73 protein-coding genes, 1 rRNA gene and 2 other annotated features (1 of these 76 cut by a window edge) are annotated in these 55,111 nt (G+C 48.0%); of the genes, 3 read left to right on the forward strand and 71 right to left on the reverse strand.

The window, feature by feature from the left end:
- The 3 genes from FGI41_RS23555 to FGI41_RS23565 all read right to left on the reverse strand — a co-directional run.
- Positions 1-249, reverse strand: a 16S ribosomal RNA gene (locus FGI41_RS23555); the annotation flags it as partial.
- Between the two features lie 219 nt (positions 250-468).
- Positions 469-702: a hypothetical protein gene (locus FGI41_RS23560; protein WP_139492833.1), complete on the reverse strand. Its 234-nt coding sequence runs from the start codon at positions 700-702 to the stop codon at positions 469-471.
- A 124-nt stretch (positions 703-826) separates the two neighbouring features.
- Positions 827-1,450: a stage II sporulation protein M gene (locus FGI41_RS23565; protein WP_176560417.1), complete on the reverse strand. Its 624-nt coding sequence runs from the start codon at positions 1,448-1,450 to the stop codon at positions 827-829.
- Positions 1,451-1,584: 134 nt separating this feature from the next.
- On the opposite strand from FGI41_RS23565, the gene pdaB reads away from it, so the two are divergent.
- Positions 1,585-2,370: a polysaccharide deacetylase family sporulation protein PdaB gene (pdaB, locus tag FGI41_RS23570; protein ID WP_139492755.1), complete on the forward strand. Its 786-nt coding sequence runs from the start codon at positions 1,585-1,587 to the stop codon at positions 2,368-2,370.
- A gap of 25 nt (positions 2,371-2,395) precedes the next feature.
- On the opposite strand, the gene FGI41_RS23575 is transcribed toward pdaB, so the two are convergent.
- Positions 2,396-2,977 carry a KinB-signaling pathway activation protein gene (locus tag FGI41_RS23575; RefSeq protein WP_139492756.1) on the reverse strand — a complete coding sequence of 194 codons (582 nt, stop codon included), beginning with the start codon at positions 2,975-2,977 and terminating at the stop codon, positions 2,396-2,398.
- A 121-nt stretch (positions 2,978-3,098) separates the two neighbouring features.
- Here FGI41_RS23575 and gerD point away from each other — a divergent pair, with 121 nt between their 5' ends.
- On the forward strand, positions 3,099-3,764 hold the full coding sequence (gene gerD, locus FGI41_RS23580; protein WP_139492757.1) for a spore germination lipoprotein GerD: 666 nt from the start codon (positions 3,099-3,101) through the stop codon (positions 3,762-3,764).
- Positions 3,765-3,913: 149 nt separating this feature from the next.
- Here gerD and FGI41_RS23585 read toward each other — a convergent pair whose 3' ends face one another.
- From FGI41_RS23585 to rpsJ, 44 genes are all read right to left on the reverse strand, one after another.
- Positions 3,914-4,654, reverse strand: a complete 741-nt coding sequence (locus tag FGI41_RS23585; RefSeq protein ID WP_139492758.1) for a DUF2087 domain-containing protein — start codon at positions 4,652-4,654, stop codon at positions 3,914-3,916.
- 225 nt (positions 4,655-4,879) lie between these two features.
- Positions 4,880-5,971 (reverse strand): iron-sulfur carrier protein/transcriptional regulator SalA, encoded by a 1,092-nt coding sequence (salA, locus tag FGI41_RS23590; protein WP_139492759.1) that lies wholly within the window; start codon positions 5,969-5,971, stop codon positions 4,880-4,882.
- A gap of 76 nt (positions 5,972-6,047) precedes the next feature.
- The gene (gene cwlD, locus FGI41_RS23595; protein WP_139492760.1) at positions 6,048-6,764 is read right to left on the reverse strand and encodes an N-acetylmuramoyl-L-alanine amidase CwlD; all 717 of its coding nucleotides are present in this window, start codon (positions 6,762-6,764) and stop codon (positions 6,048-6,050) included.
- Between the two features lie 144 nt (positions 6,765-6,908).
- Positions 6,909-7,277, reverse strand: coding sequence for a DMT family transporter (locus FGI41_RS23600; protein ID WP_139492761.1), 369 nt, complete (start codon positions 7,275-7,277; stop codon positions 6,909-6,911).
- A gap of 85 nt (positions 7,278-7,362) precedes the next feature.
- Positions 7,363-8,292: a TauD/TfdA dioxygenase family protein gene (locus FGI41_RS23605; RefSeq protein WP_139492762.1), complete on the reverse strand. Its 930-nt coding sequence runs from the start codon at positions 8,290-8,292 to the stop codon at positions 7,363-7,365.
- A gap of 13 nt (positions 8,293-8,305) precedes the next feature.
- Positions 8,306-9,115 (reverse strand): ABC transporter ATP-binding protein, encoded by an 810-nt coding sequence (locus FGI41_RS23610; protein ID WP_139492763.1) that lies wholly within the window; start codon positions 9,113-9,115, stop codon positions 8,306-8,308.
- A 22-nt stretch (positions 9,116-9,137) separates the two neighbouring features.
- A complete protein-coding gene (locus tag FGI41_RS23615; RefSeq protein ID WP_218015256.1) occupies positions 9,138-10,187 on the reverse strand; it encodes a taurine ABC transporter substrate-binding protein in 1,050 nt (349 codons plus the stop codon).
- Between the two features lie 18 nt (positions 10,188-10,205).
- Positions 10,206-10,997, reverse strand: a complete 792-nt coding sequence (locus FGI41_RS23620; protein WP_139492765.1) for an ABC transporter permease — start codon at positions 10,995-10,997, stop codon at positions 10,206-10,208.
- A gap of 192 nt (positions 10,998-11,189) precedes the next feature.
- A complete protein-coding gene (gene rpsI / locus FGI41_RS23625; protein WP_139492766.1) occupies positions 11,190-11,582 on the reverse strand; it encodes a 30S ribosomal protein S9 in 393 nt (130 codons plus the stop codon).
- 22 nt (positions 11,583-11,604) lie between these two features.
- Positions 11,605-12,042 carry a 50S ribosomal protein L13 gene (gene rplM, locus FGI41_RS23630; protein WP_139492767.1) on the reverse strand — a complete coding sequence of 146 codons (438 nt, stop codon included), beginning with the start codon at positions 12,040-12,042 and terminating at the stop codon, positions 11,605-11,607.
- A 205-nt stretch (positions 12,043-12,247) separates the two neighbouring features.
- Positions 12,248-12,991 (reverse strand): tRNA pseudouridine(38-40) synthase TruA, encoded by a 744-nt coding sequence (gene truA / locus FGI41_RS23635; RefSeq protein WP_139492768.1) that lies wholly within the window; start codon positions 12,989-12,991, stop codon positions 12,248-12,250.
- Positions 12,988-13,785 carry an energy-coupling factor transporter transmembrane component T family protein gene (locus FGI41_RS23640; protein ID WP_139492834.1) on the reverse strand — a complete coding sequence of 266 codons (798 nt, stop codon included), beginning with the start codon at positions 13,783-13,785 and terminating at the stop codon, positions 12,988-12,990. Before FGI41_RS23640 ends, truA begins: the two co-directional genes overlap by 4 nt.
- 2 nt (positions 13,786-13,787) lie before the next feature.
- Positions 13,788-14,666 (reverse strand): energy-coupling factor transporter ATPase, encoded by an 879-nt coding sequence (locus FGI41_RS23645; protein WP_139492769.1) that lies wholly within the window; start codon positions 14,664-14,666, stop codon positions 13,788-13,790.
- Positions 14,642-15,496, reverse strand: coding sequence for an energy-coupling factor transporter ATPase (locus tag FGI41_RS23650; protein ID WP_139492770.1), 855 nt, complete (start codon positions 15,494-15,496; stop codon positions 14,642-14,644). The genes FGI41_RS23645 and FGI41_RS23650 overlap by 25 nt, the downstream gene beginning before the upstream one ends.
- Before the next feature lie 98 nt (positions 15,497-15,594).
- Positions 15,595-15,957 (reverse strand): 50S ribosomal protein L17, encoded by a 363-nt coding sequence (gene rplQ, locus FGI41_RS23655; protein ID WP_139492771.1) that lies wholly within the window; start codon positions 15,955-15,957, stop codon positions 15,595-15,597.
- A gap of 43 nt (positions 15,958-16,000) precedes the next feature.
- Positions 16,001-16,945: a DNA-directed RNA polymerase subunit alpha gene (locus FGI41_RS23660; protein ID WP_139492772.1), complete on the reverse strand. Its 945-nt coding sequence runs from the start codon at positions 16,943-16,945 to the stop codon at positions 16,001-16,003.
- Positions 16,946-17,107: 162 nt separating this feature from the next.
- The gene (rpsK, locus tag FGI41_RS23665; protein ID WP_139492773.1) at positions 17,108-17,509 is read right to left on the reverse strand and encodes a 30S ribosomal protein S11; all 402 of its coding nucleotides are present in this window, start codon (positions 17,507-17,509) and stop codon (positions 17,108-17,110) included.
- A gap of 18 nt (positions 17,510-17,527) precedes the next feature.
- Entirely contained in the window at positions 17,528-17,896 is a 369-nt protein-coding gene (rpsM, locus tag FGI41_RS23670) for a 30S ribosomal protein S13 (RefSeq protein ID WP_139492774.1), read from the reverse strand.
- Between the two features lie 24 nt (positions 17,897-17,920).
- Complete coding sequence (gene rpmJ / locus FGI41_RS23675) at positions 17,921-18,034, reverse strand: 50S ribosomal protein L36 (protein WP_021296640.1); 114 nt, start codon at positions 18,032-18,034, stop codon at positions 17,921-17,923.
- Positions 18,035-18,068: 34 nt separating this feature from the next.
- Positions 18,069-18,287, reverse strand: coding sequence for a translation initiation factor IF-1 (infA, locus tag FGI41_RS23680; protein ID WP_003333772.1), 219 nt, complete (start codon positions 18,285-18,287; stop codon positions 18,069-18,071).
- Between the two features lie 129 nt (positions 18,288-18,416).
- The gene (gene map, locus FGI41_RS23685; protein ID WP_139492775.1) at positions 18,417-19,163 is read right to left on the reverse strand and encodes a type I methionyl aminopeptidase; all 747 of its coding nucleotides are present in this window, start codon (positions 19,161-19,163) and stop codon (positions 18,417-18,419) included.
- 6 nt (positions 19,164-19,169) lie between these two features.
- A complete protein-coding gene (locus FGI41_RS23690; RefSeq protein WP_139492776.1) occupies positions 19,170-19,814 on the reverse strand; it encodes an adenylate kinase in 645 nt (214 codons plus the stop codon).
- A 96-nt stretch (positions 19,815-19,910) separates the two neighbouring features.
- Complete coding sequence (gene secY / locus FGI41_RS23695) at positions 19,911-21,209, reverse strand: preprotein translocase subunit SecY (RefSeq protein WP_139492777.1); 1,299 nt, start codon at positions 21,207-21,209, stop codon at positions 19,911-19,913.
- A complete protein-coding gene (gene rplO, locus FGI41_RS23700; protein ID WP_139492778.1) occupies positions 21,209-21,649 on the reverse strand; it encodes a 50S ribosomal protein L15 in 441 nt (146 codons plus the stop codon). Before rplO ends, secY begins: the two co-directional genes overlap by 1 nt.
- Before the next feature lie 32 nt (positions 21,650-21,681).
- A complete protein-coding gene (rpmD, locus tag FGI41_RS23705; protein WP_139492779.1) occupies positions 21,682-21,870 on the reverse strand; it encodes a 50S ribosomal protein L30 in 189 nt (62 codons plus the stop codon).
- Between the two features lie 13 nt (positions 21,871-21,883).
- Entirely contained in the window at positions 21,884-22,381 is a 498-nt protein-coding gene (gene rpsE, locus FGI41_RS23710; RefSeq protein WP_139492780.1) for a 30S ribosomal protein S5, read from the reverse strand.
- Positions 22,382-22,407: 26 nt separating this feature from the next.
- Complete coding sequence (gene rplR / locus FGI41_RS23715) at positions 22,408-22,770, reverse strand: 50S ribosomal protein L18 (protein ID WP_139492781.1); 363 nt, start codon at positions 22,768-22,770, stop codon at positions 22,408-22,410.
- Positions 22,771-22,804: 34 nt separating this feature from the next.
- Positions 22,805-23,341 carry a 50S ribosomal protein L6 gene (gene rplF / locus FGI41_RS23720; protein ID WP_139492782.1) on the reverse strand — a complete coding sequence of 179 codons (537 nt, stop codon included), beginning with the start codon at positions 23,339-23,341 and terminating at the stop codon, positions 22,805-22,807.
- Between the two features lie 30 nt (positions 23,342-23,371).
- Entirely contained in the window at positions 23,372-23,770 is a 399-nt protein-coding gene (rpsH, locus tag FGI41_RS23725; protein WP_139492783.1) for a 30S ribosomal protein S8, read from the reverse strand.
- A gap of 26 nt (positions 23,771-23,796) precedes the next feature.
- Positions 23,797-23,982: a type Z 30S ribosomal protein S14 gene (locus FGI41_RS23730; RefSeq protein ID WP_139492784.1), complete on the reverse strand. Its 186-nt coding sequence runs from the start codon at positions 23,980-23,982 to the stop codon at positions 23,797-23,799.
- Positions 23,983-24,006: 24 nt separating this feature from the next.
- A complete protein-coding gene (rplE, locus tag FGI41_RS23735) occupies positions 24,007-24,549 on the reverse strand; it encodes a 50S ribosomal protein L5 (RefSeq protein ID WP_139492785.1) in 543 nt (180 codons plus the stop codon).
- Positions 24,550-24,575: 26 nt separating this feature from the next.
- Complete coding sequence (gene rplX, locus FGI41_RS23740) at positions 24,576-24,890, reverse strand: 50S ribosomal protein L24 (RefSeq protein ID WP_139492786.1); 315 nt, start codon at positions 24,888-24,890, stop codon at positions 24,576-24,578.
- Between the two features lie 45 nt (positions 24,891-24,935).
- Complete coding sequence (rplN, locus tag FGI41_RS23745; RefSeq protein ID WP_139492787.1) at positions 24,936-25,304, reverse strand: 50S ribosomal protein L14; 369 nt, start codon at positions 25,302-25,304, stop codon at positions 24,936-24,938.
- Between the two features lie 48 nt (positions 25,305-25,352).
- On the reverse strand, positions 25,353-25,619 hold the full coding sequence (gene rpsQ / locus FGI41_RS23750; protein ID WP_139492788.1) for a 30S ribosomal protein S17: 267 nt from the start codon (positions 25,617-25,619) through the stop codon (positions 25,353-25,355).
- Between the two features lie 21 nt (positions 25,620-25,640).
- Positions 25,641-25,838 (reverse strand): 50S ribosomal protein L29, encoded by a 198-nt coding sequence (rpmC, locus tag FGI41_RS23755; RefSeq protein ID WP_139492789.1) that lies wholly within the window; start codon positions 25,836-25,838, stop codon positions 25,641-25,643.
- Positions 25,828-26,262: a 50S ribosomal protein L16 gene (gene rplP / locus FGI41_RS23760; RefSeq protein WP_139492790.1), complete on the reverse strand. Its 435-nt coding sequence runs from the start codon at positions 26,260-26,262 to the stop codon at positions 25,828-25,830. Before rplP ends, rpmC begins: the two co-directional genes overlap by 11 nt.
- A 2-nt stretch (positions 26,263-26,264) precedes the next feature.
- Entirely contained in the window at positions 26,265-26,927 is a 663-nt protein-coding gene (gene rpsC / locus FGI41_RS23765) for a 30S ribosomal protein S3 (RefSeq protein WP_139492791.1), read from the reverse strand.
- 13 nt (positions 26,928-26,940) lie between these two features.
- Complete coding sequence (rplV, locus tag FGI41_RS23770) at positions 26,941-27,273, reverse strand: 50S ribosomal protein L22 (protein WP_139492792.1); 333 nt, start codon at positions 27,271-27,273, stop codon at positions 26,941-26,943.
- A gap of 30 nt (positions 27,274-27,303) precedes the next feature.
- Positions 27,304-27,585, reverse strand: a complete 282-nt coding sequence (gene rpsS / locus FGI41_RS23775) for a 30S ribosomal protein S19 (protein WP_139492793.1) — start codon at positions 27,583-27,585, stop codon at positions 27,304-27,306.
- Between the two features lie 45 nt (positions 27,586-27,630).
- Complete coding sequence (gene rplB, locus FGI41_RS23780) at positions 27,631-28,461, reverse strand: 50S ribosomal protein L2 (protein WP_139492794.1); 831 nt, start codon at positions 28,459-28,461, stop codon at positions 27,631-27,633.
- Positions 28,462-28,493: 32 nt separating this feature from the next.
- The gene (gene rplW, locus FGI41_RS23785) at positions 28,494-28,784 is read right to left on the reverse strand and encodes a 50S ribosomal protein L23 (protein WP_139492795.1); all 291 of its coding nucleotides are present in this window, start codon (positions 28,782-28,784) and stop codon (positions 28,494-28,496) included.
- Entirely contained in the window at positions 28,784-29,407 is a 624-nt protein-coding gene (gene rplD, locus FGI41_RS23790) for a 50S ribosomal protein L4 (protein ID WP_139492796.1), read from the reverse strand. The genes rplW and rplD overlap by 1 nt, the downstream gene beginning before the upstream one ends.
- A gap of 17 nt (positions 29,408-29,424) precedes the next feature.
- Positions 29,425-30,054, reverse strand: coding sequence for a 50S ribosomal protein L3 (gene rplC / locus FGI41_RS23795; protein ID WP_139492797.1), 630 nt, complete (start codon positions 30,052-30,054; stop codon positions 29,425-29,427).
- A gap of 150 nt (positions 30,055-30,204) precedes the next feature.
- Positions 30,205-30,513, reverse strand: coding sequence for a 30S ribosomal protein S10 (gene rpsJ / locus FGI41_RS23800; protein WP_003333796.1), 309 nt, complete (start codon positions 30,511-30,513; stop codon positions 30,205-30,207).
- A gap of 300 nt (positions 30,514-30,813) precedes the next feature.
- Between rpsJ and FGI41_RS23805 the strand changes: the two genes are divergently transcribed.
- A complete protein-coding gene (locus FGI41_RS23805) occupies positions 30,814-31,215 on the forward strand; it encodes a globin domain-containing protein (RefSeq protein ID WP_139492798.1) in 402 nt (133 codons plus the stop codon).
- Positions 31,216-31,265: 50 nt separating this feature from the next.
- Here the strand turns inward: FGI41_RS23805 and FGI41_RS23810 are convergent, their stop codons facing one another.
- From FGI41_RS23810 to gltX, 23 genes are all read right to left on the reverse strand, one after another.
- Complete coding sequence (locus FGI41_RS23810; RefSeq protein ID WP_176560418.1) at positions 31,266-32,213, reverse strand: DMT family transporter; 948 nt, start codon at positions 32,211-32,213, stop codon at positions 31,266-31,268.
- Between the two features lie 168 nt (positions 32,214-32,381).
- On the reverse strand, positions 32,382-33,572 hold the full coding sequence (gene tuf, locus FGI41_RS23815) for an elongation factor Tu (protein WP_139492799.1): 1,191 nt from the start codon (positions 33,570-33,572) through the stop codon (positions 32,382-32,384).
- Between the two features lie 133 nt (positions 33,573-33,705).
- A complete protein-coding gene (gene fusA / locus FGI41_RS23820; protein WP_139492800.1) occupies positions 33,706-35,784 on the reverse strand; it encodes an elongation factor G in 2,079 nt (692 codons plus the stop codon).
- 75 nt (positions 35,785-35,859) lie between these two features.
- Positions 35,860-36,330, reverse strand: a complete 471-nt coding sequence (rpsG, locus tag FGI41_RS23825; protein WP_139492801.1) for a 30S ribosomal protein S7 — start codon at positions 36,328-36,330, stop codon at positions 35,860-35,862.
- A gap of 63 nt (positions 36,331-36,393) precedes the next feature.
- Positions 36,394-36,831: a 30S ribosomal protein S12 gene (rpsL, locus tag FGI41_RS23830; protein WP_139492802.1), complete on the reverse strand. Its 438-nt coding sequence runs from the start codon at positions 36,829-36,831 to the stop codon at positions 36,394-36,396.
- Between the two features lie 118 nt (positions 36,832-36,949).
- Positions 36,950-37,204 carry a 50S ribosomal protein L7ae-like protein gene (locus tag FGI41_RS23835; protein WP_139492803.1) on the reverse strand — a complete coding sequence of 85 codons (255 nt, stop codon included), beginning with the start codon at positions 37,202-37,204 and terminating at the stop codon, positions 36,950-36,952.
- A 176-nt stretch (positions 37,205-37,380) separates the two neighbouring features.
- Positions 37,381-40,998: a DNA-directed RNA polymerase subunit beta' gene (gene rpoC / locus FGI41_RS23840; RefSeq protein WP_139492804.1), complete on the reverse strand. Its 3,618-nt coding sequence runs from the start codon at positions 40,996-40,998 to the stop codon at positions 37,381-37,383.
- A 29-nt stretch (positions 40,999-41,027) separates the two neighbouring features.
- Positions 41,028-44,567, reverse strand: coding sequence for a DNA-directed RNA polymerase subunit beta (gene rpoB, locus FGI41_RS23845; protein WP_139492805.1), 3,540 nt, complete (start codon positions 44,565-44,567; stop codon positions 41,028-41,030).
- A 245-nt stretch (positions 44,568-44,812) separates the two neighbouring features.
- The gene (locus FGI41_RS23850; protein WP_139492806.1) at positions 44,813-45,412 is read right to left on the reverse strand and encodes a class I SAM-dependent methyltransferase; all 600 of its coding nucleotides are present in this window, start codon (positions 45,410-45,412) and stop codon (positions 44,813-44,815) included.
- An 89-nt stretch (positions 45,413-45,501) separates the two neighbouring features.
- The gene (rplL, locus tag FGI41_RS23855; RefSeq protein WP_139492807.1) at positions 45,502-45,864 is read right to left on the reverse strand and encodes a 50S ribosomal protein L7/L12; all 363 of its coding nucleotides are present in this window, start codon (positions 45,862-45,864) and stop codon (positions 45,502-45,504) included.
- Positions 45,865-45,891: 27 nt separating this feature from the next.
- A complete protein-coding gene (gene rplJ / locus FGI41_RS23860; protein WP_139492808.1) occupies positions 45,892-46,407 on the reverse strand; it encodes a 50S ribosomal protein L10 in 516 nt (171 codons plus the stop codon).
- A gap of 26 nt (positions 46,408-46,433) precedes the next feature.
- Positions 46,434-46,599 (reverse strand) — a sequence feature (ribosomal protein L10 leader region).
- 52 nt (positions 46,600-46,651) lie between these two features.
- Positions 46,652-47,335, reverse strand: coding sequence for a 50S ribosomal protein L1 (gene rplA, locus FGI41_RS23865; protein WP_139492809.1), 684 nt, complete (start codon positions 47,333-47,335; stop codon positions 46,652-46,654).
- Between the two features lie 113 nt (positions 47,336-47,448).
- The gene (gene rplK / locus FGI41_RS23870; protein WP_139492810.1) at positions 47,449-47,874 is read right to left on the reverse strand and encodes a 50S ribosomal protein L11; all 426 of its coding nucleotides are present in this window, start codon (positions 47,872-47,874) and stop codon (positions 47,449-47,451) included.
- A 191-nt stretch (positions 47,875-48,065) separates the two neighbouring features.
- Complete coding sequence (gene nusG / locus FGI41_RS23875) at positions 48,066-48,602, reverse strand: transcription termination/antitermination protein NusG (RefSeq protein ID WP_139492836.1); 537 nt, start codon at positions 48,600-48,602, stop codon at positions 48,066-48,068.
- Between the two features lie 44 nt (positions 48,603-48,646).
- Positions 48,647-48,862 carry a preprotein translocase subunit SecE gene (gene secE, locus FGI41_RS23880; protein ID WP_139492811.1) on the reverse strand — a complete coding sequence of 72 codons (216 nt, stop codon included), beginning with the start codon at positions 48,860-48,862 and terminating at the stop codon, positions 48,647-48,649.
- A gap of 30 nt (positions 48,863-48,892) precedes the next feature.
- Positions 48,893-49,045, reverse strand: coding sequence for a 50S ribosomal protein L33 (gene rpmG, locus FGI41_RS23885; RefSeq protein WP_255298618.1), 153 nt, complete (start codon positions 49,043-49,045; stop codon positions 48,893-48,895).
- A 287-nt stretch (positions 49,046-49,332) separates the two neighbouring features.
- Positions 49,333-49,983: an RNA polymerase sporulation sigma factor SigH gene (sigH, locus tag FGI41_RS23890; protein ID WP_139492812.1), complete on the reverse strand. Its 651-nt coding sequence runs from the start codon at positions 49,981-49,983 to the stop codon at positions 49,333-49,335.
- Positions 49,984-50,067: 84 nt separating this feature from the next.
- Positions 50,068-50,595, reverse strand: a complete 528-nt coding sequence (locus FGI41_RS23895) for an NYN domain-containing protein (protein ID WP_139492813.1) — start codon at positions 50,593-50,595, stop codon at positions 50,068-50,070.
- Between the two features lies 1 nt (position 50,596).
- Entirely contained in the window at positions 50,597-51,352 is a 756-nt protein-coding gene (gene rlmB, locus FGI41_RS23900; RefSeq protein ID WP_139492814.1) for a 23S rRNA (guanosine(2251)-2'-O)-methyltransferase RlmB, read from the reverse strand.
- The gene (locus FGI41_RS23905; protein WP_139492815.1) at positions 51,349-51,759 is read right to left on the reverse strand and encodes a Mini-ribonuclease 3; all 411 of its coding nucleotides are present in this window, start codon (positions 51,757-51,759) and stop codon (positions 51,349-51,351) included. The genes rlmB and FGI41_RS23905 overlap by 4 nt, the downstream gene beginning before the upstream one ends.
- A 15-nt stretch (positions 51,760-51,774) precedes the next feature.
- The gene (gene cysS, locus FGI41_RS23910) at positions 51,775-53,181 is read right to left on the reverse strand and encodes a cysteine--tRNA ligase (RefSeq protein WP_139492816.1); all 1,407 of its coding nucleotides are present in this window, start codon (positions 53,179-53,181) and stop codon (positions 51,775-51,777) included.
- Positions 53,162-53,833 carry a serine O-acetyltransferase gene (cysE, locus tag FGI41_RS23915; RefSeq protein ID WP_139492817.1) on the reverse strand — a complete coding sequence of 224 codons (672 nt, stop codon included), beginning with the start codon at positions 53,831-53,833 and terminating at the stop codon, positions 53,162-53,164. Before cysE ends, cysS begins: the two co-directional genes overlap by 20 nt.
- A 74-nt stretch (positions 53,834-53,907) precedes the next feature.
- Positions 53,908-54,147: a binding site (T-box leader), on the reverse strand.
- Between the two features lie 18 nt (positions 54,148-54,165).
- Positions 54,166-55,111 carry the 3' portion of a glutamate--tRNA ligase gene (gene gltX, locus FGI41_RS23920; RefSeq protein ID WP_139492818.1) on the reverse strand. 527 nt of this gene lie beyond the right edge of the window, so only the last 946 of its 1,473 coding nucleotides appear in the window; its start codon lies beyond the right edge, outside the window; its stop codon occupies positions 54,166-54,168.

Consider the following 55,111-nt stretch of genomic DNA (forward strand, 5'->3'; position numbering starts at 1 on the left):
CCAACTAGCTAATGCGCCGCAGGCCCATCCGTAAGTGGTAGCTTGCGCCACCTTTCCGCATTCTCTCATGCGAGAGAACGCCCTATCCGGTATTAGCATAAGTTTCCCTATGTTATCCCAGTCTTACAGGCAGGTTGCCTACGTGTTACTCACCCGTCCGCCGCTAGGGTCCGAAGACCCTCGCTCGACTTGCATGTATTAGGCACGCCGCCAGCGTTCGTCCTGAGCCAGGATCAAACTCTCCAATAAAGTTGAAGTTGATCTAGGTCAAAAACTTGTTGCTTGGCTGAATTATCATTTGCTTTCGCTGTTCAGTTTTCAAAGAACATATCTTGTCCAAAAATCGACTTTCACAGTCTACACCATTCAATCTCACTTTGTCAAATGGTATTTTCTATAAAGTGTTTGTGTCTTTTGGACAAGAAATAATCTACCACGGAGACCTATGCAAAGTCAAGGGTGATTTTTTTATTTGAGATGTTCTTGCTGGAGTGTCTTTCTTCTGACGTACTTAGACAGTTCATTTGGCGATGCAAGCCGGGCATACATACGAAATAACGTGGCATAACGCTCTTCCATCGCCCTTTTAACCAAATAGTCTATTCGTTTGTCGCTGAAGTCCAGCAACATCTCTTCTAACTCTCGTTTCAGCAGATACTCAAACTCCTGACATTCCTTCGAATTAAGCAGAAAACCCAGCACAATATCACTCCCGCTATAACGAGTCATTACTATTTTCTCCAACGGTTATGTTTGGTATTCACAACTTTTCAAGTCGATATGCGGACAAAGGAAAAAGCCCCTGGTGGTCAAGGGCTTTACTGCATTATTGGGGCAATAGATTGTTAAGCAATAGCGGGGTAATGAAGCTTTCAATGACAGCGGCGAAAAACAGCATCGTTCCGATCACGAGCACGGCGCGGGGGAATTGTTTGAGGGCGGTCTTCCATTTTTGCTTGAGCAGATTTCGGGTTGGCTGCTGCCAGATCATGTAGATGGAACGAAATGCGAGCACACCGTAGCGGATACCGAGTGATGCAGCGAAAATAACGGTTGGGAGCTCCAGAATACCGTGGGGAAGAACTCCGTAGATAAAAACACTCACCGGGTCGGCGCCACTGGCTTTCATCGTAGACAAAACGTAACCGAGCAACAGTCCATTGAGGAACAGGACATTGAGCGCGAAAATAGCGAAGCAGGCCCCAAAAACCATCATCAGGACACAGCTCAGCAGATTTCTGCCGAAGATAACAGCGAATGTGAAGAGCGAGTTGTCTTTTTGCTTGAGGTTGTTGGCGATTTCTTTGACTTGGGAGAGCATGCCTTTGATTAGTTGGTCAACGGATTCCGGGTAAAGAATACCGACGGCAAAGCCTGTGATCATGGTGATGGTGCCAAAAAGGACGTACCATTTATTATCATGCCAGAGTTCATGCAGCCATGTTGACATGGAAAGCCTCCTTTTGCTTGCTTCTACTTTCATGTGTATGGGGTGTTCCCTTTTGTAATACGTGACCAAGAAAAGAATATCCTTGTCTACTTTGCATAAAATGTAGGAGGACAAACGGTAAAGGGGTGAATACTGTGAGATTCATGTATGTGGTAAGCGCTAAGCGGCTTAAGCAGTTTTTTATCATTTTCACTGCGCTCATGATGGCAATCGGGATCGCCTACATGGAGAAGGAAACCATCAGTGCATTTACCGACGGGGTCAGCGTGGGGGTGATGAAGGATAAGTCTCCTCAGGCTATTTATAAGGTGGATACGAAGGAAAAGAAGCTGGCACTCACCTTCGATATCAGTTGGGGAGAGACTCGGACACAGCCAATCCTTGACATTCTGAAGGAAAAGCAGGTGGGGAAAGTGACGTTCTTCCTCTCCTCTCCATGGAGCCAGCGCCATCCGGAAATGGTAAAAAAGATCGTGGACGCCGGTTATGAAGTAGGATCGCACGGACACCGCCACGATAATTACAGCCGCTATACGGAAGAAGAGATTCGTACGCAAATCGGCAAAGCTCATACCATCCTGAGCGAGTTGACCGGGAAAAAGCCGAATTTGATCCGCTTGCCGAACGGTGATTTTGACAAGCGGGTATTGCAGACCGCTGACAGCATGGGATATACCGTCATCCAGTGGGATACCGACTCCAAGGACTGGCTGAATCCAGGGGTGGATCAGATCGTGAAGAACGTGGTGACCAAAGCCCACCCGGGTGACATCGTCCTGCTGCACGCAAGCGATTCCTGCAAGCAGACACATCTCGCGCTGCCGGTGATCATCGACAAGCTGCGGGCTGAGGGGTATCAATTCGTGACCGTCTCTGAGCTTCTCAGTGGATCACAGGTAAAAACACAAGAAGTGAACTAAAGAAAAAAGCTGGTCTCGGGTGAGATCAGCTTTCTTTTTTGACGAGACGATGGAGCTGCATGATCTGCCAAGCGTTGCACAGAAACAGCGGGATAAGCATGGAGAGTGCGCCGACATCGTCCTGTTTGAGGCCCGGAATCCATTCGAGGGCGGTCACGACGTACAGGAAAAAGATGCTTGGTACCCATGCGGACGCGTTGGTTACCTTTACCTTGGCATAGGCTACAACCAGTGTAACCAATAATAACAAGGTCGGCTCAAAGAAATACGGCCAAATCGAATCTCCGCCCAGGGAGGTATAGCGCAGGTAAACCATATCGAAGAAGACAAACAGTACCAGGAAGATCTGTACAGTGCGCCAGACGCTACTGTTTCTAAACATCCCCAAGACGGTTGAATTAAACAGCATATAGGCGAAAAACCCCATCTGAGCAACGATGCTGATGGTTAAGCCAAAGAGTATATTCATCAATGAACCCATTGCCAAATTGGCCATTGACCCGTCAAGGAGCTTGTCCGGGGCAATGAGAAAGCCGGCGATCAGCCCGCCAAGAGCGCCAATTAAAAGCGTAGTCCCGAACAACCAGCCATAATTTCGTAAATTCACGGTTCGTTCCTCCTTTTTACACACTGCTTATGATTGTACCAACCCATGCAAGAAAATTCTAGCGTAAGAATTGCAACATCTGCACACTTTATAGATAGCGAATTGAAGGAGGGTATACTTTATGACGAAGACCCGTTACTCCTTTTGGTTGTTTTCCTTGATTGGGGTGAGTATGCTGCTCGCCAGTTGCGGCGGTGGTCAGCAACAGGGAGTCGCACAGCCAGATTACAAAACAACGAAAGCGATGGTACTCGATATCATCCAAACCGATGAAGCAAAGAAGGCCGTCGTTGATATTATGAAGGACGAAAAGGTGCAGCAGGAAGTGGTCATGAATCCGGAGACCATGCGCACAACCTTGATCCAGAGTTTCGCCAAGCCGGACAATCCGCAGATCAAAGAGGCTTTTCAAGATCCGAAATTCACCGGTACATTGGCGAAAGCGATGAAGGATGAGCAAAAGAAACTCATGAAGGATCTGATGAAAGACCCCGAGTATCAAAAAATGCTGATTCAGACGATGAAGGACCCGGAGTTTGAGAAAAACATGATGGATCTGATGAAAAGCTCCGCTTACCGGAAACAGACGATGGCGGTTATGAAAGAAGCGTTGGACAGCCCGCTTTTTGAAGCTGAAATGGTGAAGCTGATGGTAAAAGCACAAGAAGAAGCCATGAAACCGAAAACCCAAGCGAAGAAACAGAGTGGCGGTGATGGAGAAAGCGGCGGCAGCGGTGGCGATGGTGGTGGTGGAGAAGGCGGCGGCGGTGGTGGCGGCGCTCAGTAAGGATGCGGCCTGAAGCTTGCATACGCTACCTCTCACATCAAAACAAAGAAGGTGGCCCATGTATACCAGTGATTGGCCGGTATATGTATGGAGTCACCTTTTTTGTATGAATCGGCTTCATCTTCTGGAGTTCGGTGCCTGTCAGACTGTTAATCGATCCGGTTCCAGAGTTCGCGTGGATTGAGCGTGTAGATCCCGTCGGCACGGTACATGATGTGGTTCATGATCAGCTCGCGGCGGAGTGTGGCGAAGTCGTCATGGTAGGCTTTGAGGTAGTCGGAGATCTCTTTTTCGCTGTAGGAGCGCCCTATGTCCAGACCTTCTGCCAGCTTTTCGAGAATGAAGATGCGCTTTTTTAATTGGGTTGGGATGGACTTGAGCTTGCCCTCCGGGGTAAAGAAGGAAGCGAGTACACGCTGTTTTTCCACATCGTTGGTGGCGGAAGACATGGCGGATTCCTCCTGTGCAGGCTTTAGTTTTGCTGGATCAGCTGCTTCTGCGGCCTTTGTATGGTCTGGATGCTTCGTCTCTTCGGGTGATGCTGTCTGCGTCTGTTCTTGAGTATTCTGATCTGGATGCTCGCGGATGAACTCCCATTTCTCTGGCACAGAAAGATCGGGCGGCAGGACTGTGTCGATGATGGCTGTAGCGTATCGTTTAAACTCTTGAGGGATGAGATGCAGGATCAGAGTGTTTTTGTCGCGGACTTCGTAGACGAAGCCGAGCTTCTTGAGCTTCTGGGTATGGTGGGTAATCGTCGCCGGGGTGATGCCAAGCCGTTCAGCCAATTCGATGCCGCTCATCGGCTGACGGGCCAGCATGGTCAAAATCCGTATGCGGTTGACGTCGCCAACAGCTTTGTGAAATTGGACGAGTTGGTCGATCTGCATGTGGCTCCCCTCCTTTGCTTTGTGAGTGAGTTAGTTAGTTAGATAAATGTCTAATTAGATGTTAGTTGAATGCCAGAGCAGTGTCAAGCGATGCGTTGATGCCGGGAAATGAAAAAAGGAAGCCTCTCATCAAGAGAAACTTCCTTTGCTTGCGACAATTGCGGCGTTTGGACGAAATCTGCCCCCAAAAGCCTGCTGTTGCATTTCGTATTCCAACGATATAGCTTACTTACACTTCGCATCCACGGTCTTGGCGAGATCCATGTAGAGCTGGCCGATCGCGGAGTCTTGTTTGTACACGGATGGGGAGTAATCTGGTTCTGCCGGGTGATTTTCCGGTTGACCCAGCGGGATTTGGGCGAGCAGCTCGCTTGCGAGTGTTTCGGCCAGCTTCCCTCCACCGCCACGGCCAAAGAGATATTCTTTGTCGCCGTCTTTGGTCTCGTACCATGCCATGTTTTCCACGACACCGAGGATTTGGTGACCGGTACGAACTGCCATCGCACCTGCACGAGCTGCGACGAATGCAGCGGTTGCATGCGGGGTGGTAACGATGATTTCTTTGCTCTGTGGAATCATTGTGTGCACGTCGAGGGCTACGTCACCTGTGCCTGGTGGCAGGTCAAGCAGGAGGTAGTCCAGCTCTTCGCCCCAGTGAACCTCGGTGAAGAAGTTGCGTAGCATTTTTCCAAGCATAGGGCCGCGCCAGATGATCGGGGAGTTGTCTTCCACGAAGAAGCCCATGGACATGACCTTCACACCGAATTTGTCTACCGGCAGGATCAGTTCACCGATGACCGTTGGACGTTGGTTGATATCCATCATGTCCGGCACGCTGAAGCCGTAGATGTCGGCGTCGATGATCCCGACTTTTTTGCCGAGACGGGCGAGGGATACAGCAAGGTTGACCGTAACCGTGGATTTACCCACGCCACCCTTACCGGATGTGATCGCGATAAATGTTGTCTTGGATTCAGGAGAGAGAATCTTGTTGAGTGGCCCTTGACCAGGAGCCATGTTATGTACCTGATTCGTTTGACCGCGGAGCTGAGCGCTTAGTGCGGCACGCTCCTCATCTGTCATGCTGCCAAAACGGAGGTTGACGTCAGAAGCTCCCAGCGCTTTGAGAGCGTTTACGACATCGTCTTCGATTTTGGCTTTGAGCGGACAGCCGGAGATCGTCAGGATCACATCGAGGCTGACACGGGAGCCGTCGATCTGGATATTGCGAATCATATTCAATTCGACAAGACCACGGTTAATCTCAGGGTCTTTGACATCTTTCAAGGCTTCAAGTACTTGCTCTTTCGTTAGCATGTTATTCCACCTCTGCTCTTGTTTTACCGCGTTCATTATAGCATATCAAAGGCAAAACGGGCACATCCCGTCCTGCTTAAGGTGTACCCGTTACTTTTTCCCCGGAGTAGTGGCGCAGAATTCCTTGGTAAATGGCATTAGCCATCGCCTTCTGGTATTCGGTGCTGCCAAGCTTCTGGGCCTCTTCTTCATTGGACAAAAAGCCCACTTCCACGAGGACCGCAGGTGTCTTCACTTCACGGATCAGAAAAATGTCATCAGTCTTCATCGCTTTCCGGTCGGTATTACTCAATACCCGTTTGATTTCATCCTGAATAAAGTATGCCAATTGCTGGCTGTCTTTAAACTGCGGAGAGTAAAACGTCTGAGCGCCCTTCCACTTGGGTGAAGGAATCGCGTTCAGGTGAATACTGACCAAAAAGTCGGGAGCATTCTCATTGACGAATTTGACCCGGTTGCGGATATCCTCTGACTTGCGTTTGCCAAGCTTATGGGATTCCGGTGAGGCCAAGTCTTTGTCTTCCTCCCTGGTCATGATCACAAACGCACCCGATTCTTGCAGGAAGTCGCGCAGATAGAGACTGATCGGCAGCGTGATCTCTTTCTCGATCTGCTCCCCATCCTGACTCATCGCTCCCCCATCTTTTCCACCATGTCCGGCATCAATCGCGATGACGGTCCCGGCCAACGGAAGCGTCCAGGTTGACCATGATGAATGATCCGGCAACTTGTACGTAAAAATAACGATGAGTAAAAAGAAGGCCAATACCCATCCGAGCGTTTTTTTCATCACTTTCAACCGCCCCTTTGTCCGATATCTCCTTCACATCATATGGACATCTTGGGTGCATTATGACTATATAAAAAACCCTTGTCTCCCGAAGAAAACAAGGGTTTGAAGCTCCGAATGTTTTAATAAATTGAAATTCGCATCCAACTATTTATTTATCGCTTCCATTTTCAATTCTGTATGTTTCTTCGCTTCATGCTTGTTATCTGCGATATTTAAGCCTACTACACCCAGAACAATCAAAACAATCGAACAGATCTTAAGTAAAGAAAGCTGTTCTTTAAAAAAGAATAACCCCACCAAAGCTATGGTTGCGGTTCCTACACCTGACCATATGGCATACGCTACACTTATATCAATTTTTTTGAGTGACAGTGTTACGAGGGATAAACTCAATCCATAGAAAACAAAAATAGCTATAGAGGGATATAACTTGGTGAAGCCTTGCGAAAGCTTCATGGACGTTGTTCCAATAATTTCGGCACATATACCTAGAATCAAGTAAAACCAACTCATATTTTCTACTCCTTTACTTGGGCTAACAAACAAAAGAAACGAATAAAGTTAATTTTACCCGTTTCTGATGCTTTACGTGAAGATATTAAAAAGGCCGATCCCCTGCGACGGTTACACGTTCCGCCAAACGCTCATATGGATAATAATCTGAAACAGCATAATGCTGGGTAGCACGATTATCCCAGAAAGCGATTGAATTCGGTTCCCAATGAAAACGAACCTGGTACTCGGGAATATGTGTTTGACGGAATAAATACTGCAGCAATTCTTCGCTTTCATTCTCCTCAAGTCCAATGATTCTGGTAGTGAAAGACGGATTGACATAAAGCAGCTTTCTTCCTGTTTCAGGATGAGTCCGAACAATTGGATGGGCCACGGCCGGATATTCTTCCTGCCTTTTCAAAAGCTCTTCAGGACTCATCAAATGAGCAAATGATGGAGTAAAATCATGCAGGGCTTGTAACGTGTCAATTCGTTCTTTCACCTTGTCCGGTAAATTATCATATGCAGCGCCCATATCTGCCCAAAGCGTGTCGCCTCCTACCGGCGGAACTTTAATTAGGCGAAGGATAGCAGCCTTTGCCGGTTTTTCACGAAATGATACATCCGAATGCCATATATTTTCAAAGCCTTTTTCGATCTTATTTCTGTTAAACTGAATGACTTCCTTGGCCCGGTTCTTGGGAGTATTGTAAAAGGGGTGAACCTCCAAATCTCCAAAATTTCGCGCAAAGGCTATCTGCTGCTCTGAGGTAATGTCTTGATTCCTGAAGAAAATGACCTTCCATTCAAGCAGCGCTTCGTTTAACTCTTCCTTTACTTGCGGTGACAGGGGTTTGGATAGATCTACCCCTTCAATCTCTGCACCAATAATCGGATGTAACGGCTTTACGTTGAAAAGGGAAAAGGTTTGGTTTTCCTTATCCACTCTACGCCGAAGGATTCTCGGCCCTTCCTTATCTTCACGGTTTTCAAAATGTACAGGACGTGGATCATTAGAAAATTCAATTGCCATCGTTCTCATCCTCTCAACTTGTTTTAATCGCCCCGATAAGATAGCTTCTTAACTCCTGAAATTCTTTATGATGAAAATCCACTGCTGCTGGGTTATTCCTTTTTAAGGGGTTGGCCATATCAATGGCTATTTTGCCGGGGTTTGGCTGCATCACCAAAATTCTTGTCCCTAGACGCAGGGCTTCATCCACATCATGAGTGATAAAGAAAATCGTTTTCTTCGTTTCACTCCATAACAACAATAAGTGGTGCTGCATATTTTCTTTTGTCAGGGCATCAAGGGAACTGAATGGTTCATCCATTAAAATGGCTTTGGGATCTGCCGCCAATGTCCTTGCTATCGCTGCTCTTTGTTTCATTCCCCCTGACAATTGATGGGGAAGTAAATCTCCTGCAGATTCAAGCTGCACCAACTGCAAAAAATGATGAACCTGCTTTTCTATTTCTTCCTTTGAATGACCCTTCATCTTTAGACCGAATCCTACGTTCTCTTTTATTTTCATCCAGGGAAACAAATTATGATGCTGAAAGACAACCCCTATTTCGCTAATCGGTTTTGAATAATGTTTTCCTTCAATCTGTACTTCTCCAGTGGTTGGCTTTTGGAAGCCGGCGATGATATTTAATAGCGAGGACTTGCCGCACCCTGATGGACCAAGAACACACACAAACTCATTGCTATGCAGATGAAGGTCGATATTTTGAAGTACAGCCTGCTGTTGTGACGAATACTGGAACGAGATATTTTTGACCTCAATGATTTTTCGTTTTTGCTCCTGTTCAAAATCTTTATCCTCGAACGGTACACGATTTGTGATGGCCATATCATTCATCATCCTTTTCGATTCATTCGTAGAAATCGGAAAGTAGCGCTTTTTTGAATGTTGCCTGATCAGGAGCATTCGTAATGGACTTTTGATCTACTAAAAAATCGGCTGTGTTCTTTAATGTTTCGGCAAGTGCTCCATCGAAATATTCTTTTTGCTTGGAGGCATCCAGCCAAACGATTTGTTTCATGGTTTTCAAACTTTCCTCAGGTGATAAACCAAGTTCTTTTGAAAGCAGTTCAGCGGATTTTTCAGGATTATGATGATAATACGTAACGGCTTCATCCAGAACACTGATATACCCTTTCACAATATCAGGGTATTGTTCTGCGAAATCGGGATGAACAATTCCCAATTCAGCAGTGATAACTCCTTTTTCTGCGAGCTCCCCTGAATGGATGATCACCTCGCCATTGTCGGCAATAAGCTTTGATTGCATCGGCTGCCAAATATAAGCACCATCAATGTCACCGCGTTGCCATGCTGCAAAAATATCGGGTGGCTGCATATCTAAAATTGTAATGTTTTCTTTTGCTGGATCCACCCCTTCAGATTTCAACGCGCCGAGTAAGCTAAAATGGGAGGTTGAGCTAAATGTTGTCGCAATCGTTTTACCTTTTAGATCTTGTAGAGAGGTAATACCGGAATCTTTTTTGACAACAAGTGCTTCGCTTTCACCGATAACATCGTGCAAGTAATAGATCTTGTAAGGCAGTTTACTTGCAATTCCTATTGCAGCAGGAGGAGTTCCAACAAGACCAAAGTCAATACTTCCACTAGCGATCGCATTATTGACATCACGGCCTGCTTCAAATTTTACCCACTCAATCTTGATGTCTGGATACTTCTTTTCCAACAGGCCTAGTGCTTTTGCAACTAACTCGCCATTAGGAGATACCTGATACCCCAGAACAATTTTCTCCGGTACTTTTTCAGATGGATTGGCTTGTGTCGAGTTCACTGTTTCGGCTGCGTTATTCTGATTGGAGCAAGCAGCGGTAGCCAACAAGACAAGCAAGGTGGTAATCAACCATAATTTTTTTCGAATTAACGTCTTCATCCTAGTCATTCCTCTATTCTGTATGTTTTATTTACCTACCCAAGAAAAGCGGCGTGCCTGATAGAAACGCAGCAAACTGTCTAATCCAATTGCAATGATCCCCATCAAGATAATGCCGACAAAAACAATATCACTTCGTAAATACCTGCTGGCATCAAGCACCATCCATCCAATTCCGTTGGTTGCGGCCACCATTTCAGCAGCTACCAATGTTGCATATGTAACACCAATTGATGTACGTAACCCAGTGAGAATATCAGGATAGCAAGAGGGCAGGATAATGTATTGGAATAATTGTCGTTTAGTAGCGCCGAGTGAAAGAGAGGCGTTCATTCGGTCGGCCGGCAATTTCTCTACCGCTGCTGCTGTCGCGATAAACAAAGGGGCAAACCCACTTAAAAATAACAAAGCAATTTTCGATTCATTTTCAATCCCCAGCCATAAAACAAGCAATGCGTAATAAGCAAGCGGAGGAAGCGGACGGTAGAACTCAATAATCGGATCAAAAATGGCCCGTATATATTTGGAGTATCCACATAAGAGCCCTAATGGGACAGCCGTTATAAAGGCAAGAAATAGTGCTGTAAACAGCCGATACATGCTGTTAGCGATATGTGTAAAAAGAGAGGCACCTTTATAACCTTCTGATAGCAAGACCACAAAGGAAGACCAAACTTCCAGCGGTTTTGGGATAAAGTAAGGGTCTACCCATTCGAAATGGGTAACAATCGCCCAAATGATGACGAGTACGACTACACTCACAATAGAAATGCCTCTGAACTTAACTTCTTTACTTATTTCAAACGACAGTTTTTCCATTTGTACCTCCTTTAAAATAAATAAAAAAGACTCCCTCATAAATGAATTATGATTAGGGAGCCTCCAGTTGTCTGGTCGGTTGAGTATTCCGATTGGATTAGTAAGGATATAGTAACAGGATATGATGTAGGGGTCAATAGCATAAAAAAAGACCCCCAACCAAAATGGTTGAGAGTCTTTGTAACGTTGAAATTAACGTTTGGAGAACTGTGGAGCGCGACGAGCAGCTTTGAGACCGTATTTTTTACGCTCTTTCATACGTGGGTCACGAGTCAGGAAGCCTGCTTTTTTGAGGGAGCCACGAAGTTCTGGATCCGCTTTGAGAAGCGCGCGGGCAACACCATGACGGATTGCGCCAGCTTGTCCAGTTGTACCGCCACCACGTACGTTGATGAGAACATCATAACGACCGAGGGTTTCAGTCAGAACGAGTGGTTGTTTAACGATCAGTTTAAGAGTTTCAAGACCAAAGTAGTTATCCATTTCACGCTTGTTGATCACAATGCGACCTTCGCCTGGAACCAAGCGAACGCGTGCTACAGAGTGCTTACGACGACCAGTACCGTAGTATTGAACTTGTGCCACGAGTCATTTCCTCCTTATACGATTAACCGCGAATTTGCCATGCTTCTGGTTTTTGAGCTGCATGTGGATGTTCAGTGCCAGCATAAACTTTCAGCTTGGTGAACATTTGACGACCAAGGCTGTTCTTAGGAAGCATGCCTTTTACAGCGAGTTCGAACAGACGATCTGGTCTCTTAGCGAGCATTTGACCAGCAGTGGTAGATTTCAAACCACCTGGATACAGGGAGTGAGTGTAGTAAACTTTGTCGGTAAGTTTTTTACCGGTCAGTTTGATTTTGTCAGCGTTGATGATTACAACGAAGTCACCTGTGTCAACGTGTGGAGTGTATTCAGGCTTGTGTTTGCCGCGAAGAATGGTAGCTACTTCGCTCGCAAGACGACCAAGAGTTTGACCTTCGGCATCAACGATGTACCATTTGCGCTCAACTTGAAGCGGTTTCGCCATATATGTGGTACGCATGAGTTTTGTCCCTCCTAAATGTTTCCCGTTCAATCTTTCAGAGGTAAGCTGCAACGGTGGGCAACTTAGCCTTGTGTGTCTTACTGGATCTTTTGTTGAAACACGAACTTGTTTTTTCAATTCCGGGGCTAGAGTGGGGCTAGCGGGATATGAAAATACCATTGACAATCGTACTATATTAGGCAGTCAGAGTCAAGTGTAACTCTCATTTTTCTTCATAAAAAACCGCCCACATGGTTAAGCCTTTGGCCGGTGCGGTTTTCCCTGCCCGTTCGCGGTCACAGGCAGCAAGGATCGCTGGAAATTCATCGGGCTCTCGCTTGCCTTGGCCTACCTCTACGAGCGTGCCTGCGATGATCCGTACCATGTTGTAGAGAAACCCGTTGCCTCGGCAGATCACCCAAACGAACTGGCCTTCCCGCTCGACACGGACATCGTAGATCGTACGCACCTTGTCCTCCACATAGGTCTTGGCAGAGCAAAACGAAGTGAAATCGTGCGTGCCGATCAGATGGCGGGCCGCCTCCTGCATCTTCTCCACGTCCAGTGGGAACCGGATATGATCAGCATACCGGTGGCGGAACAGATCGGCTACCTTGCCGTTATCGATGCAGTAGCGGTATTCCTTGACTTTGACATCAAAACGGGCGTGAAAATCGATCGGTGCTTCCTCCACAGACTGGATGATGATGGAGTCGGGCAGCTGGTTGTTCAGCACAAAGGCCCATTTATCAATCGGAATACCTGACTTGGTGTCAAAATGAAACACCTGTCCCCTCGCATGCACACCCGCGTCTGTCCGGCCAGAGCCTGCGATCTGGATCGTCTCCCCCGTCACCCGGAAGAGTGCCTCCTCAATCGTCCCCTGTACCGTCACCACATCAGGCTGCACCTGAAAGCCACTGTAATCTGTTCCGTCATAAGCAACTACAGCTTTGAGCCGTCTCATGCCCGTAACCACCCCACCAGTCCCATGATGACAAGCAAAATCACAGCGAGTGCTGGGTCACGCCAGGTAAACTTGAGCTGACGCAGCCTTGTGCGCCCCTCTCCGCCACGATACCCGCGTGCCTCCATCGCCAGTGCCAGCTCCTCTGCACGGCGGAATGCACTGACAAACAGCGGGATTACGATGGGAAGCATCGCCTTGGCGCGTCTCACCATATTTCCCGACTCAAAATCAGCACCGCGTGCCGTCTGCGCCTTGATGATCTTATCCGTCTCCTCCATGAGCGTCGGGATGAACCGAAGCGCAATCGACAGCATCAGGGCCACTTCATGGACGGGTACTCCGATCTTTTTCGCAGGGGCTAAGAGCCTCTCCAAACCATCTGTCAGATCGATCGGGGAGGTCGTCAGCGTCAAAAGAGAACTGATCAGCACCAGAAGACCGATACGCAGCGTCATGTAGATCGCCTGCCGCACACCTTCTTCGTGAATGCTGAACCAGCCCGTCTCAAAATAGACCTCTCCGCCTTTGGTCGTCAACAGATGCAGGACGACTGTAAACAAAAGCAGGAACCAGACCGGTTTGAGACCTTTGACCATATAGCCATACGAGATCCGAGCCGCCGCCACACCACTAAGCACGAAGATCGTGAGAATTCCGTACGTCACCGGATTATTCGCCATGAATACGGCAAACGCAAAGAGGATCACAAACAGAAGCTTACTGCGCGGGTCCAGACGGTGCACATACGACTCCGCCGGCACATATTGCCCGATGGCAAAGTTGGTCAGCATACTCATCGCCTGACCCCCTTCCCACTGGTCAGCATCGCCAGCAGATGCCGCTCCAGCTCTTCTTCCCGGTACAAGGTGAGGGGAATCTGCTGATCCATCGGCAGACGCTGATTGAGCTTGTGGATGAGCGATACCGTCTCAGGTACGTCCAAGGCAAGCGAACGCAAGCGCTCCGCCTGGATGAAGACATCCTCCGGCTTCCCTTGCATGACGATCTGCCCACCTGCCATAACGACGAGCATATCGGCGTAGCGGGCCACCTCCTCCATGCTGTGGGTGACCAGGATGGTGGTCAGCTTCTGTTCCTGGTGAATCCCGTAGATCGCCTCCAGAATCGCTTTACGCCCCGCTGGATCAAGCCCTGCTGTCGGTTCGTCAAGCACCAGTACCTGCGGCTGCATCGCCAGTACACCAGCAATCGCCACCCGCCGCATCTGCCCTCCGCTCAACTGGAACGGAGAACGGTCCTTGAACTCGTCATACGGCAGGCCGACAATATTCAATGCTTCTCGGGCACGCAACAGAGCCATATCTGCCGGCATGTCAAAATTAAGCGGGCCATACATCACATCTTTGATCACCGACTCCTCAAACAGCTGATGCTCCGGATATTGGAACACCAATCCCACTCGTCTGCGCCACTCACGGGTCTGTTTGGTCTTGCGGTTGATCTCCAAGTCCCCCATCCGCAGCGTCCCGGAGGTTGGTTTTAACAAGCCGTTCAGGTGCTGGATCAACGTGGACTTGCCGGAACCCGTCTGGCCGATGATTCCGACATAAGCCCCCTGTGGAATCGTCAGCGAGAGGTTGGAGATGGCTTCCTTTTCAAACGGGGTTCCTTCGCCGTATACATACGTTACGTTCTCAAGAGAGATTTGCATAGCTGCTCCACCAACTCCTCCTGCTGCAACACGGGGTCCAGCGTTGTTACGCCCTGATTGATCAGCCTATGCCGCAGACGCACCGCAAACGGGACGTCTACCCCAATCCGTTGCAGCTGCTCCACTTCACGGTATACCTCGTCTGGTCGGCCATCTGCATATACCTTGCCATCATTCATCACGATCACCCGGTCAGAGAGCAGTGTCTCCTCAGGAAAATGCGTGATGTTAATGACGGTGATCCCTTCTGTCTGGTTTAAAAAGTGAGCCAGCTCCATCACCTCTTTGCGTCCCTTGGGATCGAGCATGGCTGTCGCTTCATCCAGAATCATCACAGTCGGTCGCATCGCCATGATCCCTGCGATGGCTATCCGCTGTTTTTGACCGCCTGAGAGACGGTGTGGCTGTCTGTCCGCATACTCAAGCATATTGACCGCCTGTAGAGCCTCTTCCAGGCGTCTGCGCATCTCTGACGGCTCTACCCCCATATTCTCCATCCCAAAGGCCACATCGTCCTCTACCGTGGTACCGACGATCTGGTTATCAGGGTTTTGGAACACCATCCCGACCCGGCACCGGATCTCCCAGACAGAGGACTCCTGATTGGTGGCAAAGCCGGAGACAGTGAGTACCCCCTGTTCGGGAATTAAAAGCGCATTGATACATTTCGCCAACGTCGATTTGCCTGAGCCGTTGTGTCCGATGATCGAAACAAACGAACCGGCCCCAATGGCAAAATCAACGCCATTCACCACATAAACTTTTTCCTGCTGGTCGGTTTCATACGCGAACGTGACCTTGTCCGCAACAATGATCGCTTCTTGGTTCATGATACTCACTTCCCCCGCATGAAAAAACAAAAAAGGGTATGAATCAGAATCTGGTTTACACCAGACTCTGCCCTCACCCTTTCTCTAGCTACAAAGCACTATTCAACTAATTCAAGATACGCCATTGGTGCTGCGTCGCCGCGGCGAGGACCAACTTTGAGGATACGGGTGTATCCACCATTACGCTCTTTGAAGCGTGGTGCGATTACATCGAATAGTTTTTGAACTGCGTCTTGACCGTCTGCAGTTGCTACCTCTTTACGAACAAAAGCAGCTACTTGACGGCGAGCATGCAGATCGCCACGTTTTGCGAGCGTAACCATTTTCTCTGCGATAGAGCGAACTTCTTTCGCTTTTGTCTCAGTAGTTTCGATACGCTCATTAATGATCAAATCCGTTACCAAGTCGCGGAACAGTGCCTTACGAGCTGAGGAACGGCGACCCAACTTACGGTATGCCATGTTAGTACCTCCTTCATGAAGATACTGCAGGAGCATCTGTCTCTTAGTCTTCTTGACGGAGAGACAGACCAAGTTCTTGCAGTTTCTCTTGAACTTCTTCCAAAGATTTACGTCCCAAGTTACGAACTTTCATCATGTCCTCTTCGGACTTTTGGGTTAACTCTTGAACCGTGTTGATACCAGCACGTTTCAAGCAGTTATAAGAGCGTACAGAAAGATCAAGTTCCTCGATCGTCATCTCAAGAACTTTTTCTTTTTTGTCTTCCTCTTTTTCAACCATGATTTCTGCATCTTTCGCTTCGTCAGTAAGACCAACGAACAGGTTAAGATGCTCCGTCATGATCTTGGCGCCAAGGCTTACCGCCTCTTCTGGGCGGATGCTGCCGTTCGTCCATACTTCCAGAGTCAATTTGTCGTAGTTGGTCATTTGACCAACACGCGTGTTCTCTACTTGGTAGTTCACACGTTTGATTGGAGTGTAGATCGAATCGATTGCAATTACGCCAATTGGCATGTCCTCAGATTTGTTACCTTCAGCTTGAACATATCCACGACCACGTCCGGCTGTCATTCGGATGTGCAAACGACCACCAGCCGCCAAGGTAGCAATGTGCAGATCGGGGTTTAAGATCTCCACGTCGCTATCAGCACGGATATCTCCTGCCTTTACAGGGCCTTCGCCTTCAGCGTCAATCTCGAGAACCTTTTCTTCATCGGAGTGGATCTTCAGAGCCAGACCCTTGATGTTGAGAATGATTTCGGTGACGTCCTCTACGACTCCCTCGACCGTCGAAAACTCGTGCAAGACACCATCAATTTGCACGGTTGTGACTGCTGCGCCAGGCAAAGAGGATAAAAGTATCCGTCTGAGTGAGTTGCCTAGAGTTGTACCGTAACCACGCTCAAGGGGCTCAACAACGAATTTACCATAGGTATTATCGTCGTTAACTTCCACAACCTCGATTCTTGGTTTTTCTATTTCTATCATGTAAACAAACCCTCCTTCAAAACGTCGAAAATTCCCGATGGGCTTGTGCAAGCCCACCAGTGGAATTTCCCTTCGGCGGTTTACCGTTGTGCGTGCATGTCAAGCCGAAAAGCAGAATCTACCATTTCTAATATGGACAAGTTCTGAACTTTATAAACCCGATTACACGCGGCGACGTTTTGGTGGACGGCAGCCGTTGTGCGGGATTGGTGTAACATCTTTAATCATGTTGACTTCCAAACCAGCAGCTTGCAGAGAACGGATCGCAGCTTCACGACCTGCACCTGGGCCTTTTACCAGTACTTCCAAGGAACGCATACCGTGTTCCATTGCTGTGCGGGCAGCCGTTTCAGCAGCCATTTGCGCAGCAAACGGAGTGCTTTTACGGGAACCACGGAAGCCGAGGGCACCAGCACTGGACCAAGAAATTGCGTTGCCATGTGGGTCAGTGATCGTAACAATCGTGTTGTTAAAAGTAGAACGGATGTGAGCTATACCGACTTCTACATTTTTTCTGTCACGACGACGAGTACGTGTAGTGGCAGCTTGTTTTCTTTTAGCCATGTCTTAATTTACCCTCCTTTACTTCTTCTTACCAGCTACTGTACGACGAGGACCTTTACGCGTACGAGCATTGGTTTTAGTACGTTGACCGCGAACTGGAAGACCACGGCGATGGCGGATACCACGGAAGCAGCCGATTTCCATCAGACGTTTGATGTTCAAAGAAATCTCACGGCGAAGGTCACCTTCAACCTTGATGTTCTTGTCGATGAATTCACGAAGTTTGTTTACTTCGTCTTCTGTAAGGTCGCGTACACGAGTGTTCACGTCGATACCGGTTTCAGCCAGAATGCGTTGAGAAGTAGAACGACCGATACCGAAAATGTAGGTCAGAGCGATTTCCGCGCGTTTTTCACGAGGCAAGTCTACGCCTGCAATACGAGCCATGCTTAAGAAGCACCTCCTTGGGGATTAACCCTGTCTTTGCTTATGTTTTGGATTTTCACAAATAACCATTACGTTACCTTTGCGACGAATCACTTTGCATTTCTCGCAAATCGGTTTAACCGATGGTCTGACTTTCATGGTTTTTGCCTCCCTTTTCTAGGGGTTGAGTTCGTTATTTGTAACGGTACGTAATACGACCGCGAGTCAAATCGTAGGGTGACAGTTCGACCGTTACTTTGTCACCTGGAAGAATCCGAATGAAGTGCATGCGGATCTTACCAGAAACGTGAGCCAGTACCTTATGTCCGTTTTCAAGTTCTACTCGAAACATCGCATTTGGTAGTGGTTCGATGACGGTACCTTCTACCTCAATAACATCGTCCTTGGCCATGAGATCTCTCCTTTACTGTTTCTCCAGTCATTCATGAGTAGGTAAACTTCATTACATGAATCAAGCCACTTTCCTCGGTTAGAAACTTATCGTCCACACGTTGAACGACAATCTCGATATACACGTTGTTTAGGGTCTCGTTAAGATCTCATACCCATCTTCTGTAATCGCGATGGTGTGTTCATAGTGCGCGCACTTTTTCCCATCTACTGTTACGACCGTCCAATTGTCCTCCAACGTGCGGACATAACGTTCGCCAGCATTCACCATCGGTTCAATCGCCAGAACCATACCAGGTTTCAAACGCGGTCCTCTACCGGGAGGTCCGTAGTTTGGAATCTGCGGGTCTTCATGCAAGCTTTTCCCAATACCGTGCCCGACATACTCACGAACAATCGTGAAGCCGTGAGCTTCGGTATAGACTTGGATTTCATGTGAGATATCAGAGAGACGCCCACCAGGGATGGCTTTCTCCAAACCCTTGTATAACGATTCTTCTGTGACCTTCATTAAGCGCTGATCTTCTTCAGATATCTTGCCGACAGCGTACGTCCATGCGGAGTCACCGTGGTAACCCTGAAACTGGGCGCCAATGTCGAGACTAATGATATCTCCATCTTGTAATGTGCGTTTTCCTGGTATCCCATGTACGAGTTCCTCGTTGACCGAAGCACAGACACTGCCGGAGAATCCGCCATAGCCTTTAAACGATGGAATCGCACCTTTGCTGCGAATAAAGGTTTCGGCCACCTCATCTAGCTCTTTGGTCGTCACACCAGGTTTTACATGCTTAGCCAACTCTTCATGAGTCAATGCGACGATGCGTCCAGCTTCACGCATAATCTCGAGTTCAGCCTTCGACTTTAAAATGATCATTAGCGCTTACCCTCTCAACAGAGACGCAATTTGTTCGAATACGACTTCGATGTCTTGCTCACCGTTAATGGTGCGGAGCAAACCTTGACCATCATAGTAATCTACGAGCAGTTGGGTTTGTGCAATGTTAACATCAAGGCGTTGCGTAACAACTTCTGCCTTGTCATCGTCACGTTGGTAGAGCTCTGAACCGTCTTTATCGCAGATCCCTTCCACTTTTGGTGGATTGAATACGGTGTGATAGCTCGCACCGCAGGTCTTGCAGATCCAGCGACCAGTGAGTCGTTCAACCAACACTTCACGGCGTACGTCAATGTTGATTACGTGCTCCAGCTCGCGACCAAGTTCTTTGAGTGTGGCAGAAAGTGCTTCAGCTTGAGGAACCGTGCGCGGAAAACCATCAAGAAGGAAGCCCTTAGCGCAATCGTCTTTGGAGAGACGATCACGGACAATCCCGATTACGATTTCATCTGGAACCAGAAGACCTTTGTCCATGTAAGACTTCGCTTCAAGACCGAGCTCAGTCTCTTCTTTTACCGCAGCGCGGAACATGTCGCCGGTTGAAATGTGCGGGATGTCAAAAGTAGCTACAATACGTTCAGCTTGTGTGCCTTTACCTGCACCAGGCAGACCCATCAAAATTATATTCACGTTTCATTCCCCTCCGTCCAATAGAACACCAGATCTCTTCCACTTCTACGCTTATGGATAGAAGCGGAAGCTATCTTTCTCTGTAATTTCGCCCGACTATTTAATGAAGCCTTCGTAGTGACGCTTAATCATTTGGCTTTCGATCTGTTTCATTGTATCCAGTACGACACCGATCAGGATCAAAAGGGAAGTACCCCCGATGTAGATCGATTGTGGCAGCTGCGCAATCGCACTGAAGAAGAATGGCATAATCGAAATAAATGTAAGGAATAGAGCACCAGCTAACGTGAGGCGGTTCAAAGTACGAGTGATATATACTTCGGTGTTTTTACCAGGACGGATTCCAGGAATGTAACCGCCGTTTTTTCTCATATTCTCGGACATCTGTGCAGGATTAACCTGAACAAACGTGTAGAAATAAGTGAATCCAATGATCAGGAATGCGTACAAGGTCATACCGAGTGGTGCATTCACTTGAAAATTGTTATAGATCCAAGTAGCGATGCCCGTGCCTTGCGGGTTAACCCAGAAGCTTGCGATCGTCGATGGGAACATAACCAGCGAGACGGAGAAGATTACAGGGATAACACCAGCAGAGTTAATTTTGAGTGGGATGTGAGTGGATTGACCACCCGTCATCTTACGGCCGACTACCCGTTTCGCGTATTGTACCGGTATCTTACGAATACCCTGCTGCATGAAGATAACTCCAACAATCAGCGCTACAATGACGAGGAACACACCGATCAATTTCAGGATTCCGAAGAACACTTGGTTATTCGCATCACCGAATTGGGTTTGGATAATCGTCGTAATACCGTTTGGAACCGCAGCAACGATACCTGCCATGATGATCAAGGAAATACCGTTACCGATTCCTTTTTCCGTGATCTGCTCACCAAGCCACATCAGGAATGCCGTACCCGCTGTCAGCGTCAAAGCGATCAACGCGTAGCTGGACCAAGATGTGTCCGAGACCAGCCCCGGATACATACGGTTAAATCCAATGGTCATCCCAATGGATTGAATGAAGCCCAATACAATCGTACCATATCGGGTTAGTTGTGCAATTTTACGGCGGCCAACTTCGCCTTCCTTCGACCATTGGGTGAACTTCGGAACCACATCCATGGATAGAAGCTGCATGATGATCGATGCCGTGATGTACGGCATGATCCCCATCGCAAACACGGAAAAGTTCTGAAGCGCTCCACCGGAGAAGGTGTTCAGAAACCCAAGAAAGTTGCTTTGAGCACTTTGTTGGAGAATCTCAACGTTTACGTTTGGAACCGGAACGTGAGTCCCAATTCGGAAGACGACGAGCATCAAGAGGGTGAAAACCACCTTCCGACGCAAGTCGCCTACTTTAAATATGTTAGAGAGACCTCTAAACATTAGATCACCTCAGTGGTTCCACCGACTTGAGCGATCTTCTCAACAGCTGTGTTGGAGAACTTGTGAGCCTTTACTGTAAGTTTAACTGTAAGTTCGCCGTTGGCCAGGACTTTTACGCCGTCACGGATCGCGCTGATTACGCCTGTCTCTTTGAGAAGCTCAGGTGTTACAACAGTACCTTCTTCGAAACGGTTCAATGCATCAAGGCTAACGATTGCGTATTCCTTACGGTTGATGTTGTTGAAGCCACGCTTAGGAAGACGACGATAGAGTGGGTTTTGACCACCCTCGAAGCCTGGGCGTACACCACCGCCGGAACGAGCGTTTTGACCTTTATGACCTTTACCAGAGGTTTTACCAAGGCCGCTACCAATACCGCGACCAAGACGTTTGCGCACGTGGCGGGAACCTTCTGCTGGTTTCAGTTCATGCAATTTCATACGTTGCACCTCCTTACGTGAAAAATCTTATCTTAAGCTTCCACTTCTTGTACTTCTACAAGGTGTTTTACTTTAAAAATCATACCACGGATCGCATCGTTGTCCGTTTTCACCACTGTTTGGCGGATTTTACGGAGACCGAGTGCTTCCACAGTTGCTTTTTGGTCTTGTGGACGACCAATCAAGCTGCGTTTGAGGGTGATTTGCAGTTGCTTTGCCATGTTCATTCCCTCCTTAACCTAACAATTCGTCAACGGTTTTGCCGCGAAGTTTCGCAACATCTTCCGCTGTTTTCAGGCGGCTAAGGCCTTCCAGCGTAGCGTTGACCATGTTGATTGGGTTGTTAGAACCCAGGGATTTGGACAGTACGTCGCCTACACCAGCAAGTTCGAGTACCGCACGTACAGGACCGCCGGCGATAACACCCGTACCTTCAGAAGCAGGCTTGATCAGTACGCGGCCAGAACCGAAGTGGCAGAGAACTTCGTGTGGAACGGTAGTACCTTTGAGAGGTACACGGATCAATTTTTTCTTAGCATCGTCGATTGCTTTACGGATTGCGTCTGGTACTTCTTGGGCTTTACCCATACCAGCGCCAACATGACCATTGCGGTCACCGACAACAACCAGAGCGCTGAAGCTCATACGACGACCACCTTTAACCGTTTTAGCTACACGGTTAACAGCGACGACTTTTTCTTCTAGCTCCAATTTGCTAGGGTCGATACGCATTCTTTTCCCTCCTTGTTTCTTCGTCTCTAGAATTGCAGACCAGCTTCACGAGCTGCTTCAGCGAGTGCTTTTACACGGCCATGATAGAGGTAACCACCACGGTCAAACACGATTTCTTCGAGACCTTTTTCTTTCGCACGATTTGCAACCAAAGTACCAACAGCAGCTGCTGCTTCGATGTTGGAACCAGAGGTCAAGCCGAGTTCTTTATCCATAGAAGATGCAGATACGATTGTAGTACCTGTAGCATCATCAATCAATTGAGCGTAGATGTGTTTGGAAGAACGGAACACGTTCAGGCGCGGGCGCAGAGCAGTTCCTGCAATGCGGTTACGGATGCGAAGGTGACGTTTTTTCCGAGCTTTATTTTTATCGCCTTTCGTAAACATTTACGCGGCCTCCTTTCTAAAAGGACTATGAAGCTTACTTACCTTTTTTACCTTCTTTACGACGAACAACTTCATCGCTGTACTTGATACCTTTACCTTTGTACGGCTCAGGTTTACGATAGGAGCGGATTTCAGCAGCAACTTGGCCTACGCGCTCTTTATCGATCCCTTTAACGATCAAGGTAGTTTGGTTTGGAATCTCGAGTTCGATACCAGCTTCAGGAGTAACCTCTACTGGGTGAGAGAAACCAAGGGAAAGAGTTGCACCGTTGCCGTTTTTAGCAACACGGTAACCTACACCCACGAGTTCGAGTGTGCGGGTAAAACCAGCGGATACGCCAGTAACCATGTTTGCAATCAGGGCACGAGTTGTACCGTGAAGGGAACGGTGAAGTTTATTGTCAGATGGACGTCCAACATTGATCTCGTTTTCGGAGATTTCAATTGTAATATCCGAGTGGAAATTACGAACGAGAGTACCCTTAGAGCCAGTTACAGTCAACTCAGTACCGTTCAGAGTTACTGTAACGCCTGCAGGGATTGTAATCGGTTTTCTACCGACACGTGACATGTCTTGCACCTCCAGTGCGTAAATCTGTTATTACCAAACGTATGCGAGTACTTCGCCACCAACGTGAGATTGACGAGCTTGCTTGTCAGTCATCAGACCGTTGGATGTAGACAGGATTGCGATACCAAGGCCACCGAGTACACGTGGTACTTCGTTGTTTTTCGCGTAAACGCGAAGACCAGGTTTGCTGATGCGTTTCAGACCAGTGATAACGCGCTCATTGCCAGTACCGTATTTGAGGAACAGGCGGATTACGCCTTGCTTGTTATCATCGATGAATTCTGCATCACGGATGAAACCCTCTTCTTTAAGGATACGAGCGATTTCTTTTTTGATGTTAGATGCAGGGATTTCTACTTTCTCGTGACGAACCAGGTTCGCATTGCGAATACGAGTAAGCATATCTGCAATTGGGTCAGTCATAACCATGAGAAATAACCTCCTTCCCTTCTATATTACCAAGATGCTTTCTTCACGCCAGGAATTTGACCTTTGTAAGCCAATTCACGGAAGCAAATACGGCACAGTTTAAATTTGCGTAATACAGAGTGCGGACGACCGCAACGTTCGCAACGAGTGTAAGCTTGAACTTTAAACTTCGGCTGACGCTGTTGCTTCACGATCATTGATTTCTTTGCCACAATGTTCCCTCCTTACGATAGGGTTTATTTACGGAATGGCATGCCCATGAGGGTCAACAATTCACGTGCTTCTTCGTCGGTTTTAGCAGAAGTAACAACTACGATGTCCATACCACGAATCTTGTCGATTTTATCGTACTCGATCTCTGGGAAGATAAGTTGTTCCTTCAGACCGAGAGTGTAGTTACCACGACCATCGAAAGCCTTGGAAGAGATACCACGGAAGTCACGTACACGTGGGAGAGATACGTTCATCAATTTATCGAGGAATTGATACATACGCTCACCGCGGAGAGTAACTTTTGCACCGATTGGCATACCTTCACGCAGCTTGAAACCTGCGATGGATTTTTTAGAACGAGTCACCACTGGCTTTTGACCAGAGATAAGTTGAAGATCTTCGACAGCAGTATCAAGAGCTTTCGCGTTTTGAACCGCTTCACCAACACCCATGTTGATGATGATCTTTTCTACTTTAGGAACCTGCATCACAGAGGAGTAGTTGAACTTGGACATGAGAGCAGGAACGATTTCACTAGTGTACTTTTCTTTCAATCTAGTCGCCATCTAGGACAACCTCCTTTCCGACCTGACTACTTGTCGAGAGTTTCGCCAGATTTTTTTGCGTAACGAACTTTTTTACCGGACTCCAGTACTTTATAACCAATGCGGGTTGGTTTACCAGATTTCGGATCAACGTGAGATACGTTGGAAACATGGATTGGCGCTTCTTGTGTGATAATGCCGCCTTGTGGGTTTGCTTGGGAAGGACGAGCATGTTTCTTCACGAGATTAATGCCTTCTACCAACACACGATCATTTTTCGGATATGCGGCAAGTACGAGACCTTTTTTGCCTTTGTCTTTGCCCGCAGTAACGATAACGGTATCGCCTTTTTTCACGTGCATCGCTTGGTGCACCTCCTATCGAACAAACTGCTTACTGTATATCGATTAGATAACCTCAGGAGCCAGAGAGATAATCTTCATAAAGTCTTTTTCACGGAGTTCACGAGCTACCGGTCCAAAGATACGAGTTCCACGTGGGGACTTATCTTCTTTGATGATAACCGCTGCGTTCTCATCGAAACGGATGTAAGAACCATCGTTACGACGGGAACCGCTAACGCTGCGAACGATAACCGCTTTAACTACTTGACCTTTCTTGACAACGCCGCCGGGTGTAGCGGATTTGACAGAGCAAACGATGATATCGCCGATGTTAGCTGTTTTACGGCCGGAACCGCCCAAAACCTTGATGCACATCAGTTCTTTCGCACCAGAGTTATCAGCCACAGCAAGTCTGGATTGGGTTTGGATCATTCTGAGTCACTCCCTTCGGATTTATTAAACGATCCGAGTCTACATCTATTAAAGGATAACAGCCTCTTTAACGATTTTCACAAGGCGGAAGCGCTTATCTTTGGAAAGTGGACGAGTTTCCATGATTTCCACGATATCGCCGATTTTCGCTGTGTTGTTCTCGTCATGAGCTTTGAACTTTTTGGAGTACTTAACGCGTTTGCCATACAGAGTGTGCTTCTTGTAGGTTTCTACGAGTACAACGATGGTTTTGTCCATCTTGTCAGAAACGACACGACCTTGCACGGTTCTGCGGAGATTGCGTTGTTCGGTCATCGTTTGGACCTCCTTCCTTTATTAGCCGATTCCCAATTCACGTTGGCGCAGGATGGTCTTCGCGCGTGCGATATCCTTACGCACTTGCTTAATACGAGCCGTGTTATCCAATTGGCCAGTAGCCAGTTGGAAACGAAGGTTAAACAATTCTTCCTTGAGGGAAGAGATATTTTGTTCGATCTCGGCAGTGGTAAGATTAAGGATCTCATTAGCCTTCATGTGCGTCACCACCCGTTTCTTCACGCTTCACAAACTTACATTTGATAGGAAGTTTGTGCATAGCAAGGCGCATTGCCTCACGCGCTACTTCTTCAGATACACCAGCAAGTTCAAACATAACTTTGCCTGGCTTTACTACAGCAACCCAGTGTTCAGGAGAACCTTTACCGGAACCCATACGCACTTCGAGAGGCTTTTGGGTGATTGGTTTGTCTGGGAAGATTTTGATCCATACTTTACCGCCACGCTTGATGTAACGGGTCATCGCAATACGAGCTGCCTCGATTTGACGGTTGGTTACCCAAGATGGCTCAAGAGCTTGCAGACCGAATTCACCGAAAGCTACGGTTGTACCGCCTTTCGCGTTACCGGTCATGGAGCCGCGGTGTTGTCTACGCCATTTTACGCGTTTTGGAGTCAACATCGTTATTTGCCTCCTTCCTCAGTAGCTACGTTCTTACGAGCTGGAAGAACTTCGCCACGATAGATCCATACTTTTACGCCGATGCGACCATAAGTGGTGTGCGCTTCAGCTGTACCGTAGTCGATGTCCGCACGGAGAGTGTGGAGTGGAACGGTACCTTCGCTGTAACCTTCGGAACGAGCGATATCTGCGCCGCCAAGACGACCGCTAACGAGGGTTTTGATACCCTTAGCGCCTGCACGGAGAGTGCGGGAGATCGTTTGCTTTTGAGCACGACGGAAAGAGATACGGTTCTCGAGTTGACGAGCGATGTTTTCAGCTACCAGAGTAGCGTCGAGATCTGGCTTCTTGATCTCGTTGATGTTGATGTGTACACGCTTGCCTGTCATTTCGGAAAGAGTTTTGCGAAGTACTTCTACTTCAGCGCCACCTTTACCGATAACCATACCAGGTTTCGCAGTGTGGATAGTTACGTTAACGCGGTTTGCTGCGCGTTCGATTTCGATGGTGGAAACCGCTGCATCTTTCAAACGGCCTTTAATGTACTTACGGATACGAAGGTCTTCGTGCAACAAAGATGCGAAATCTTTGTCAGCGTACCAACGGGATTCCCAGTCACGGATAACGCCAATACGGAGACCAACCGGACTTACCTTTTGACCCACACGTTTTCCCTCCTTATTTTTCGTTTAGTACCACTGTGATGTGGCTAGTGCGTTTATGAATACGGCTTGCACGGCCCATAGCGCGCGGGCGGAAGCGTTTCAAAGTTGGACCTTGGTCCACGAATACCTGTCCTACAACCAGATTCTCAAGATCCATGTTGTAGTTATGCTCCGCATTCGCGATAGCGGATTTGAGGAGTTTCTCCACTACTGGAGAAGCTGCTTTCGGAGTGTGCTTGAGGATCGCGATCGCTTCGCCGATCTTCTTACCACGAATCAAATCTACTACCAAGCGAACTTTACGAGGAGCGATGCGGATATTTCTAGCAATAGCTTTAGATTCCATCATTGTGCCTCCTCTCTATGAAGAGAAAAATTAACGTCTCTTGGATTTCTTATCGTTGTCGACGTGACCCTTGAAGGTACGAGTCGGCGCAAATTCACCAAGCTTGTGACCAACCATGTCCTCAGTCACATAAACAGGTACGTGTTTGCGACCATCGTATACTGCAAGCGTATGACCAACGAAGTCAGGGAAAATAGTAGAACGGCGAGACCAAGTTTTTACAACTTTCTTCTCGTTTTTCTCGTTCAACTCAAGCACCTTTTTCATCAGGTGGTCATCAATGAAAGGGCCTTTTTTCAAGCTGCGTCCCATAAGTGAACCTCCCTTCGCCAGAGGCGTTCGGTTATTGTTTCATCCTTACTTCTTACGACGACGGATGATGTATTTATTGCTCTTGTTTTTCTTCTTGCGGGTTTTGAGACCAAGAGTTGGTTTACCCCAAGGAGTAACAGGTGCTTTACGACCGATTGGCGCGCGACCTTCACCACCACCGTGTGGGTGATCGTTAGGGTTCATTACGCTACCGCGAACTGTTGGACGGATACCCATCCAGCGGGAACGGCCTGCTTTACCAATGTTGATCAATTCGTGATCGAGGTTACCTACTTGACCGATGGTAGCGCGGCATTCTTTGTGGATGCGGCGGGTTTCACCAGAACCAAGACGTACGATTACGAACTCACCATCACGACCGAGAAGCTGTGCGGAACCACCAGCTGCACGTACGAGTTGTCCACCTTTACCAGGTTTAAGCTCGATGTTGTGAATGGTTGTACCTACTGGGATGTTTTCGAGTGGCAGAGCGTTACCGGTTTTGATGTCAGAATCTGCACCAGAAACGATTTGATCGCCTACTTTAAGTCCCAGTGGAGCGAGGATGTAGCGTTTTTCACCGTCAGCGTAGTTGATCAGAGCGATGTTAGCTGTACGGTTTGGATCGTACTCGATAGAAGCAACGCGACCGATGATGCCGTCTTTGTTGCGTTTGAAGTCGATGATACGATATTTACGCTTGTGACCGCCACCTTGATGACGAACGGTAATTTTACCTTGGCTGTTACGGCCAGCTCGTTTGTTAAGTGGAGCTAAGAGAGATTTCTCCGGGGTGGAGGTTGTGATCTCTTCGAAGGTAGAAACCGTCATTTGGCGACGACCAGGAGAAGTTGGTTTAAACTTTTTGATACCCATGTACATTTCCCTCCTTATGTGAGTCGTCGAGCTTACACGCCCTCAAAGAATTCGAGATCTTTAGAGTCAGCGGTGAGTTTTACGATTGCTTTTTTCCATTCGGAAGTGTAACCAGCGTATTTGCCGTAGCGTTTAGGTTTCGCAGCAACACGGATCGTGTTTACTTTGTCAACTTTTACGCCGAAGACTTTTTCTACAGCCAGTTTGATTTCGGTTTTGTTAGCTTTGAGAGGTACTTCGAAAACGTACTTCTTCTCAGCCATCATATCAGTGGTGCGCTCGGTAATGACAGGGCGCTTGATTACATCGTGAAGGCTCTTCATTATGCGAGCACCTCCTCTACTTTAGCTACCGCATCTTTAGTAACGATCACTTTGTCGTGTTTTACGAGGTCGAGAACGTTGATGCCTGCTGCGTCAACGATTTTCGCGCCAGCGATGTTACGAGCGGAAAGAGCTACGTTTTGGTCATAATCTGCAGTCACGATCAGAACTTTACGGTCTACGTTGAGGCCAGTCAGAACGGACTTCATTTCTTTTGTTTTTGGAGCGTTGAAGTTCAGCGCTTCAAGAACGAGCAGTTCGTTGTTTTGCACTTTAGAAGTGAGTGCAGACAAGAGAGCCAGACGACGAACTTTTCTGTTGAGTTTGTAACCGTATTTGCGTGGGGTAGGACCGAATACTACGCCGCCGCCTTTCCATTGTGGAGAGCGGATAGAACCTTGACGAGCGCGACCAGTACCTTTTTGGCGCCATGGTTTGCGACCACCACCGCGTACTTCAGAACGGTTCTTAACGTCGTGAGTACCTTGACGAAGGGAAGCTTGTTGCATCACGATTGCATCGTAGAGTACCGCGTTGTTAACTTCGATACCGAACACGCTGTCCGCCAGGTCAATTTCACCCACTTGAGCACCAGTTTGGTTATAAAGAGCTACTTTTGGCATGTCAGTTCCTCCTTTCCTTAGTTACTTTTGACAGCCGCACGAACGACTACGTAGCTGTTTTTTGGTCCAGGGATGGAACCTTTAACGAGGATCAGGTTACGCTCAGCGTCAACCTTAACAACTTCGAGGTTTTGGATGGTTACGTTGTCGCCACCCATTTGACCAGGGAGTGTTTGACCTTTAAATACACGGTTAGGAGCGATCGCACCCATAGAACCTGGGCCACGATGGTAGCGGGAACCGTGAGCCATTGGACCGCGGGATTGGTTGTGGCGCTTGATAGCACCTTGGAAACCTTTACCTTTAGTCACGCCGGAGACGTCAACAACCTCTCCTTCGGCAAACAGATCAGCTTTAAGCTCTTGACCAACCTCGTATTGACCGAGGGTTACGTTGCGAATTTCGCGAATGAAGCGCTTAGGAGCAGTGTTTGCTTTCGCAGCGATACCTTTTTCAGGCTTGTTCGCGCGGTGTTCTTTTTTATCGTCGAAGCCGATTTGGATTGCTTCATAGCCATCGCTCTCAGCATCTTTCTTTTGAAGAACTACGCAAGGACCTGCTTGGATAACTGTAACTGGGACTGCAACACCTGTGCTAGTAAACACTTGAGTCATCCCGAGTTTTTTACCTAAGATTCCTTTGGTCATTTGTGCCACCTCCTGTAACATATTTCAATTTCAAAAATGACCTTTTGTTGTATCAAGTCCCCGACATGTTGAGGGGTGCCGTTAAGGGAAAAGCTTTATTTATCAGTCACACCAAGACAACGCTTGCGTGTGTATCACTTCTTTGCTTAATTAGAGCTTGATCTCGATGTCAACGCCGGATGGAAGATCCAAACGCATCAGAGCATCCACGGTTTGTGGAGTTGGATTCAAGATGTCGATCAAACGTTTGTGTGTACGCATCTCGAACTGCTCACGAGAATCCTTGTATTTGTGCACCGCACGAAGGATTGTGTAAACTGCTTTCTCAGTAGGAAGTGGAATCGGACCAGATACATTAGCACCGGAACGTTTCGCTGTTTCTACGATTTTTTCAGCAGATTGATCGAGAATTTTGTGATCGTACGCCTTGAGTCGGATACGGATCTTTTGTTTTGCCATTGTAGTCCCTCCTTTTTCGCCCATTTTTATAACGGACATTTCTCCGTGGAAATATCCTGCACCCCGACTATGGCAAAGGAACCGGGTGTGTCAGCAACCTCCCACATCATCGCAAGTCCATGACCAACATTCAATATTATACTAAAATCATATGGGCTTTGCAAGTTCTTTTTTCAATTGATTTTAGTCGTCCAGATATTAAATCAGGCCACTCGTAATATATTAACCTTTTATGCGCTATATTTCAATTGGAAATGACTTATAATAGAGAAGAAAGATAATTTAGAAAAGGAGACTACCATGACTCAACCAAATCTAACCCCTTATGAGATCATCGGCGGTGCTGAAACCTTGCAGCGTCTCGTTGATGTATTCTATAACTTAGTCGCCCGCCATCCTGATCTGGCTCCGATCTTCCCGGAGGACCTGACTGAGACGAAACGCAAGCAACTGATGTTTCTGACTCAATTCCTCGGTGGCCCTACTCTCTATAATGATGAGTTCGGTCATCCGATGCTGCGTGCGCGTCATATGCCGTTCCCTATCGCACCTAAGCAAGCGGAGGCTTGGTTATCCTGCATGAACAAGGCGATGGACACCGTCGGGCTTGAGGGCGAGCTGAGAGAGGCTATCTTCGACCGTCTCCGTATGACGGCACATCATATGGTTAATAAGTGGGAACAACCAGAAGAAAAGGCGTAGATCTCAGTCTACGCCTTTTTTCTATCTTCTATTCTTATATGGAGGTTCTTTTAACTCTGAATGTTCTTTTGAGCAGGTACTGTCGGAATGGCTGGTGCTATATTTGGCTGCTTACCCTTTTGGGAACCGAGATAGACTCCAAGCACTATCAGGACAAAAGCGATACCGTGCAGGATCTGCAGTTCCTCTCCCAACAGGACCGCGGCGAAGATCAGACTGGCTAATGGCATCCCATTCATAAATACAGCCGTTCTGCTGGCCCCCAGCTGCCCAATGCCATAGTTCCATCCCAGTGTGCCAAGACCGGTGGCTAGGATCCCTGATGTACAGATGACCAACCAGGTAAATGGACGAGTATCAATAGAAGTAAAAACTTCACCCGGGTAGGATAAGGCCGCCGTGATCCACAGTACAACCGCAGCAATGCCGTGGGAATAGGCTGTGACGGTCAGTGCCGGTATGTCCTGTGAAGTTGCTTTTCGTACAATCAGACCGCCAAATACGTACATGAGCATCGAAGCGAAGATGAGAATATCCCCCCAGCTGCCGGAGCTGAGTCCTCCGCTATTCCTTGTAGCGACGACCAGCAGTACTCCGCCAAATCCAAGTACGACCCCTACACCTTTTCGTAGTGTCAGTTTCTCACCTAATAGCGGTACAGCCAGCAGGGCAGTCGTCAGCGGGTTGAGCGTAAGAATCAATGAGGTATTCCCTGCAGTGGTCTCCTTAACACCCCAAGCCAGCAGGATTTGGTGCAGGGTAATGGAGGTGAGTGCTACCCCGGAGATATAAAACCATGCTTTGGGTGTGATCTTCGTTTTCCCTTGTTTCCAGACAATAATCGGGATCAGTACAAGAGCAGCGATCGACATCCGGATTGCCGCAATCAGTATCGGTGGGAAAAAGGAAAGGTACTTGACCATGACCACATTCAGTCCCCAAATGGTGATGACCAGCGTCAGTATCAGATATATCCACTTTTCTTTATTGGCAGGCATGATTCCCCTTCTCTCTATCCAGTCAAAAGCTATGATGTATTGTACCATGAGCCAAGCTATTCGATTATTGAAGCTTTTTGATAAGCATGATCGAAACTTTTCATAAAAGGCAAAAGACCCGACAGCAACATACTGTCGGGTCTTTCTATAAGCCGGTTAGGGCTAAAATTATTCTACGATAGTCGCAACGATACCAGCGCCTACTGTACGGCCACCTTCACGGATCGCGAAACGAGTACCTTGTTCCATCGCTACAGGAGCGATGAGTTCAACGGTGAACTCAGTGTTATCGCCAGGCATAACCATTTCTACGCCTTCTGGAAGTTGGATGATACCAGTTACGTCAGTTGTACGGAAATAGAATTGTGGGCGGTAGTTAGCGAAGAAAGGAGTGTGACGGCCACCCTCATCTTTGGAGAGAACGTAAACTTCAGCTTTGAACTTGGTGTAAGGTTTTACGGAACCTGGTTTTGCGAGACATTGGCCACGCTCGATGTCTTTACGCTCAACACCACGGAGGAGTGCACCGATGTTGTCACCAGCTTGTGCTTGGTCGAGAAGCTTACGGAACATCTCTACACCAGTTACGGTAGTAGTGCGAGTTTCTTCAGCAAGACCTACGATTTCGCATTGGTCACCAACTTTGATGATACCGCGCTCTACACGACCAGTAGCAACAGTACCACGGCCAGTGATAGTGAACACGTCCTCAACTGGCATCAAGAAAGGCTTGTCAGTTGCGCGCTCAGGAGTTGGGATGTAGGAGTCAACAGCGTCCATGAGTTCAACGATTTTCGCTGCCCAATCGCCGTTTGGATTATCAAGAGCTTCTTTAGCAGAACCTTTGATAACTGGGATATCGTCGCCAGGGAACTCATAAGTAGAGAGGAGATCACGGATTTCCATCTCAACGAGTTCGAGAAGCTCTTCATCGTCAACCATGTCGCATTTGTTCATGAATACAACGATGTAAGGTACGCCTACTTGGCGGGAGAGAAGGATGTGCTCACGAGTTTGTGGCATTGGACCGTCAGCAGCAGATACTACGAGGATCGCGCCGTCCATTTGAGCAGCACCAGTGATCATGTTTTTAACATAGTCCGCGTGACCTGGGCAGTCTACGTGAGCGTAGTGACGAGTGTCAGTTTCGTACTCAACGTGTGCGGTGTTGATAGTGATACCACGCTCGCGCTCTTCTGGAGCAGCGTCGATGCTACCGTAGTCCATAGCTTGTGCTTGGCCTTTAGTAGCAAGTACAGTTGTGATAGCAGCTGTAAGAGTGGTTTTACCGTGGTCAACGTGACCGATAGTACCGATGTTAACGTGTGGCTTATTACGTTCAAATTTTGCTTTAGCCATGAGAAATGAATCCTCCTTAAATGGTTAAAAGGTTTTAAGTATAGGGAAAGAAAGGCCTACATCACGTAGGTTGGGTTTCCAACTCATATTGTAAACCTTTCTTGGGTTAAGATAAAGGGACTTATGTGAAGAATTATTCGCCTTTAGACTTCTTAACGATTTCTTCAGCAATGTTGCGTGGTACTTCTTCGTAGTGGTCGATCACCATGGAGTATTGACCACGACCTTGAGTACGGGAACGGAGAGTAGTGGAGTAACCAAACATCTCGCTGAGTGGTACCATTGCACGGATTACTTGTGCATTTGCACGAGCTTCCATACCTTCGATACGACCACGACGGGAGTTGATGTCACCCATTACGTCGCCCATGTACTCTTCTGGTACAGTGACTTCTACTTTCATGATTGGCTCGAGGAGAACTGCGCCACATTTCTTCGCAGCTTCTTTAAGAGCCAAGGAACCAGCTACTTTAAACGCCATCTCGGAAGAGTCGACATCATGGTAGCTACCGTCTACGACAACAGCTTTGATGTCAACCAGCGGGAAGCCAGCGAGAACACCATTTTTCATGGATTCTTCGATACCAGCTTGTACTGCCGGGATGTATTCTCTTGGGATAGAACCACCGACGGTTTTGTTTTCGAACTCGAAACCTTTACCTGGCTCGAGTGGAGAGAATTCAACCACACAATGGCCGTACTGACCGCGACCACCAGATTGGCGAACGAATTTACCGTCAACTTTCGCAGCGTTGCGGAAAGTCTCACGGTATGCTACCTGAGGAGCACCTACGTTAGCTTCAACCTTGAATTCGCGTTTCATACGGTCTACGATGATCTCCAAGTGGAGCTCACCCATACCAGAGATGATGGTTTGACCAGTTTCTTCGTCAGTGTGCGTACGGAACGTTGGGTCTTCTTCAGACAGTTTGGAGAGGGCGATACCCATCTTGTCTTGGTCTGCTTTGGACTTAGGTTCGATCGCAACGTCGATAACTGGCTCTGGGAATGTCATGGACTCAAGGATTACTGGGGATTTCTCATCACAGAGAGTGTCACCAGTAGTAGTATCTTTGAGACCTACCGCAGCAGCGATATCACCGGAGTAAACCACTGGGATCTCTTCACGGGAGTTCGCGTGCATTTGGAGGATACGGCCTACACGTTCACGTTTACCCTTCGTAGAGTTGAGAACGTAAGAACCGGAAGAAAGGGTACCGGAGTAAACGCGGAAGAATGTAAGTTTACCAACATACGGGTCAGTCATGATCTTGAAGGCAAGAGCAGAGAACGGAACTGTATCGTCGGATTCACGTACGGTTTCTTCGTCGCTATCTGGAAGAGTACCTTTGATTGCTGGTACGTCAATTGGAGCTGGCAGATAAGCAACTACCGCGTCAAGCATAGGTTGTACACCTTTGTTTTTGTAAGAAGAACCGCAAAGAACTGGAACAATCGTAGTCGCGATGGTACCTTTACGGATAGCAGCTTTGATCTCATCAGTAGTGAGTTCTTCGCCTTCCAGGTATTTCATCATGAGCTCTTCATCTTGTTCAGCCGCTGCTTCTACCAGAGCAAGGCGAAGTTCTTCACACTTGTCTTTGAGTTCAGCAGGGATTTCAGTTGCGTCGGAAGTCTTACCCAGGTCGTCAGTATAGATGATTGCTTGCATTTCAACAAGGTCAACCATACCGAGGAACTTGTCTTCAGCACCGATTGGGTACTGAATCGCTACAGGGTTAGCACCGAGGCGGTTTTTGATTTGATCTACGCACATATCGAAGTTAGCACCGATGATGTCCATCTTGTTAACGTAGCAGATACGTGGTACGCCGTAACGGTCAGCTTGACGCCAAACAGTTTCGGATTGTGGTTCTACGCCACCTTTTGCGTCGAAAACGCAAACAGAACCATCGAGTACGCGAAGGGAACGTTCTACTTCAACAGTGAAGTCTACGTGACCTGGTGTGTCGATGATGTTGATACGGTGACCGTTCCACTGAGCAGTGGTAGCAGCAGAAGTGATCGTGATACCACGTTCTTGTTCCTGCTCCATCCAGTCCATAGTAGCAGCACCTTCATGTACTTCACCGATCTTATGTACACGACCGGTGTAGAACAGAATGCGCTCCGTAGTTGTCGTTTTACCAGCATCGATGTGAGCCATGATACCGATATTACGCGTATTCGCTAGTGAGAATTCGCGAGCCATTAGGTCCGCTCCCTTCTTTTACTCATATATATGAGATTATGCGGGCATTCCCAAGAATACCCGCTATTCTAAAACCTACCAGCGATAGTGTGCAAACGCTTTGTTTGCTTCAGCCATCTTGTGAGTGTCCTCACGTTTTTTCACAGCGCTACCAGTGTTGTTAGCAGCATCCATGATTTCGTTAGCCAAACGTTGTTCCATGGTTTTCTCACCACGGTTACGTGCGTAGTTAACGAGCCAACGAAGTCCGAGAGTAGTACGGCGCTCAGGTTTTACTTCGATTGGTACTTGATAGTTAGCACCACCTACACGGCGTGCTTTAACTTCAAGAACTGGCATGATGTTTTTCAGAGCTTCTTCGAACACTTCCATAGGGTTGCGTCCAGTACGCTCTTGTACGAGGTTGAATGCGTTGTAGAGAAGGTTTTGCGCTACACCGCGTTTACCATCGAGCATCAAACGGTTAATCAAGCGAGTAACCAATTTGCTGTTGAAAATCGGGTCCGGCAATACGTCACGACGAGTGACAGGGCCTTTACGTGGCATCAAGTTCGCCTCCTTTGCCTATTAATGAGGATTTCATTAGAAAGACCGCTTGATCAAGCGATCTTATTTTTTCTTAGCGTCGCCTTTACCAGCTTTAGGACGCTTCGTTCCGTATTTGGAACGGCCTTGCATACGGTTGTTAACACCAGCAGTGTCAAGAGCACCGCGAACGATGTGGTAACGTACCCCTGGCAAGTCTTTTACACGACCACCGCGAACGAGCACAACGCTATGTTCTTGCAGGTTGTGACCGATACCGCCGATGTATGCTGTAACCTCGATACCGTTGGTCAAGCGCACACGAGCGTATTTACGAAGCGCGGAGTTCGGTTTTTTTGGTGTCATGGTACCTACACGAGTGCAGACACCACGTTTTTGTGGAGAGCTTTGGTTCGTTTGGGACTTCTTGAAGCTATTGTACCCCTTTTGGAGAGCTGGGGACTTAGACTTTACAACTTTGTCCTTACGACCTTTACGAACTAATTGGTTCATTGTAGGCATGATCGATATCCTCCTTCCTTAACCTTTATGAAGACCACAGATCCAGGTGAGTCATATTTAGGTCAAAATAGAAGTCTTTGCTAGAGTAATCTCTAAAGAGACTATCAACAAAAACGAATTAACTACTTTTCTTGATCGCAGCTGTCGCTGCTCCCACCTCGATTCCACAAGCTTTGCCTAGGCGTCGCATGGAATCAACATATATGACTGGCACACCCTTCTCAGTACAAAGGAGTGCGATTTTTTGCGTCAGACGTTTGTCCGCATCTTTGGCGATGTAAACTTCGGAAACGATGTTTTGTTCAATCGCTTTCGCCGTCTGATTTATACCGATCGTCAACTCCTTGGCCCACTCTACTTTTTCATAAGACATGTCATCCATATCCTCCAAAGCGTTGAGTATCAGGCGCACTAGAACATCTTATCAGGTCATCATATAAAAGTCAACACTCTATCATCAAAAAATGATAGTTTTTTATAAAAAAGACAGAGCAGAGTGCCCATCAGCTGGCGATGAGCACCTGAACTCTATGCTTTTTCCTTACTTTACTACTCTACTGGAACTGCTTGCAGCTCATCATTCTGTGCGGCAAGAGCTTCTTCACCAGTCATTACCTTGGTAGAACGGTAACGGGACATACCGGTACCTGCTGGGATCAGCTTACCAATAATAACGTTCTCCTTGAGACCGAGGAGACGGTCCACTTTTCCTTTGATCGCTGCATCTGTGAGGACACGGGTAGTCTCCTGGAAGGATGCTGCGGACAGGAAGGAGTCGGTTTCAAGAGATGCTTTGGTGATACCAAGAAGTACAGGACGACCAACCGCAGGATTGCGGCCTTCGATGAGTACTTTGGCATTGGCTTGCTCGAATTCGTGAGTCTCGACGAAGGAGCCAGGCAACAGATCTGTGTCACCGGAATCAACAACGCGCAGCTTGCGAAGCATCTGACGGATCATAACCTCAACGTGCTTGTCGTTGATTTCTACCCCTTGCATACGGTATACCTTCTGTACCTCTTGGAGGATATAGTTGGATACGCCACGCAGACCACGGACTTTGAGCATTTCTTTCGGGTCAACAGAACCCTCGGTGAGCTCGTCACCGGCGTTGAGTTTGGCACCCATGGTAACTTTGATACGGGAACCGTATGGAGCCGCGTATTCTTTGTTCTCTGCTTCACCGCGGATTTCGATGATCCGACGGTCTTTATCTTCACGAATGCTGACGACTTCACCGTCGATTTCAGTGATCACCGCTTGACCCTTAGGATTACGCGCTTCGAAAAGCTCTTGGATACGCGGCAAACCTTGGGTGATGTCGTCCCCTGCTACCCCACCTGTATGGAATGTACGCATGGTGAGCTGTGTACCTGGTTCACCGATGGACTGAGCGGCGATAATACCGACAGCTTCCCCGATTTCAACCTCAGCACCAGTCGCCAGGTTACGGCCATAGCAAAGTTTGCAGACACCATGACTGGTGCGGCAAGCAAGTACGTTACGGATATATACATCTTTGATACCGAGTTTTTGGATCAGCTCGGCGGTTTCTTCTGTGATCTCTTCATTACGGCCCACGATAACCTCTTTGGTCTCTGGGTGACGGACAGTCTCAAAGCACGTACGACCTTCAAGACGATCGCTGAGCTTCTCGATTTCTTCTTTTCCGTCTGTAATGGCAGTGACACGGATACCTTTATCAGTACCACAATCCACTTCACGCACGATTACGTCTTGTGCTACGTCAACGAGACGACGGGTCAGGTAACCTGAGTCCGCTGTACGGAGCGCCGTATCGGCAAGACCTTTACGCGCACCATGCGTAGAAATGAAGTACTCGAGTACGGTGAGGCCTTCACGGAAGTTAGATTTGATCGGCAACTCGATGATTCGACCAGATGGGTTCGCCATCAGACCGCGCATACCAGCCAGCTGAGTGATCTGGGACACGTTACCACGGGCACCGGAGTTAGCCATCATGAAGATCGCGTTGAACTTGCTCATGGATTTCATGAGGACTTCGGTAACTTCGTCTTTTGCTTTGGACCAGATGGAGATTACACGGTCATAACGCTCGTCATCGGTGATGAGACCGCGACGGTATTGCGTAAGTACTGCTGCAACCTTCTCATCGGCCGCTTCAAGAATCTCTTGCTTCTTAGCCGGTACAACGATATCCGCAACGGCGATCGTGATCCCTGCTTTGGTAGAGTACTTGAAGCTGAGTTCTTTGATTTTATCAAGGATGATAGACGTTTGAGTTGTTCCGAAACGGCGGAAGCATTCTGCGATGATGGTTCCGAGGAAGCCTTTTTTCACCGCGCCTGGATCCGGGATGTTCTTCATGAACTCTTTAACGTCTTGACCTTTTTCGAACATAAAGTATCTGTCCGGCACGCCGTTAGCCAGGTTCGCTTTGGTAGGCTCGTTGATAAACGGCAAGTCGGTTGGGAAGATCTCGTTGAAGATGATCTTACCGACAGTGGTAACGAACAGAGAATTGTTTTGTGCTTCGGTAAAGGATTCTTTATTCAGGCTCTTCGCAGGAACCACGATACGGGTCTGCAAAGTGATATAGCCGTTTTCATACGCAGCAATCGCATCTGCAGGGTCACGGAATACGGAACCTTCACCACGGTCACCTTCGCGCTCGAGAGTGATGTAGTAGGAACCAAGCACCATGTCCTGGGATGGAGTAACAACCGGCTTACCGTCTTTCGGGTTGAGGATGTTTTGTGCTGCGAGCATGAGAATACGTGCTTCTGCCTGTGCTTCTGCGGACAGTGGAACGTGAACCGCCATCTGGTCACCGTCGAAGTCCGCATTGTAAGCGGTACATACGAGCGGGTGAAGACGAATCGCACGACCTTCTACGAGGACAGGTTCGAACGCCTGAATCCCGAGACGGTGCAAAGTGGGGGCACGGTTGAGGAGTACTGGGTGTTCTTTGATTACTTCTTCAAGAACGTCCCATACTTCCGGCTGTACGCGTTCAACTTTGCGTTTTGCAGATTTGATGTTGTGCGCAAGACCTTTTGCGACGAGCTCTTTCATCACGAATGGTTTGAACAGCTCAAGCGCCATTTCTTTTGGCAGACCGCATTGGTACATACGCAGGTTAGGACCTACTACGATAACGGAACGACCGGAGTAGTCTACACGTTTACCGAGCAGGTTTTGACGGAAGCGACCCTGTTTACCCTTGAGCATGTGGCTCAGGGACTTGAGTGGACGGTTACCTGGGCCTGTTACCGGACGGCCGCGACGACCGTTGTCGATCAGCGCGTCGACTGCTTCTTGCAGCATGCGCTTCTCGTTTTGCACGATAATGTCAGGTGCGCCGAGCTCAAGGAGACGCTTCAGACGGTTGTTACGGTTGATTACACGGCGATACAGGTCATTCAGGTCGGAAGTCGCAAAGCGGCCACCGTCGAGCTGTACCATCGGACGAAGCTCTGGTGGAATAACCGGAAGTACGTCGAGAACCATCCAGTCTGGGTGGTTGCCGGAGTTACGGAATGCCTCAAGCACTTCCAAACGCTTGATCGCACGGGTGCGGCGTTGGCCTTGAACGGTTTTCAGCTCTTCTTTCAGGGACTCTACGTCCTTTTCCAGATCGATTTCAGCAAGCAGGCGCTTGATCGCCTCTGCCCCCATCATCGCTGTAAACGCATTGCCGTATTTCTCACGGTAGTTACGGTATTCTTTCTCAGAGAGAAGTTGTTTTTTATCGAGTGGAGTGTCACCAGCATCAACTACCACGTAGGATGCGAAATAGATGACTTCTTCCAGGGAACGCGGGGACATGTCAAGGACAAGACCCATACGGCTTGGAATGCCTTTGAAATACCAGATGTGGGACACAGGAGCAGCAAGCTCGATATGACCCATACGCTCACGGCGTACTTTTGCACGGGTTACTTCAACACCGCATCGGTCACAAACAACGCCTTTGTAGCGTACACGTTTGTATTTACCGCAATGACATTCCCAGTCTTTTGTTGGACCGAAAATACGTTCACAGAACAGACCGTCTTTTTCCGGTTTCAACGTACGATAGTTGATCGTTTCTGGTTTTTTGACTTCCCCGAAAGACCACGAACGGATCTTTTCGGGGGAGGCCAAACCAATTTTCATATATTCAAAGTTATTGACGTCTATCACAGGGCGTTACCTCCCTTTGTACCGGTATCTTACTCTTCGTCTGCAGCATGAATCGTTTCAGGTAAGAGATTTAACTTCTCACCATTGCCTTCGTCCTCATCATCCATCTCGCGCATTTCGATCTCTTGCTCATCTTCAGAGAGGATTTTTACGTCCATACCCAAGCTTTGAAGTTCTTTGATCAGAACTTTGAAGGACTCAGGAACACCCGGCTCCGGCACGTTTTCGCCTTTGACGATCGCTTCGTACGTTTTCACGCGGCCCACGACGTCGTCAGACTTAACGGTGAGAATTTCTTGCAAGGTGTAAGCAGCGCCATATGCTTCAAGCGCCCATACCTCCATCTCCCCGAAACGCTGACCACCGAATTGGGCTTTACCACCCAGTGGCTGCTGTGTAACGAGAGAGTATGGTCCAGTAGAACGAGCATGGATTTTGTCATCAACCAAGTGAGCCAGCTTCAGCATGTACACGCAGCCTACCGTTACACGGCGGTCAAACGGTTCACCTGTGCGGCCATCGAACAGAAGGGTTTTACCATCGCGGTCAAGACCTGCTTCTTCGAGCGTTTTGAACACATCGTTTTGACGTGCACCGTCGAATACAGGGGTTGCTACGTGGATACCGAGCATCTTCGCAGCCATACCCAAGTGTGTCTCAAGTACCTGACCGATGTTCATACGGGATGGTACGCCCAGTGGGTTCAGAACGATCTCAACTGGAGAACCATCTGGCAGGAACGGCATATCCTCTTCTGGCATGATACGGGCGATAACCCCTTTGTTACCGTGGCGGCCCGCCATCTTGTCACCGACAGAGATTTTACGTTTTTGGGCGATGTATACGCGAACCAGTTGGTTAACACCTGGTGGGAGTTCGTCGCCATTGTCACGGGTGAATACTTTCACGTCTACGATGATACCGGAACCACCGTGTGGTACACGCAGGGAGGTATCACGTACTTCACGTGCTTTTTCACCAAAGATCGCATGCAGGAGGCGTTCTTCTGCAGTCAGCTCGGTTACACCCTTAGGCGTTACTTTACCAACGAGAATATCTCCGTCTTTGATCTCTGCACCGACACGTACGATTCCGCGTTCGTCGAGATTCTTGAGCGCATCTTCACCGACGTTCGGGATGTCGCGGGTGATTTCTTCTGGTCCAAGCTTGGTGTCGCGTGCTTCGGACTCGTATTCCTCGATATGGATGGACGTGTAGACGTCATCTTTTACGAGTTTTTCACTCAGCAGGATCGCGTCCTCGTAGTTGTAACCTTCCCAAGTCATGAACGCTACGATTACGTTACGGCCAAGTGCCAATTCACCTTTTTCGGTGGATGGTCCATCACCGATGATGTCGCCAGGTACGATCCAGTCGCCTGCTTTTACGATCGGGCGTTGGTTGATACAAGTACCTTGGTTGGAACGGATGAATTTGTGCAATTTATATTTATCGATATCGCCGGCTACTTTCTTGCCGTCGATTTCTTTGTATCTGCGTACCAAGATCTCTCTCGCAGTTACACGTTCAACTTGACCAGGCCATTTTGCAACGACTGCAACACCGGAGTCTTGCGCCGCTTTGTGTTCCATACCAGTACCCACGAATGGAGCTTGTGGAATCAAGAGTGGAACGGCCTGACGTTGCATGTTCGATCCCATGAGCGCGCGGTTCGCGTCGTCGTTTTCGAGGAACGGGATGAGCGCTGTCGCAACGGATACGACTTGTTTCGGGGATACGTCCATGTAGTCAACCTTATCGCGCGGTATGGACAAGATCTCACCTTTACGACGGCAGATAACAGTCTCATTGACGAAGTTACCTAATTCGTCGAGCGGTTGGTTCGCCTGAGCGACGTTGAATACATCTTCCTCGTCAGCAGTCAGGTATTCGATTTCTGTCAGTACACGACCGGTTTCGGCGTCTACTTTACGGCGTGGTGTTTCGATGAAGCCGTAGTCATTGATACGTGCAAAAGTAGAAAGGGAGTTAATCAAACCGATGTTCGGACCCTCTGGTGTCTCGATTGGACACATACGGCCATAGTGGGAGTGGTGAACGTCGCGCACTTCGAAGCCCGCGCGCTCACGCGTGAGACCACCAGGACCCAGGGCGGACAGACGGCGTTTGTGTGTCAGCTCAGCAAGCGGGTTGGTCTGATCCATGAACTGGGAGAGCTGGGAGCTTCCGAAGAACTCCTTGATCGCCGCAATCACAGGACGGATGTTGATCAACGCTTGTGGAGTGATTTGGTTCTGGTCTTGGATGGACATACGCTCGCGAACGACGCGCTCCATACGGGAAAGACCAATACGGAATTGGTTTTGCAGAAGTTCACCAACAGAACGCAGACGACGGTTACCCAAGTGGTCGATATCGTCTGTCGTACCTACTTTGTGGAGCAGGTTGATGAAGTAGTTAATCGCAGCCACGATGTCCGCAGGCGTGATGTGCTTAACAGACATGTCGATGTTTGCGTTACCAATGATTTTGATCACTTTGCCTTCATCGCTGAAAATATCAACGGATTGCAGGCGGATGTTGCTTTCATCCAAAACGCCGCCACTTGTGTGAACATCAATGTGTCCAACGTGGGATTCAAGCGCAGGCAAGATTTTATCAAGGACACGACGGTCAATGATTTGGCCTGCTTCTGCGATGATCTCACCTGTGTTGCGGTCAACGAGAGTTTCCGCAAGGCGTTGGTTGAACAGACGGGTTTTGATATGAAGCTTCTTGTTCATTTTGTAACGACCAACAGAAGCCAGATCATAGCGTTTCGGGTCGAAGAAGCGGGAGATCAACAAGCTCTTCGCGTTTTCCACTGTTGGTGGTTCGCCTGGACGCAGACGCTCATAAATCTCGATGAGAGCCTTCTCCGTAGAGTCTGTGTTGTCTTTTTCCAAGGTGTTGACAACAAACTTCTCGTCATGACCCAGCAAATCAAGAATATCTTTATCAGAGCCAAAACCTAATGCACGCAAGAGAACAGTAACTGGGATCTTACGCGTACGGTCGATACGCACATAAATAATATCCTTCGCGTCTGTTTCGAGTTCGAGCCATGCACCACGGTTTGGAATCACGGTAGCGGTGAAAGTCTGCTTGCCGTTCTTATCAACTTTGGTGTTATAGTAAACACTAGGGGAACGAACGAGCTGACTGACGATTACACGCTCTGCACCATTGATAATGAAGGTGCCTGTTTCTGTCATCAGCGGGAAGTCACCCATAAAGACTTCCTGCTCCTTCACTTCCCCCGTCTCCTTATTCAGAAGACGAACTTTGACACGTAATGGAGCAGCGTATGTAACGTCGCGTTCCTTTGATTCATCAACGTCATACTTCGGCTCACCTAAGCTGTAGTCAATGAACTCCAGCACCAAGTTACCCGTGAAATCTTGAATAGGCGAAATGTCCTGAAACATTTCACGCAGTCCTTCATCCAAGAACCATTGGTAGGATTTTTGCTGAATCTCAATCAGGTTAGGGAGACCCAGTACTTCATTAATACGAGAATACGTGCGACGCTGGCGGTGTCGACCGCACTGAATCACTTTACCTGCCAACTCATTCACCCCTCATGCTTGTGTTTTCACACAAAAATAAAAATGGGTTAAACCAGTAACCTCATTTTTAGCAAAGAATCTCTATTCTAAAAGAATTCCCAGCTTTTCACACGTTTATTCCACAGTTAATAGAAAAACGTGAAAAAAACAGTTGACAAAACAGGGATTTCTTGAATTAGACAATAGACCCATATTGACATTATATAATGCTAACACAAGGAAAATACCACGTCAATAGTGGATTGCTACTTTTTTCTTGCACAGAAAATCAGGTAGCCTTTGCTCTTGTCTGCCTCTTCTACTTCACCGAAAAGTTCCATAAGCTTTTTATAAGCTGATGGAGCTCCTTGTTTCTTCTGAATGACGACCCACATCTGACCGCCTGGATTCAACAGATCGTACCCCTCGGAAAAAATCCGGTGAACCGTCTCTTTACCGGCACGGATCGGTGGGTTGGTGAGGATGACATCGAAGCTTCGTCCCTGAACAGCTTCATATACGTCGCTGACCAGGATCTCTACATTATGTATTCCATTGGCCTTGGCGTTGCGTTTGGCCAGTTCCACCGCTCGTTCATTCACATCAATCATTGTTACCTGTCCCTGATCAGCAATCCGGGCTGCAGCCAATCCGATCGGGCCGTATCCGCAACCTACATCCAATACTTTTGCTGTACGATCAAAATTCATCGTCTCTATCAAAAGTACACTGCCAAAGTCTACCCTCTCCCTTGAAAATACACCTGAGTCTGTCGTGAATCGATAGGAATGATCACGCAGCGTAAACGTATATTCTCTTTCATCATGAGTAGCATTTGGACGATTTGTGTAGTAATGGTCGCTCACAGCAGACACACCTCTTTGCGGTTTAGGGATGGTAAAAGAATAAAATCCCCCTGCCGTGCAGGCAAGGGGATTTGCGCGGAAGAAATTAATTACTTAACTTCTACAGATGCGCCAGCTTCTTCAAGCTTAGCTTTGAGTGCTTCAGCTTCGTCTTTGGAGATGCCTTCTTTAAGAGTTTTTGGAGCGTTGTCAACGAGGTCTTTTGCTTCTTTCAGGCCGAGACCAGTAAGTTCGCGAACCACTTTGATAACGTTGATTTTGGAAGCACCACCGGAAACGAGGTTAACGGTGAACTCAGTTTGTTCAGCAGCTGCTTCTGCGCCGCCGCCAGCTACTACAGCTACAGGAGCAGCAGCAGTTACGCCGAATTCTTCTTCAATTGCTTTTACGAGATCGTTCAGTTCGAGAACGGACATACCTTTAATCGCTTCAAGGATTTGGTCTTTAGACATTATATTTTCCTCCTTAATATTAACTGATTAAGCGCCTTGGCCTTCTTTTTGTTCGGATACTGCTTTGACTGCAAGCGCGAAGTTGCGGACTGGCGCTTGGAGTACGGAAAGAAGCATAGAAAGGAGACCTTCGCGGTTTGGAAGAGCTGCAAGAGCTTTAATCTCATCTGCGCTTACTACCTTACCTTCGATGATACCGCCTTTAATTTCGAGCTTCTCATTTTTCTTCGCGAAGTCAGCGAGAATCTTAGCTGGAGCAATTACGTCTTCTTTAGAGAACGCGATTGCGTTTGGTCCAGTAAGTTGATCGTCAAGATCGCTCAGACCTTCTTGCTTAGTAGCCAGACGAGTCAAAGAGTTTTTGTAAACTTTGAAATCGATACCAGCTGCACGCATTTGGCTGCGGAGTTCAGTAACTTGAGCTACTGTCAAACCACGATAGTCAACAACTACAGTAGAAACGCTCTCGCGGAGCTTAGTTGCGATCACACCGATTTCTTGAACTTTTTCTTCACGAATTACGGTTGGACGAATTTCTGCCATGTTTACACCTCCCGTGCTATAACCTATTGCTTAATGAAAAATGCCCCCGCAGACTCGCGAGGGCATAATGTCTATCAAAAGAGCATGTCCAAGACAAAACTCTTAATCTTCCATTATACACACCTCGGAGGGTTATTAAGCGTTCCGCTGGCGGCCCGCACCTTCTGTCTACGGCATGAACATGATTCAGTTCAATTCAACAGGATTTATCATACCAACTTCCGAGGTGGAAGTCAAGTAGTAATTATCTTACATCAACGCGAACGCCAGGGCCCATAGTGGAGCTTACTGTTACGTTCTTCATGTATACACCTTTAGCAGCAGCTGGCTTCGCACGGTTGAGTGCTTCAGTCAGAGCAGCGAGGTTTTCAGCCAATTTCTCAGTATCGAAGGATACTTTACCGATTGGCGCGTGGATGATACCTGTTTTATCTACACGGTATTCGATCTTACCGGCTTTGATTTCATTAACGGCTTTGGTTACGTCGAAAGTAACAGTACCGGTTTTAGGGTTTGGCATGAGGCCTTTTGGACCGAGTACACGACCCAATTTACCTACTTCACCCATCATGTCCGGAGTTGCAACTACTACGTCGAAATCGAACCAACCGCCTTGGATTTTAGCGATCATATCGGATTCGCCTACGAAGTCAGCACCAGCTGCTTCTGCTTCTTTCGCTTTCTCGCCTTTTGCGAAAACGAGAACGCGTTGTACTTTACCAGTACCGTGTGGAAGTACAACAGCACCACGAATTTGTTGGTCAGCACGCTTAGGGTCTACACCGAGACGGTAAGCTGCTTCTACAGTTTCATCGAACTTAGCTGTTGCTACTTCTTTAACGAGTGAGATACCTTCTGCAACAGCGTAAACTTTGTTCTTGTCTACTTTCTTTGCAGCTTCTTGGTATTTTTTACCATGTTTTGGCATGTTGTAAATCTCCCTTCAAATGTGGTCGTAGCGGTTTAATCCTCCCACAGAACAGGGGTACATGCTTGTACCCCTGAGAGCAACGAAACAATTGTGTAAACGGAAGACAATGATTAGTCTTCGATTACGATACCCATGGAACGGGCAGTACCTTCGATCATACGCATAGCTGCTTCAGTATCAGCTGCGTTGAGGTCAGGTTTTTTGAGTTCTGCGATTTCACGTACTTTATCACGCTTAAGAGTTGCAACTTTAGTCTTGTTAGGCACACCGGAACCGGATTCGATACCAGCCGCTTTTTTCAAGAGAACTGCTGCAGGTGGAGTCTTGGTGATGAAAGTAAAGGAACGGTCTTCGAATACAGTGATCTCAACTGGGATAATCATACCCACTTCGCTCTCTGTACGCGCGTTGAATTCTTTACAGAAACCCATGATATTAACACCAGCTTGACCGAGTGCCGGACCTACTGGAGGTGCAGGGTTCGCTTTACCTGCTGGAATTTGTAATTTAATTACGCGGATAACCTTCTTAGCCACGTAAAACACCTCCTTCAAATGTGGTTATGCGGGGGACTCCCCCCTCCCACTTGTAGTGAAAAAGTTCTTTATGTAATAAGAACTTCTTATATATAGTGAGACGGGAACCGCATGATTCTGCTTGCTGATTCCAGAAACAAATTGAAATTTACCACATGTAGCGATACTTTTCAAGTTGTTTCATATGGAAATTAGTCTAATTTCATAACTTGCGTATAATCCAACTCGACTGGCGTCTCGCGCCCAAAAATGTCCAACAACACGCGAACCTTTTGTTTGTCTGTCTGGATCTCAATGATTTCACCGGTACGACCAGTGAAAGGGCCGTCTTGTACACGCACCATATCGCGAAGTTCGAAATCAATCTTGACTTTCGGCGCATCGATACCCATTTGTTTGAGGATCGTTTCCGCTTCCCCTGGAAGTAGCGCGGTCGGTTTGGAGCCTGCTCCAGAAGAGCCGACAAAGCCCGTAACTCCAGGTGTGTTGCGCACGACATACCATGAGTCGTCCGTCATCACCATCTCAACAAGCACGTAACCCGGAAATACCTTTTTCGTCACAGTGCGCTTTTTGCCGTCCTTCGTCTCTACCTCTTCTTCGGTAGGAACGAGCACGCGGAAGATCTTGTCCTCCATGCCCATGGACTCAACACGTTTTTCCAGATTCGTTTTTACCTTGTTTTCATACCCAGAGTAGGTATGAACTACATACCATGCTTTTTCCATATCCACGCGGACGAAAACCGTCCGTCCCTCCTAGGTTCGAATAATTACTTGCCCAATACCCATTCGATTAGGCTAGAAATGCCTAAGTCAACACCGAACAAAAATACCGCGAGTAGCGTTATTGTAACCAAAACAATAAGCGTGTATGATGTAAGCTCTTTGCGGTTCGGCCAACGGACTTTTTTCAACTCTGAAAAAACATCACCGATAAATCCACCAGAACGGCGGAAGCCAGATCCAACTCTCGAAAGAAAACTCATAACGCCACCCCCAGACTTGGTGCTGCCATCTTACTTCGTTTCGCGATGGACTGTAGGCTTTTTATCGCGGGAGCAGTACTTCTTCAGCTCGATGCGCTCTGGGTTGGTACGCTTGTTCTTGGTGCTGATATAGTTACGTTCACCACATTCAGTGCACGCCAACGTAATGTTTACTCGCATCATTGACACCTCCATATCATCTCATACCTGTATAAAAGAAAAAGCATTGAACTACACGGAAAAAACCGCTACTTTTTTCCAATCATTCACAGAAGTAACCATAGATCTCTCTATGGCTACCTGAATAAATTTATCATACATGGTCATATGATGTCAATAAAACATCTTGACAATGCGGATAGTCATAAGCGTATTCATTTTAAAAAAATTACGAAACAAACAAGGAATTTCTTTTTGAGAAGCGAATAAACTAATTATACGGTAAATTGCTGGAGAGATTGAATTGGCGCTTACAATTGAATCTCTCTACCCTCCAAATAGCGCTCGAGCTTACGCTTGACGCGTTGCAGGGCATTATCGATCGACTTCACATGACGGTCAAGCTCGACGGCGATCTGTTGATAGGAACGCCCATCTAGGTACAGCATAAGAACCTGGCGCTCCAAGTCGCTCAGAATCTCGCTCATCTTGCCTTCAATGTCATCGAACTCTTCGCGGTTAATGAATAATTCCTCAGGATCGGTCACTTTGGTTCCGCAGATTACATCCAGCAGAGTGCGGTCCGAATCCTCGTCATAAATAGGCTTGTCCAACGATACGTAGGAGTTGAGTGGAATATGCTTCTGCCTGGTTGCCGTCTTAATCGCCGTAATAATCTGGCGGGTGATGCACAATTCGGCAAAAGCTTTAAACGATGTCAGCTTATCTCCTCGAAAATCGCGGATGGACTTGTACAAACCAATCATGCCCTCTTGCACGATATCCTCACGATCTGCCCCAATCAAAAAATAAGAACGAGCTTTGGCCCGCACAAAATTCTTATACTTATTGATCAGGTATTCTAAGGCCTCTGCGTCGTTTTCTCTTACTAACTCTACCACTTCTTCGTCGGACATCAGGTCAAATTGACTATGCTTGAGCTCTCTTAGTTCAACACTCACCTACATCCCTCCGACTTCCAACTGGTTACATAAGATAGTGTTAATTATACATGATGCCGTAAAAAGGCGTCAACCAACTGCCTTTTATTCTCTTCTCCATTTTTCGAATATTTTCGCTATATCGTCATTTAGGGAAATCCGTGTACTAAAGCGGTCTTCTTTTGTTTTGTCGACCGTTTCTTTGATCTCCTTGCCTGTACTTTCTATATCTAACAGCAACTCCCGCGCGGATTTGCGCAGTGCTCCCTGCCCGAAGATAACACGCTGCGAGGTATAATCTGAGGTTGCTACATATATTTGTCGATTTTTCTCGAAATATTCGTGGACAAGCTTCTCAATTTTTTCATCCGCGGTCTCTTTTTCTTTTGTAAAGTATATATCAATCAAATATTCATTTTGAATACGACCAAGCCCTGGGACCATGTAAGCGTCAAAAACGACGATTACTTTGGTCCCAGAGTAGCTTTGGTAGTCAGCCAGCATGGAAATCAGTTGATCGCGCGCTTCATCCATCAACTCTTTATCCTTGAGATCGCGCAGCTTTGGCCATGCGCCTATGATATTGTAGCCATCGACGATCAACATGGATTTTGGCTTTTTTTTGCGTGCCATCTTATTTCACCCGTGCTGGAAGCGGATTGCGCGAACGGTGAACTTCGTACATGAGCAGTGCTGCTGCAACAGAAGCGTTGAGAGAGGTGACTTGTCCGACCATCGGCAAACGATAGAGGAAATCACAGTTTTCACGGACCAGACGGCTCATTCCTTTGCCTTCGCTTCCGATCACGATGGCAATTGGCATGGTGAAGTCGCCTTCACGGAAATCCTGCTTGCCTTGGGCATCCGTACCGGCGATCCAGAAGCCTGCGTCTTTGAGGTCTTTCATGGTCTGTACGATGTTGGTGACACGGGCCACCGGTACATATTCGATCGCCCCGGCAGATGCTTTGGCTACGGTTGCGGTCAGACTGACAGAGCGGCGCTTTGGAATGATGACACCGTGAGCACCGACTGCATCTGCTGTACGCAGGATTGAGCCGAGGTTATGCGGGTCTTCGAGTTCATCGAGGATGATAACGAATGGCTGCTCGTTCTTTTCCTTGGCGCGGGCAATCATATCCTCGACTTCGATATAGTCATAGGCAGCGACGGACGCGATGACACCTTGGTGGTTTTCCGTTCCGGAGAGCAGATCCAGTTTTTTGCGGTTGGCGTTGCTGATGACGATGCCATTCTCCTTCGCCAAGGCAAAGACAGGGCCCATCTGTTTTTGATTGACTCCTTCTGCAATGAAAATTTTGTTGATGGTGCGGCCTGATCTGAGCGCCTCAATAACCGGATTCTTACCGACAATCCATTCTTCACTCATATGCTTTCTGCTCCTTCCACGATGGCGAATGCCTGCTGAATGATTTCAGCGAGACGATCATCTTGTCCGTTCAAATATAGATAGCCGATCAATGCTTCAAAGGCTGTAGCGTGCCGATAATCGATGATATCGGCATTTTTGGCTGATGAGCCTGATTTGGCGTTGCGTCCGCGCCGCACCTCCCGTTGTTCCTCTTCGGTGAGCTGCGGCATCAATGCATGCAGGATGGTTGCCTGTGCTTTGGCGGATACGTAACGCTTGGTTTCTTTGTGTAAATCATTGGGTTTCGCGATCCCCTTCGCAATCAGGTGATAGCGGACACAGTGCGAGTAGGTCGCATCCCCTAAGAATGCGAGCACAAGCGAATTGGCTTGTTTGGGATCGCGGGTCAATGGCTCTCTGAACATGACAGTATATGCTCCTTATTTACGGCGCCAACGAACGCCTTGCGGGGTGTCTTCGAGGATGATGCCTTTTTCGGTCAACAGGTCACGGATTTCATCGGCGCGGGCAAAATTGCGGGATTTGCGTGCTTCGGTACGCTCTACGATCAGCGCTTCGACCTCTTCTGCGAGAAGTGGTGCCTCTTCAACCAGAATGAGACCAAGCACCTCAGACATCTCTTCAAACAGCTCTTTGTAAGCACGCAGTTCGATGACACCGACATTATCGTTGCGAAGATAAAGGTTTACTTCTTTAGCCAAATCAAACAAAACCGTGATTGCATTGGCGGTATTAATATCATCGCTCAGCTCTTCGATGAAACGTTGACGCAGTTCAGAGACGATACGTGCTTGCTCCTCCGCCAAGCCATTCGGCTCTTCCGGGCGGGCTGTTGTAAAGCGATGCCCGATGCTGGTATAAGCATTTTTGATCCGTTCCAGCCCATTAGCCGCTTGTTCGAGCAGTTCGCTGCTGAAGTTGATCGGGCCGCGGTAGTGACCTGTCAGCATGAAGAAACGGATCAATTGACCGCCGTGTTGTCCGATCAGGTCTTTGGCGAGGACGAAGTTGCCGAGCGATTTGGACATCTTCTCATTATTGATATTGAGCATTCCGTTGTGCAGCCAGTAGCGGGCGAATACCTTGCCGGTGTAGCACTCGGATTGAGCGATCTCGTTTTCGTGGTGCGGGAAGGTCAGGTCTGTACCACCTGCGTGAATGTCGATGGTTTCGCCAAGGAATTTGAGCGCCATCGCTGAGCACTCGATGTGCCAGCCTGGTCGCCCTTGGCCCCACGGACTTTCCCAGGAAATTTCCCCTGGCTTCGCTGCTTTCCACAATGCAAAATCAAGCGGGTTTTCTTTTTTCTCACTGATCTCGATACGTGCACCTGCCTGCAGGTCTTCGAGTGGCTGATGGGACAGCTTGCCGTATTCTTCGAAGCGGTTGGTGCGGAAGTAGACATCGCCTTCACTTTCATAAGCGAAGCCTTTTTCGATCAGACCGGAAATGAATTCGATAATCTCCGGAATCGTGTTCATCACTCGCGGTTGGATATCCGGCGGCAACACATTGAGTCCTTGCAGATCTGCGTTGTAAGCGTCTGTGTAGCGGTCTGCCAGCTCGTGGACGGTCGTCTCTTCTTCATTGGCGCGGCGGATCAGTTTGTCATCGACATCGGTGATGTTTTGGACGAATGTCACCTCATAGCCGCGGTACTTCAAAAAGCGGCGCAGCGTGTCAAAGATGATCGCCGGTCTGGAGTTTCCTATATGAATATAATTATAGACAGTTGGCCCGCAGACATACATTTTTACTTTGCCCTCTTCAAGCGGGACGAACACTTCTTTTTGCTTGGTCATCGTGTTATACAAGCGAATGCTCATTTTGGTTGTTCTCCTTTTCCTTTTGCAATGAATGAACTTGGTTCCGCAGGCTTTCAATCTCATTTTGCATTTGGCGGATCATATCAAGGACAGGGTCAGGCAGATTGACGTGGTCGAGGTCGCGTTTGACCTTTTTCCCGTCTTGCATCACAATACGGCCCGGGATACCGACAACCGTAGAATTGGGTGGAACGGGTTGCAATACGACAGAACCTGCCCCGATCTTGGAGTTGTCACCAATCTTGAATGAACCGAGAACTTTGGCTCCGGAGGCGATGATCACGTTGTTGCCGACGGTCGGATGGCGTTTGCCTTTTTCTTTACCGGTACCACCCAACGTAACTCCCTGATAGATGGTTACATCGTCCCCCACCTCACAGGTTTCCCCGATTACTACTCCCATCCCGTGGTCGATGAACAGACGGCGTCCAATCGTTGCTCCTGGATGGATCTCAATTCCTGTGATAAAACGGGCTAACTGTGAGACGATACGGGCTAAAGTCGTAAACCCTCTGCGCCACAACGGATTTGAAATTCTGTGCATCCAAATGGCATGTAGCCCTGAATAAGTCATAATCACTTCCATCCGGCTTCTGGCGGCCGGGTCTTGTTCAAATACTACTTCGATGTCTTCCTTCATTCGTCCCCACATACCAATTCGCCTCCTGTCCAACCATGTTATCGAATAAAACAAAAACACCGTCTCACGCCTGCTTCATATACAGGCACAGAGACGGTGTTCACCGCGGTTCCACTCTGCTTGGATCTTACTTATTGGGAAGATCCCGCTCAACTCCCGTAACGTGGGCGAAACGTGTGAACCTACTTCCGAAACTGGTTATGTTCCCGGGTTCGGGTCACATGCTCACAGGTGCATTTCTAAGGGTAAGCGACGAATGGCTTCCACCTGGTCCATTCTCTCTGGTGACGCTTGCTCCTTGTACTTCTCCTGTTCAGCGCATTTGGCTGTATGCGGTTGTCGATCTATGCTCCTTGACGCTCGGAGATGACTCGCTCCAAGCGGGTAAGTACTTGTTCACGACCGATCAGGTACAGAGATTGGTCGAGGTCGCGACCGTGCGCCTGTCCAGTAGTCGCTACACGGACTGGCATGAAGAGCGCTTTGCCCTTATGACCGGTTTCTTTTTGTACGGCTTTGAGTGACGCCTTGATCGTTTCTACAGTATATTCGCCTTGCTCCTCAAGGTGCTTCTTAAAGGATGCCAGTACCTCTGGAACCTGCGGCTCGGTAAGAACTGCTACCGCTTCTTCATCATACACCACTTCATCAAGGAAAAACAATGCGGAGAGCGGTACGATCTGCGCGCAATAGGACATCTGCTCTTGGTAGAGTCCGACGATTCCTTTGACACGCTCATACCCTGCTTCGGACAGGTTTTCTTCGATGAAGCCTGCTTTTTGCAGGTGTGGGATACACATATCAGTAATCAGCTCAAGCGGCTTCGCTTTGAGATAGTGGTTGTTCATCCAGTTCATCTTGGTAGAATCGAACACCGCTGGAGATTTGTTGACGCGCTCCAGTGAGAAGATATCGATGATCTGCTCTTTGGAGAAGATCTCTTCTTCACCGCCTGGGGACCAGCCCAGCAGAACGAGGAAGTTGACGATCGCTTCCGGCAAGAACCCAAGATCACGGTACTGCTCGATGAATTGGATGATGCTCTCATCGCGCTTACTCATCTTTTTGCCTTCTTGGTTGAGGATGAGCGCCAAGTGAGCGAATTGTGGAGCTTCCCAGCCGAACGCTTCGTAGATCATGAGCTGACGAGGCGTGTTGGACAAGTGCTCCTCCCCACGGACAACGTGGCTGATCTTCATCAGATAGTCGTCGATTACAACCGCGAAGTTGTAGGTCGGGATTCCATCCGGACGGCAGATAACGAAGTCACCCATGTCGCTGGTATCAAAC

It is taken from the genome of Brevibacillus dissolubilis, assembly GCF_006170445.1.
In the GTDB taxonomy this organism is placed as follows: domain Bacteria; phylum Bacillota; class Bacilli; order Brevibacillales; family Brevibacillaceae; genus Brevibacillus_B; species Brevibacillus_B dissolubilis.

Bases quoted from the DNA above. Each gene is read 5' to 3' on its own strand.
- FGI41_RS23585 (WP_139492758.1), bottom strand. From the start codon at position 4,654: ATGCAGATCGACCAACTCGTCCAATTTCACAAAGCTGTTGGCGACGTC.
- FGI41_RS23605 (WP_139492762.1), bottom strand. From the start codon at position 8,292: ATGGCAATTGAATTTTCTAATGATCCACGTCCTGTACATTTTGAAAAC.
- rplX (WP_139492786.1), bottom strand. From the start codon at position 24,890: ATGCACGTGAAAAAAGGCGATACCGTTATCGTTACTGCGGGCAAAGAC.
- FGI41_RS23895 (WP_139492813.1), bottom strand. From the start codon at position 50,595: ATGGCACGCAAAAAAAAGCCAAAATCCATGTTGATCGTCGATGGCTAC.
- cysS (WP_139492816.1), bottom strand. From the start codon at position 53,181: ATGAGCATTCGCTTGTATAACACGATGACCAAGCAAAAAGAAGTGTTC.
- rplD (WP_139492796.1), bottom strand. From the start codon at position 29,407: ATGCCAAAAGTAGCTCTTTATAACCAAACTGGTGCTCAAGTGGGTGAA.
- fusA (WP_139492800.1), bottom strand. From the start codon at position 35,784: ATGGCTCGCGAATTCTCACTAGCGAATACGCGTAATATCGGTATCATG.
- secE (WP_139492811.1), bottom strand. From the start codon at position 48,862: ATGAGTTTTCTTTCGAGAGTTGGATCTGGCTTCCGCCGTTCTGGTGGA.
- FGI41_RS23615 (WP_218015256.1), bottom strand. From the start codon at position 10,187: ATGACTAGGATGAAGACGTTAATTCGAAAAAAATTATGGTTGATTACC.
- rpsL (WP_139492802.1), bottom strand. From the start codon at position 36,831: ATGCCTACAATGAACCAATTAGTTCGTAAAGGTCGTAAGGACAAAGTT.
- rpsK (WP_139492773.1), bottom strand. From the start codon at position 17,509: ATGGCTAAAAGAAAACAAGCTGCCACTACACGTACTCGTCGTCGTGAC.
- FGI41_RS23600 (WP_139492761.1), bottom strand. From the start codon at position 7,277: ATGAGTTGGTTTTACTTGATTCTAGGTATATGTGCCGAAATTATTGGA.
- rplV (WP_139492792.1), bottom strand. From the start codon at position 27,273: ATGGAATCTAAAGCTATTGCTAGAAATATCCGCATCGCTCCTCGTAAA.
- FGI41_RS23610 (WP_139492763.1), bottom strand. From the start codon at position 9,115: ATGGCCATCACAAATCGTGTACCGTTCGAGGATAAAGATTTTGAACAG.
- FGI41_RS23660 (WP_139492772.1), bottom strand. From the start codon at position 16,945: ATGATAGAAATAGAAAAACCAAGAATCGAGGTTGTGGAAGTTAACGAC.
- rplF (WP_139492782.1), bottom strand. From the start codon at position 23,341: ATGTCACGTGTCGGTAGAAAACCGATTACAATCCCTGCAGGCGTTACA.
- cysE (WP_139492817.1), bottom strand. From the start codon at position 53,833: ATGTGGGGACGAATGAAGGAAGACATCGAAGTAGTATTTGAACAAGAC.
- FGI41_RS23620 (WP_139492765.1), bottom strand. From the start codon at position 10,997: ATGGAAAAACTGTCGTTTGAAATAAGTAAAGAAGTTAAGTTCAGAGGC.
- map (WP_139492775.1), bottom strand. From the start codon at position 19,163: ATGATCATTTTAAAGTCGAAGGCTGAACTCGAGATTATGCGTGAAGCT.
- FGI41_RS23650 (WP_139492770.1), bottom strand. From the start codon at position 15,496: ATGAACCAAGAAGCGATCATTGTTGCGGACAAGGTCACGTTCGCGTAT.
- tuf (WP_139492799.1), bottom strand. From the start codon at position 33,572: ATGGCTAAAGCAAAATTTGAACGTAATAAGCCACACGTTAACATCGGT.
- rplC (WP_139492797.1), bottom strand. From the start codon at position 30,054: ATGACCAAAGGAATCTTAGGTAAAAAACTCGGGATGACTCAAGTGTTT.
- rpsM (WP_139492774.1), bottom strand. From the start codon at position 17,896: ATGGCTCGTATTGCAGGCGTAGACTTGCCTCGTGAAAAACGCGCGGAA.
- FGI41_RS23565 (WP_176560417.1), bottom strand. From the start codon at position 1,450: ATGTCAACATGGCTGCATGAACTCTGGCATGATAATAAATGGTACGTC.
- salA (WP_139492759.1), bottom strand. From the start codon at position 5,971: ATGCTAACGAAAGAGCAAGTACTTGAAGCCTTGAAAGATGTCAAAGAC.
- rplR (WP_139492781.1), bottom strand. From the start codon at position 22,770: ATGTTTACGAAAGGCGATAAAAATAAAGCTCGGAAAAAACGTCACCTT.
- gerD (WP_139492757.1), top strand. From the start codon at position 3,099: ATGACGAAGACCCGTTACTCCTTTTGGTTGTTTTCCTTGATTGGGGTG.
- rpmG (WP_255298618.1), bottom strand. From the start codon at position 49,045: ATGATGCGAGTAAACATTACGTTGGCGTGCACTGAATGTGGTGAACGT.
- rplQ (WP_139492771.1), bottom strand. From the start codon at position 15,957: ATGGCATACCGTAAGTTGGGTCGCCGTTCCTCAGCTCGTAAGGCACTG.
- secY (WP_139492777.1), bottom strand. From the start codon at position 21,209: ATGTTTAGAGGTCTCTCTAACATATTTAAAGTAGGCGACTTGCGTCGG.
- FGI41_RS23835 (WP_139492803.1), bottom strand. From the start codon at position 37,204: ATGTCTTATGAAAAAGTAGAGTGGGCCAAGGAGTTGACGATCGGTATA.
- rpsJ (WP_003333796.1), bottom strand. From the start codon at position 30,513: ATGGCAAAACAAAAGATCCGTATCCGACTCAAGGCGTACGATCACAAA.
- rplP (WP_139492790.1), bottom strand. From the start codon at position 26,262: ATGTTGACTCCAAAACGCGTAAAATGGCGTAGACAACACCGCGGCTCC.
- rplW (WP_139492795.1), bottom strand. From the start codon at position 28,784: ATGAAGAGCCTTCACGATGTAATCAAGCGCCCTGTCATTACCGAGCGC.
- rplM (WP_139492767.1), bottom strand. From the start codon at position 12,042: ATGCGTACCACATATATGGCGAAACCGCTTCAAGTTGAGCGCAAATGG.
- rpsQ (WP_139492788.1), bottom strand. From the start codon at position 25,619: ATGACCGAACAACGCAATCTCCGCAGAACCGTGCAAGGTCGTGTCGTT.
- rpmC (WP_139492789.1), bottom strand. From the start codon at position 25,838: ATGAAGGCTAATGAGATCCTTAATCTTACCACTGCCGAGATCGAACAA.
- rplA (WP_139492809.1), bottom strand. From the start codon at position 47,335: ATGCCAAAACATGGTAAAAAATACCAAGAAGCTGCAAAGAAAGTAGAC.
- rplN (WP_139492787.1), bottom strand. From the start codon at position 25,304: ATGATCCAAACCCAATCCAGACTTGCTGTGGCTGATAACTCTGGTGCG.
- FGI41_RS23645 (WP_139492769.1), bottom strand. From the start codon at position 14,666: ATGCAAATCTCTCTTGAGAACGTAACGTATGTATACGGCGAAGGAACC.
- rplB (WP_139492794.1), bottom strand. From the start codon at position 28,461: ATGGGTATCAAAAAGTTTAAACCAACTTCTCCTGGTCGTCGCCAAATG.
- rplL (WP_139492807.1), bottom strand. From the start codon at position 45,864: ATGTCTAAAGACCAAATCCTTGAAGCGATTAAAGGTATGTCCGTTCTC.
- FGI41_RS23805 (WP_139492798.1), top strand. From the start codon at position 30,814: ATGACTCAACCAAATCTAACCCCTTATGAGATCATCGGCGGTGCTGAA.
- rplJ (WP_139492808.1), bottom strand. From the start codon at position 46,407: ATGGCAGAAATTCGTCCAACCGTAATTCGTGAAGAAAAAGTTCAAGAA.
- FGI41_RS23810 (WP_176560418.1), bottom strand. From the start codon at position 32,213: ATGCCTGCCAATAAAGAAAAGTGGATATATCTGATACTGACGCTGGTC.
- rpsE (WP_139492780.1), bottom strand. From the start codon at position 22,381: ATGCGTATCGACCCTAGCAAATTGGAGCTAGAAGAAAAAGTCGTCGCT.
- rpsH (WP_139492783.1), bottom strand. From the start codon at position 23,770: ATGGTTATGACTGACCCAATTGCAGATATGCTTACTCGTATTCGCAAT.
- infA (WP_003333772.1), bottom strand. From the start codon at position 18,287: ATGGCCAAGGACGATGTTATTGAGGTAGAAGGTACCGTCATCGAACCA.
- rpmD (WP_139492779.1), bottom strand. From the start codon at position 21,870: ATGGCAAAGCAACTGCAAATCACCCTCAAACGCAGCTTGATTGGTCGT.
- FGI41_RS23640 (WP_139492834.1), bottom strand. From the start codon at position 13,785: ATGCTGACCAACTTTGCCATCGGGCAATATGTGCCGGCGGAGTCGTAT.
- truA (WP_139492768.1), bottom strand. From the start codon at position 12,991: ATGAGACGGCTCAAAGCTGTAGTTGCTTATGACGGAACAGATTACAGT.
- nusG (WP_139492836.1), bottom strand. From the start codon at position 48,602: ATGGAAAAAGCATGGTATGTAGTTCATACCTACTCTGGGTATGAAAAC.
- rplO (WP_139492778.1), bottom strand. From the start codon at position 21,649: ATGAAATTGCATGAACTGAAACCAGCAGAAGGTTCCCGCCACGTGCGC.
- rpmJ (WP_021296640.1), bottom strand. From the start codon at position 18,034: ATGAAAGTCAGACCATCGGTTAAACCGATTTGCGAGAAATGCAAAGTG.
- rlmB (WP_139492814.1), bottom strand. From the start codon at position 51,352: ATGAGTGAAGAATGGATTGTCGGTAAGAATCCGGTTATTGAGGCGCTC.
- rpsS (WP_139492793.1), bottom strand. From the start codon at position 27,585: ATGGGACGCAGCTTGAAAAAAGGCCCTTTCATTGATGACCACCTGATG.
- rpsG (WP_139492801.1), bottom strand. From the start codon at position 36,330: ATGCCACGTAAAGGCCCTGTCACTCGTCGTGACGTATTGCCGGACCCG.
- rplE (WP_139492785.1), bottom strand. From the start codon at position 24,549: ATGGCGACTAGATTGAAAGAAAAGTACACTAGTGAAATCGTTCCTGCT.
- FGI41_RS23905 (WP_139492815.1), bottom strand. From the start codon at position 51,759: ATGTTCAGAGAGCCATTGACCCGCGATCCCAAACAAGCCAATTCGCTT.